This window comes from Rhodoferax sp. GW822-FHT02D07 (genome assembly GCF_058802405.1).
In genome coordinates this window covers 225725-278238 of the sequence record NZ_JBXAOD010000005.1, presented here as the reverse complement: position 1 = coordinate 278238, position 52514 = coordinate 225725, and the positions used below count along the sequence as shown (strand labels likewise).

Below are 52514 nucleotides of genomic sequence, written 5' to 3'. Positions count from 1 at the left end.
TGGAGCGCCGCGCGGCGTTCTGGCATCCCTCAGTGCGCGAAGGGTGAGCCCGCGCTTGGTCCGTGTTGCGTTTTTCCATTAACCCGTAGAAGGAGCTTTCCATGATTCGTTCTTCCCAATGCGCCAAGAGCCTGCTGGTTCTGGCGCTGGCCGCTGCCGGCTTTGCCGCGCAAGCCGCCGACAAGGTGACTGTGCAGCTCAAGTGGGTGCCGCAAGCCCAGTTTGCCGGCTACTACGTGGCCGCAGCCAAGGGCTTCTACAAGGACGCCGGCCTGGACGTGACCATCAAGCCCGGTGGCCCTGACATTGCGCCCACCCAGGTGATCGCTGGCAAGCAGGCTGACATCGTGGTCGACTGGATGCCATCGGCCCTGGCCGCGCGCGAAGCCGGTGTGCCGCTGGTCAACGTGGCCCAGGTGTTCAACCAGTCCGGCCTCATGCTGACCTGCAAAAAGTCCAGCGGCGTCGCCAGCCCCAAGGACTTCAAGGGCAAGACCCTGGGCGTCTGGTACGGCGGCAACGAGTACCCCTTCCTCAACTGGATGGGCAAGCTCGGCCTGAAGACCGACTCCGACATCAAGATCCTGAAGCAGGGCTTCAACGTGGATCCTCTGTTGCAAAACCAGGCCGCCTGTATCTCCACCATGATTTACAACGAGTACTGGCAAGTGGTGGACGCGGGTGTGAAGGAAAAAGACCTGGTCACTTTCTTCTATGAAAAAGAAGGCGTGGCCACGCTGGAAGACGGTTTGTACGTGCTGGAAGACAACCTGAAAGACCCCGCCTTCGTCGCCAAGATGGGCAAGTTCCTGAAGGCCACGCTCAAGGGCTGGGACGCTGCAGTGAAGGACCCTGAAGGTGCGGCCAAGGCTGTGGTGGCTGCGGACACGTCCGGCAGCGCCAGCCTGAAGGTGCAAAAGCGCCAGATGGAAAACGTGGCCAAGCTGATCACCAACGCCGGTACCAAGAAGATTGGTTATCTGGAACCCGCCGCCTATGAGCGCACCGTCAAGGTGCTGCTGGCCGGCGGCAGCGATCCCGTGATCAAGAAAGACCCGGGCAAGGCTGCGTATTCGCACGCCATCTATGACGCTGCGCAGAAGTAACTGAATAATCGGCGACATGAACAAAGTTGCCGACGCTCCCAAGGGCCTCATTCGCCAGGCGAATGAGGCCCTGATACTTTCCGCCGCCGAGAAAGTGTTTGCGCGCGCCGGTTTCGGCGGTGCCACCATGGCCGCCATCGCCGAGGCCAGCGGCCTGCCCAAGGCCAATCTGCATTACTACTTTGGCAGCAAGGACGTGCTCTACCGCGAGGTACTCGCCCGCATCCTGAGCGACTGGCTGGCGCCCACGCATGGCATCACGGTCGACGCCGACCCCAAAACCGCCTTGGCCCAGTACATCCGCGACAAGATGGAACTCTCAGCCCAGCGGCCCGATGGCTCCAAGGTCTGGGCCAACGAACTGCTGCATGGGGCCCCCGTGGTCAAGGCCTTGCTGGCGACCGAGCTGCGCACCCTGCTCATGGAAAAGGCCGCCGTGGTGCAAGCTTGGGTGGATGCCAAACGCATGGCGCCCGTGGACGGTGTGCACCTCTTCTTCACCATCTGGGCCGCGACCCAGACCTATGCCGACTTCGATGTACAGATCTGCGCTGTACTGGAGCAGAGCGCCCTCACCCCCCAAGACTTCGAACGCGCCACCGAGCATGTGGTGTCGCTGATCCTGCGTGGCTGCGGTTTGTAGGAAAAATCGCCGTCAAGCCGCGTATTCATTGCGCGAGCAGTTTCTTATTTGATAGCAATATCGGGTGCCTGAGCGACGGCGTCACTCAGCTGCTCGCGGCTTCGCTGTGCAACCACGAGAGAAAGGCCTCCACCGCCGGACGTTTCGCATGGCGCTCGGGGTAGACGGCGAAATGCGCCTTCACGCGGATAGCCTTGTCCATGCCGAAAGGGGCTTTGAGCTTGCCCTCGGCCAAGTGTCCTGCTGCGTTGGTCGCGCTCTCCAGCGCTACGCCCAGGCCTTGGGTTGCGGCGTCCAATGACATCTGGGCGCGGTCAAAACGCAGTGCAAACCGATCGGGTGCGCGCACGGGGGTGAATCGGCCAAACCAGTCGGACCACTGCACCACGCTCACATTGCTCTGGATCAACGGGACCTCCAGCAGTTGCTCCACCCGCTTGAGCTTGCGCGCCTTGATGAAGGCTGGGCTGGCCAGCGGTACCAGCGATTCGACAAACAGCGGTTCCACCACCAGGTCGCCCCATTGCGGGATGCCATAGCGGATGTCGATGTCTGACTGACCCAATGCAAAGTCGCTGGGGGTGTGGGCCGCCGAGAGGTTGAGCGAAATGTCGGGGTAGGCCTGGGCAAAGCGATGCAGCCGCGGCATGAGCCACAAGCTGGCGATACTAGGTGCCGAATGCACATAGAGGCTGTTGCGAATGCCCTGACGCAGGTCGTCGGTAGCGGTTGAGATGGCGTTCAGTGCGGCACCCACGTGCACCAGGTAATGCTCCCCCGCCGGACTCAGGCGCACCCCGTGGGCACTGCGCTCGAACAGACGAATTCCCAGATGGGATTCCAGTCGCGCGACCTGGTGGCTGATGGCCGATGCCGTAAGGTGCAGTTCGGCTGCGGCCAATGCAAAGCTGCGGCGGCGGGCCACGGCTTCAAAGGCCTGCAAATTGGCAATCGGCGGCAAAGCGGACATCGGGACAACCCTGACTTCAGATGAAGGATGTTCATCTTACGCTGACATTTAATCGCTTGTCTTCAACTTGGGTGGCTTCCAGAATCCGGCCTCAGAACAGGAGACAAGGCACCACGGGTGCACCGACACGATGGCCCCGTTGGGCTGCCAAGCGTCTCCTGCCTTTGTTCCACCGACAGGAGACCACACATATGTTGCTGAAAGACCAGGTTGCCATCATCACCGGCGGTGCCGGCGTCAACGGCTTGGGTTATGCCACCGCCCGCCTGATGGCGGCGCATGGCGCCCGGGTTGCCATTCTCGATCTGGAGCGTGCGGACCCGGCTGCTGCTGCGGCCCAACTGGGGGCCGGTCACATTGGCCTGGTTGCGGATGTCACTGACAAATCCTCGTGCGAAGCTGCAGCGGTTGCCGTGCTGAAAGCCTTTGGTCGTATCGACGCCCTGGTCAACAACGCAGGCATTACCCAGCCGGCAAAGACGCTGGAGATCACCGGCGCGGACTATGACCGCATCCTGGACGTCAGCCTGCGCGGCACGCTCTATATGTCACAAGCGGTGCTGCCATCCATGCGTGCGCAGCAAAGCGGCTCCATCATCTGCATCTCCTCGGTGTCCGCCCAGCGCGGGGGGGGCATCCTCGGCGGGCCTCACTACTCCGCAGCCAAGGCTGGTGTACTGGGTCTTGCACGCGCCATGGCGCGTGAATTCGGCCCCCAGAGCATCCGGGTCAACTGCATCACCCCCGGCCTGATCGGTACCGACATCATCAAGGGCAAGCTCACCGAGGAAAAAAAAGCCGAGATTGCAGAGACCATCCCGCTGGCCCGATTGGGACGTGCAGAAGACATCGCGGGAGCTTGTGTATTTTTGGCAAGCCCCTTGTCCGCGTACTGCACCGGCATCACGCTGGACGTGAATGGCGGCATGCTCATCCACTGATTTTCATCTGACCCACAAACACACAAGGAGACAACACCATGCAACGTAAGACTTTTACCCGCTCCCTGCTGGCCGTGGCCGCATTGGCAGCTGCACTGCCCCTGGCAGCCCAGGCCCAGGCCGTCAAACTCACACTGGGTCACGGCGCGGCACCCGGCAACCCTCGTCACGAAGCTGCGGTCAAATTCGCCGAAGTGGTCAAGGCCAAGACGGCAGGCCGCATTGAAGTGCAGGTCGCGCCTTCTGCCCAGCTGGGCGATGACGCCGCCATGGTGACCGCATTGCGCACCGGCGCGTTGGACATGTCCGCCAACTCGCAGGGAGCGGTGTCGGCGGCGGTGCCCGAGTATGCGGCCTATGGCATGCCTTTCCTGTTCTCCTCCCCCGCGCAGGCTTTCAAGCTGCTCGATGGTCCGCTGGGCCAGGAGCTGGCGCAAAAAACAGCAGAAAAAGGCATGGTCGTGCTGGGCTACTGGGACAACGGTATCCGCCACATGACGAACAGCAAGCGCCCGATCACCAAGGTCGAGGACATGAAAGGCCTGAAGATGCGCACCCCGCCCGACGCCGTGCTGGTGGACATCATGCAGGCCCTGGGTGCAGACGCGCAGCAGATCAAATTCGCTGAGCTGTATGTCGCACTGCAGCAGGGTGTGGTGGACGGTCAGGAAAACCCCTTGGTCAACATCCACGCCAGCAAGCTGTATGAAGTGCAAAAGCACCTGGCGCTGACCAGCCACATGTTCCAGATGACGCCCTTCTTGATGAGCAAGCGTACCTGGGACAAGCTGTCGGAGGCGGACCGCAAAGCTGTGCAGGAGGCAGCAACCGAAGCTACCACGCTGCAGCGCAAGATGTCGCAAGACGCCGATGACAAACTGCTGGCCGAACTCAAGGCCAAGGGTGTCCAAGTGACGACAGTGGACAAGGTCGCCTTCGCCAAGGCCACATCGGCAGTTGATGACAAATGGCTGGCCACGCCCATTGCACCCTACCTCAAGAAGGTGATTGCAGCCGCGCGCTGAGGGGCGGACTGGGGAACACCATGAACACCTTCATCGAGTGGATCAACCGCAGCATCGGGCACATGTGCCGGTTTGTGCTGTACGTCACGCTGACGCTGACGTTTCTCATTTTGAGTGTCAACGTGGGGCTGCGCTATGTGTCGGGCACCAGCCTGGCCTGGGCGTCCGAGCTGCCTGAGCTGATGTTCCCCTGGATCATCATGTCTGGCGTGGTGCTGGCCGCACAACACGGCTCGCACATTGCCGTGGTGCTGCTTACCCAGCGCCTGGGCGCCAGCCGCCGCTGGGTGCTGGCGGGCGGGGCTGTCCTCGTCGCCGTTCTATACCTGGGGCTGACCTGGGCCACCTTGCCGCTGATGGAAATTTCGGCGGATGAGTACACCCCCATTCTCAACGTGCCCGGCTCGGTCACGGTGGGTTGCCTGATGGCGGGATTCGTATTGCTGGCTGTGGTCACTCTGACCCAGATTCCGGCCCTGTGGCGCAGCACTTCTGCAGACGCTGCAACGCAAGGAGATACACCATGACCATTCTCATCATTGGCCTGTTCATCATCGCGGCGCTCGCATCCATCCCGATTGCCCACGCATTGGTACTGTCTTCGGTGGGGGCCCTGCTGATGTTGGGTCGCATTCCGGTGGATCTGGCTGTGCAGCAGATGATTTCGCAGGTGCAGAGCTTTCCGCTCATTGCCATCCCCTTCTTCATGCTAACGGGTGCTCTCATGGTGAGCGGCAAGCTGGGCCAGAGCCTGGTGAATCTGCTCTCCATGATGATTGGCCGCGTACACGGTGGGCCTGCGCAGGTGGGCGTGTTGTCGTCCACCATCTTTGGTGGGGTATCGGGCTCGGCCGTGGCAGATGCTTCTGCCATCGGCTCCATGCTTATCCCCTGGCTCAAGAAGCTGGGCTACCCGGCACCGTTTGCTGCCGGCACGCTGGCTGCCGCTGCCACCATCGACATCCTGATTCCGCCTTCGATCCCGATGATCGTGTACGCACTGGTCTCTGGCGCCTCGATTGGTGCATTGTTTGTGGCTGGCATTTTGCCGGGGCTGCTGATGTGTGGTGGCTTCATGCTGGTCTGCTACATCCAGGGTCGCCGCCGCAACTTCCCGCGCGACACCACGCCCTTCGAGTGGAGCGCCTTCGGTCAGCAACTCCTGCAAGCCGGTCCAGCCCTGTTGATGCCGGTGCTGATCATCATCTTCCTGCGCTTTGGCATTGCCACGCCCACCGAAGTCAGCGTGATGTCTACGTTGTATGCCCTCGTGGTCTCAGGCTTGGTCTATCGGGACCTGACTTTGGCCAAGCTGAAGCACGCCGCAGTTGAGGCCGGCATCTCCACCGGCGTGGTGCTGCTGATCATCATGGCGTCAAGCATCGTGGGCTGGATCGTGACCTACGAGCAACTGCCTGCCGCATTCACCCGCTTTGCCACCGAGACACTGCAGTCGCCCTGGCTGATCATCCTGGCCATGAACCTGATCATGCTGGCCACAGGCATGTTCATTGACCTGCCCGCCGCCGTGCTGCTGCTGACCCCAATGTTCGTTCCCCTGGCCTCGGCCGTGGGCATGGACACCGTTCAGCTCGGCATCATGATGATCGTGAACCTCTCCATCGGGCTCTACCACCCGCCCATCGGTACCACGCTGTTTATCACCAGCACCATCGCCAAAGTGCGCATCGGGGATGTGGTGATGGAGCTGATTCCCTTCTACATCGTCGCCATCGGTTTGCTGCTGGGCTTTGCATACCTGCCTTGGCTCACGATCCACTGACACACCATCCTAGAAAGCATTCTTATGAGTAACTTGGAGCCACTGAGCGCCCGCGCCTACCGCATCCGCCGCTACGCCCTGCGCATGGGCGAAGTCCAAGGCCAGGGCTATATCGGCCAGGCCTTGGGCTGGGCCGACGTGTTGGCCGTGGCCTATGGCCATGCCCTCAAACTCAAACCCGAAGACCCCACCTGGGAGGGGCGTGACCGCTTCCTGCTTTCGCACGGCCACTACGCCATCGCCCACTACGCTGCACTCATCGAAGCCGGTGTGGTTCCTGAGGATGAGCTGGAGACCTACGGCAGCGACGACAGCCGCTTGCCCATGAGTGGCATGGCCACCTACACGCCAGGGATGGAAATCTCGGGTGGCTCCTTGGGCCAGGGCCTGGTGATCGGCGTAGGCATGGCGCTGGGTCTCAAGCAAAAGCGCAACCCCGCTTTTGTCTACAACTCCATGAGCGACGGCGAGCTCGACGAGGGCTCCACCTGGGAAGCCGCCATGTCTGCGGCGCACCACCAGCTCGACAACCTGATCTGCCTGGTCGACATCAACAATCAGCAAGCTGATGGCCCCAGCAGCAAGGTGCTGGGCTTTGAGCCGCTGGCTGACAAGTGGTTGGCTTTTGGCTGGCATGTGCAGCGTGTGGACGGCAACGACCTGGCCGCCGTGCTGGCCGCCTTTGACACCGCGCGCAGCCTGAAAGAAGCCAAACCCCGCGTGATCCTGTTCAACACCCTGATGGGCAAGGGCGTGCCTTTCCTGGAGACGCGTGACAAGAACCACTTCATCCGCGTGGACCCGCCCGAGTGGCAGCAGGCCATCGCCATCCTGGACCAATCCGCCCCCGAAGGAGCTGCCGCATGAACACCGTTGCCGACAAAAAACCGCGCCTCACCACCTCCGCCATGATCGCCTCCATCGCTGGCGAAGGCCAGCGGGTGAAGGCGGCTCCCTTTGGCAAGGCCCTGGTGGAGCTGGCTGCCAACCGCCCTGAGATCGTGGGCATGACGGCCGACCTGGCCAAATACACCGACCTGCATCTGTTCGCACAGGCCTACCCCGAACGCTTCTACCAGATGGGCATGGCCGAGCAGCTACTCATGGGCGCAGCCGGTGGTATGGCCAAGGAAGGTCTGATTCCCTTCGCCACCACTTACGCGGTGTTCGGCACCCGCCGCGCTTATGACTTCATCCACCAGGTGATCGCCGAGGAAAACCTCAACGTCAAGATGTGCTGCGCGCTGCCCGGGCTGACCACGGGCTATGGCCCCAGCCACCAGGCCACCGAAGACCTGGCCATGATGCGAGGCATCCCCGGTCTGACCATCATCGACCCCTGCGACGCGCTGGACATCGAGCAGGCTGTGCCGCAGATGGCGGCGCACAACGGACCCGTCTACATGCGCCTGTTGCGCGGCAATGTGCCTCTGGTGCTGGACGAGTACGACTACCAGTTTGAGCTGGGCAAGGCCAAGCGTTTGGTGGACGGTGATGAGGTGCTCATCATCTCCAGCGGCTTCATGACCATGCGCGCCCTCGAAGTGGCGCAGGCGCTCAAGGCCGACAACATTGACGTAGCTGTGCTGCACTGCCCGACCATCAAGCCGCTGGACGAGGCCACCATCCTCGCCGAAGTAGGCGCCAAGCCCCGCCTGGTCGTGGTGGCGGAGAACCATTCGGTGATCGGTGGCCTGGGCGAAGCGGTGTCCAGCAGTCTGCTGCAAAACGGTGTGCAGCCTGCGCGCTTCCGCCTGGCTGGTTTGCCCGACGCGTATCTGGACGCGGGCGCCTTGCCCACGTTGCACGACCGTTACGGTATCAGCACTAGCGTATTGGCGAGCCGGATCAAGGCTTGGTTGGGTTGAGCGTCACGCTTGCAGGGGCGTTGGTCTGTTGGGCATAAAAGAGGTCATTGGGTCGCACAGATATTGCGCGAGCAGCTCCTAAATCAGGAGCGCTCTGCAGTATCCTCGGGGCCATGCAGTGGCTTGAATTTTTGCGAAAGTGGCGCGCGCCTCCGACTGCGGAGCAGCGTGCGCGCGCCCTGATACAGGCGTTGGATGCGGGAGGACTTCCGCTGAACGCCGCCATCGTCAACGATATCGCCCGGCAGCTGGGGCTGGAGGTGTCGAGCAAGGCAGCAATGGACGATACCATTGCGCGCATCCGCCGGGCTCTGGGGCGCGTGTAGGGCATCCATGCCTTACCATCACCCCCCATGAAAACCACCTACATTTTTGGCGCCATCCTGCTGTGCAGCATTGCCGGTGCGCTGGTTGGCTCGCGTGCCACCAAGACCGTTTTGCTGGTGGGTACTGGCGTACTCTCGGCCTATGGCCTGTTCCGCATTCTGGGCTGAGGCCCGCAACCTGTTTTTGAACCATGAATGAACCCGCACAACGCCCCGAACTGCCCGATCACCTGTCTATCGATCCGCGCAGCCCGCACCACATTGCCGCCGTGTTCGAGCACGACATCGGCATCCGCTTCAACGACAAGGAGCGCATGGATGTGGAGGAATACTGCATCAGCGAAGGCTGGATCAAGGTACCCGCCGGCAAGACGGTGGACCGCAAGGGCAAGCCCCTGCTGATCAAGCTCAAGGGCAAGGTCGAGGCCTTCTACCGCTGAGGCTGGCCCCGCGCCCCAAAAGAACAAAGGCCCTTGCGGGCCTTTTTTGTTGCGTCGGCTTACTCGGGCGTGACGAACACGCGCGCCTTGCGCGGCGTCAGCACCACCACTTCCCCTTCTTTCAGCTCCAGTGCGGCAAATTCCTGTGCGCCGATCTGGGCTTCGATGATGTCGCCGCTGCCGGCGGCGCTGCTGTCTTGCGGCAGCAGTTCCAGGCGGGCGATGGGGCCCACCACGATGGCGCGCACCAGCTTGGCGGCAATGCCAGTCTGGCCGCTGCCGGCGACAAAGCGCTGCACAGCCAGGTCGTGCGGACGCACATAGGCATAGGCCTTGGCGTCTTGGGCCTGCGCGTGCTCGGGTGTTGCCAGGCGCACGCCCTGTTGGGCTTCACCAATCAGCATTTCGCCCTCGTGGGCACGACCGTGGAACAGGTTCACGTCGCCCAAAAAACCGTACACAAAGGGGCTGGCCGGGTGGTCCCAGACCTGCTGTGGCGAGCCGATCTGTTCGATATTGCCGCTGTTCATCAGCACCACGCGGTCGGCCACTTCCAGCGCCTCTTCCTGGTCGTGCGTCACAAAGATGCTGGTCACATGCAGGTCGTCATGCAGGCGGCGCAGCCAGCGGCGCAGTTCCTTGCGCACCTTGGCGTCCAGCGCGCCAAAGGGCTCGTCCAGCAGCAGCACCTTGGGTTCCACGGCCAGCGCGCGGGCCAGCGCAATACGCTGGCGCTGGCCGCCCGACAGTTGCGCCGGGTAGCGGTCCGACAGCCAATCCAGCTGCACCAGGCCCAGCAGCTCGTGCACCTTCTGCTTGATCACGTCTTCCGACGGGCGGCTGGCGCGCGGCTTCATGCGCAGGCCGAAGGCCACGTTGTCAAACACCGTCATGTGGCGGAACAGGGCGTAGTGCTGGAACACGAAGCCGACGTTGCGCTCGCGCACATGGACGTCGGTGGTGTCTTCACCGCTGAAGAGGATGTTGCCCTGGTCGGCGGTTTCCAGCCCGGCGATGATGCGCAGCAGGGTGGTCTTGCCGCAGCCGGATGGGCCCAGCAGGGCGACGAGTTCGCCGGACTCGATGTCCAGGTTGACGTTCTTCAGGGCCTTGAAGCTGCCGAAGTCCTTGCTGACGTTGCGAATTGCAATGCTCATGATCTTGTTCTCGAAATAGGGGGCACTCAGGCCTGCACGGGCGTTTGCGCGGATGCCTGTGCAGACTCAATTGGGCGCTCGGGCGGCAGCGCGGCAGCGGCCTTCTGGTCGCGCTCGAACTGCCATTCCACGAAGGACTTGATCACCAGCGTGACCAGGGCCAGCAAGGCCAGCAGGGAGGCAATGGCAAAGGCCGCCACGGACTGGTACTCGTTGTAGAGAATTTCCACGTGCAGGGGCATGGTGTTGGTCTGGCCGCGGATGTGGCCCGAAACGACAGACACCGCGCCGAACTCGCCCATGGCACGTGCGTTACACAGGATGACGCCGTAGATCAGGCCCCACTTGATGTTGGGCAGGGTTACGTGCCAGAAAGTCTGCCAGCCTGTGGCGCCCAGCACCTGGGCGGCCTGCTCTTCTTCGGTGCCCTGGGCCTGCATCAGCGGGATCAGCTCGCGCGCAATGAAGGGGAAGGTCACGAAGATGGTGGCCAGCACGATGCCCGGCACGGCAAACACGATCTTGATGTCGTGCGCCTGCAGCCAGGGGCCAAACCAGCCGTGCGCGCCAAACAGCAGCACATAGATCAGGCCAGCCACCACGGGCGATACCGAGAAAGGCAAGTCCACCAGGGTGGTGAGGAAAGCCTTGCCACGGAACTCGTACTTGGCAATAGCCCAGGCCGCGGCCACGCCAAATACCAGGTTCAGTGGCACGGCAATGGCGGCGGTGATCAGCGTCAGGCGGATGGCGCTCCAGGCGTCGGGTTCCTTGAAGGCGGCGAAGAAGGCCTCGGCACCTTTGCGCAGCGCTTCGGTGAAGACCGCCGCCAGTGGCAGGATCAAAAACAGGAAGATGAAGCCCAGCGCGAGACCGATCAGTGTCCATTTGACCCAGGTAGGTTCCGTGGTGCCGGCCTTGGCACGGCGCACCGTGCGTGCGTTGGCGCCGCTCATGATTGGGCTCCTCCGCGTTTGCGCTGCCAGGCTTGCAGTGCATTGATGACCAGCAGCATCAGGAAGGAGATGGCCAACATGACCACTGCCACTGCGGTGGCGCCGGCATAGTCGTACTGCTCCAGTTTGCCGATGATGATGAGGGGGGTGATTTCAGACACCATGGGCATGTTGCCGGCGATAAAGATGACGGAGCCGTACTCCCCGATGGCGCGCGCGAAGGCCATGGCAAAGCCGGTCAGGAGCGCGGGCGCGATGGTGGGGAAGATGACGTAACGGAAGGTTTGCCAGCGGGTGGCACCCAGGCAGGTGGCGGCTTCTTCCAGTTCTTTCTCTGCGTCTTCCAGTACGGGTTGCACCGTGCGCACGACAAAGGGCAGGCCGATGAAAATCAGGGCAATCACCACACCGTTGCGGTTGAAGGCGAGCTGGATGCCATAAGGCTCCAGCAGGCTGCCGACCCAGCCATTGCTGGCTAGCAATGCAGTCAGCGAAATGCCGGCCACGGCGGTGGGGAGGGCAAAGGGCAGGTCCACCAGGGCGTCAATGATCTTCTTGCCGGGGAAGCTGTAACGCACCAGTACCCAGGCCACTAGCAATCCGGCGACCGAATTCACCAGGGCCGCGAGAAAAGAGGCGCCAAAGGTCAGCCGATAGGAGGCCAGCACGCGCGGGCTGGAGACGGCAGTAACAAATTGCTCCCAGCTCAGCGAAAAGGTCTTGAACAGCAGGGCCGAGAGGGGGATGAGAACAATCATGCTCAGGTAGAACAGCGTGAACCCGAGCGTGAGCTTGAAGCCTGGCAGCACCCGTTTGGGTGTGCGTTTGGCAGGGAAGGGCGCAGCGGGAGCGAGTGCCCCCCCTGCCGTAGCGGCAACCGTCATGGATTACTTGACCGTGTAGAGCTTGTCGAACTGGCCGCCGTCGTTGAAGTGCACCTTCTGCGCTTCGCCAAAGGAGCCGAAGTAGTCTTCCACGCGGAACAGGGTGATGGGCTTGAAGACGTTGGCGTACTTCTTCAGGATGGCTGCGTTGGTCGGGCGGATGGCGTGCTTGGCGGCGATTTCCTGGCCCTCGTCGGTGTAGAGGAAGTTCAGGTAGGCCTTGGCCACGTCAGCCGTGCCTTTCTTGGCCACGGTGCGCTCGACGATGGCCACGGGGTTCTCCGCCACGATGGAGCTGCTGGGGTGCACGGCGTCGACCTTGCCAGCGCCGAATTCATTGTCCACGCTCACCACTTCGGATTCGAAGGTGATCAGCACGTCGCCAATATTGCGTTGCAGGAAGATGGTGGTCGCGTCACGGCCGCCCTTGGCCAGCACGGGCACGTTCTTGTACAGCTTGGTCACGTAGTCCAGCGCTTGGGCGTCGGTGCCGCCCTTCTTGCGCACCTGGCCCCAGGCGGCCAGGTAGGCCATGCGGCCGTTGCCGCCGGTCTTGGGGTTTACCACCACGACTTGCACGCCGGGTTTGATCAGGTCGTCCCAGTCCTTGATGCCTTTCGGGTTGCCGTTGCGCACCAGGAACAGCATGGTGGAGCTGGTGGGGGCTGCGTTGTTGGGGAATTTCTTGGTCCAGTCCTTGGCTACCACGCCGGTGCCGGCCAGGAAGTCGATGTCGGTGCTGGTGTTGAAGGTCACCACATCGGCATCCAGGCCGTCGTTCACGGCGCGCGCCTGGGCGCTGGAGCCGCCATGGGCCTGGTCGATCTTGAGGTCCTTGCCGGTGCTCTTCTTGTAGCTGGCGATGAAGGCGGTGTTGACGTCCTTGTAGAACTCGCGCGCCACGTCGTAGGAGGCGTTGAGCAGCGTAGTGGTCTGGGCTGCTACCAAATTGCTAGCTGTCAGCGCAACAGCTGCAAGGGCCAGGGTGGCTTTTTGCTTGAAATTCATGGGTTCTCCAAAGCAGGAAGTAGTGGTGTCCTCAGACACAGAACCACGATTCTGGAGAACTCCCCATCAAACCACAACGAATACTTCGTTGTTTGTATATGTGTTTGAGGGTCTAAGCCCGGTGTTCAGAGCAGCTTGACGGCTGCAATCGCCAACCAGCCAAGACCAAAGTTGGTAAGTACCAACATGTGGATTTGCCCGGCTGTCTTGGCTGCCTGGGGCCATTCACCAGCAGCGACGGCGCGCTGGAAGCGGCGAAAGCCGGCAAAGTAGAGGTGGCCGAAGACCAGGGCCATCAGCAGGCCGATGCCGGCCATCAGCTCCCAGCCCAACGGCACCACGCCCGCACCCATCGTGGCCTTGGACGCGCGGAACACGCTCGCATACATGTGCCCACCTGTGGCCAGCAGGCCCACGATGGCCACAGCCACTGCCCGGAAGAAGCGCTGCATCACCGCCACCATCAGCCGCGCCCGGGGCTGCGCTTCCATGGTGGCCAGCGCGGCCGGGCGCAGCGCCAGCAGCATGAAGGTCATGCCGCCCATCCAGACGATGGCGCAGACAAGGTGGATGAGTTTGATGACTTCGTACATGGTCAATCCTTTGGTCAAGAGAGTGTGTTGCCGGGAGAACGCTGTGCGTCCAGCCAGGCACGGTCCTCTGCCAATGCGCGCTGGGCCTTCCGTTCCTCTTCGGCATCCAGAAACAGTGTTTCACGCATCCGGTATTCGATGGTTGGCAGGGACAGAATGCCGCTACGCAGCCCGGCGCTGACCCATTCCCGGTCTTTGGGTTCGGAGCGTGCGAGTTTGGAAACGGCGCAGTCATTGGGGTCCAAAAACTGGACTTGCACGCCGGAGGGCAGGATCTGGTGGATCAAGCGGCTTTCCCAGCCATCAGGCAAGGTGGGAAGGGAGGGGCTGATGGCATCGAAGTAATAGCCGTGCTCGCGGTGGAAAGCGCTGTCTTCGCCAAACTTGGCGGAAAATTCTGGTGCCCGTCCCGGATCGCGTGCGGGGTAAGCGTCCACCTCCATGGACATGGTCATGCGCGCAGGCCGGGTGGTGCCGCCCACGCCCAGTGCTGCCAGACTGCCCATGATGACGAACTCGTGCAGTCCGCTCTCGTCGCGGATCAAGCTCAAGACCCTGTCTACGTCTTCGAGTTTCATGCCGAAGTCAGGGCAAAAGGCGTGTTCTGGCGAAGTGCCGGGCCCCATTCCTCATCCATGGACAGCATGTTGCGTGCCGCTGCTTGCGGGCTGGTGTCCAGCATCTGTGTCCAGCGCTCTATGTAGACCGGGCTGCACAGATCCTTTTCTTTCCACAGCGCCACCATGCGCAGCGCCTCGGACTGAAGGGCTTTCGCGGGGGCGCCGCCAAGTGCCAAGGTAGCGGCAATGCGCAAATGCTTTTCGCGCGATGCGCTTAGTTTGGCTTGATTCTCCAGGCGCGCCAGGCGGCGTTGCGCCAGTACAGGAGACTCACCGCCCAAAGTCAGCGCCGTCCCCAGTTCCCGCGCCACGCCTTGGTAGTTCGAGAGCTGTGCGTCAGCCCCCTTTTCCATCTGCACCAGTGTGCTGCGGCTCACACCTGCCGCCTTGGCAAGCTCTTGCTGCGAGCGCCCTTGGCTGGCACGCAACGCGCGCAGTTGGGCTCCGATAGGGTTGGGCGAGGTCAGCATGTACGGAATTCTAGATATGACCAGAATTCCGGTCAATTCGCGGCTGGAGTGAACAGCTGGCCACGCGCTGCCGTGGTGATGGCGACCACGCAGGGGTGAGTGATGCGCCGCTCCACCGAGACGGCGAAGAACTCTTCCACCAATTCCTGGGTTCGCCCAATCACCTCCACGCCGAACTGCTCGATGATGTCGGCCTCCATGACCGAGGGGGCCATGAATACGCCGCGGCCCTTGCGGCCAAAGGCGTTCATCAGGGCGCCGTCGTCAAACTCGCCAATCGTGGTGGGCTGGATCTGGTGGTGGCTGAGCCAACCCTCCCACTGCTGGCGAACCGACGCCTGGGCACCCTGCAGCAGCATGGGCATGCCGTTGAGGCAGGCCGGGAACGGGCCTTTGAGCTGGGCCTTGAGCGCCGGGGTGCAAAAAAAGCTCATGGCGCTGCGCCCCAGCGCGTGGTTGAAGGCCTTGACGCTGATGCGCTTGGACATGGGCTCGTCGGCAATTACCAGGTCCAGCTGGTTCAGCGCCAGCTTGGCCAGCAGGTCGGGGAATTTGCCTTCGCTGCAGATCATGCGCACCGGCACATCCACGGCCAATGCGGGCTCCAGTAGCCGGTAGGCCAGCGACTTGGTCACCGAGTCGGCCACGCCTACCTTGAAGTCCAGCACGCGGCGCTTGTCGCTGGTCTGGCGCACCGCGTTCTCCAGCTCGGCGCCCAAGGTGAAGATCTGGTCGGCATAGCCCAGTGCCAAACGGCCATCTTCGGTCAGCTCCATGTTGCGGCCGCTTTTTTGAAACAGTTTGCGGCCCAGCCAATCCTCCAGCAGCTTGATCTGGCCCGACAGGGTTTGTGGCGTGGTGTGCAGTTGCTCCCCCGCGCGCATGACGCCGCCCGCCTTGGCGGTGACCCAAAAGTAGTGAAGGTGCTTGAAGTTCATGGTGTTCCCTCTGAAACAAACTGAAACACTGCGAAATAATCGAAGTAAAAAAATACAAAATTCGAATTTACGCGAAGCATACAACTCCCTACAGTTCAAGTCTTCTCAGTCACTTACTCAAAGGAGTAAACCTATGCGACTCAGTACCCGAGGCCGTTTTGCCATTACCGCCATGATTGACCTGGCACTGCGTGAGAGCGGCCAGCCTGTGCCCCTGCAGGACATTGCGCTGCGTCACCGCATCTCCCTGTCCTACCTGGAGCAGGTGTTTGCCAAGCTGCGCCAGCATGGCCTGGTGGAAAGCACACGCGGCCCCGGCGGCGGCTACACCCTGGGCTTCCGTGGCGATGGCATCAGCGTGGCCGACATCATTGGCGCGATTGAAGACGACGACAAGCCTGCACGCCGTGGCGATGCTGAAGACATGACCACCGAGCTGTGGGCGACCCTGCAGTCGACCATCGTGGCGCAGATGAAGACCATCTCCCTGCGCAGCCTGGCGCAGGAGCAGCGTGCCAAGGGCTTTCAGGTGCAGGAGCGCAAGAACGCCAAGAAAAAAGGCGTGCTGCAGAAGCTCAAGCCCCTGGCGCCCATCCGCACCAACGCGCCCAACTCGGTCTTTGCGCTGGCCCAGGCGCTGCCGCTGCGCGGCTGATTTTTCAGCAAAAAGGGGCTCCAGTCCCCGTGGAATATGCGCGAGGAGCTACTAAAACAGTAGCGGTTGGCGCTCAGGCCGCCACGGCCACGGCGGCTGGGGCGGTGTTCACGCCCAGCGACTGCAGCAGCGCCAGGCCCAGTGGCCAGGGGCCGAAGCCGGCCTCGATGTTGATGTGGCCGGCGTTCTGCAGGCGCACAAACTCGCTGCCCCAGGCGCGCGCATAGGCGCCGGCGGTGCGGACCGGGCAAAAGGGGTCATTGCTGCTGGCCACCAGCACGCTGCGGTAGGGCAGGGGCTGGTAGGGCACGGGCGCAAAGTCCGCCAGAATGCCGCGCCGCTCCGGGTCTGCCGGGGCCACCAGCAGCGCGCCCTGGATCTTGGCCACCACTTCGGGCGGCAGGTGGGTGGTGGCGATGCAGCCCAGGCTGTGGGCGGCAATAACGACCGGCCCGGGCGCTTCGAGGATGGTTTGTCCGATGGACGCCACCCAGGCTTTGCGCACGGGGGTGATCCAGTCGTCCTGGTGCACGCGCACCGCGCCGGGAATGCTGTCGGCCCACAGGGTTTGCCAGTGGCCGGGGCCGGAATCACGCCAGCCTGGAACGATGACAAGGGAGACCATGGGAAGGAGGCTTCAATGCGCCAGTTGCAAAACAGGAGGGCATTGTGGTGAGCCGCCTTTAAAACCCAAACTACTTATTTCCCATTTGTATATTTCAAACTCAACCGTAGCGAAGCGTTGCACCACCGCAGTCAAAAGTAGTGCGCTACGCGCCGGCCGCCGCCATGGTGTCCCAGGCCTGCAGCGTTTCTGCGGCGTACATCAGGGCGGGGCCACCGCCCATGTAGACACAGACATTGAGCATTTCTTCCAGCTCGGTGCGTGTGCATTGCAACTTCTGCAGCGCCTTGACGTGAAAGCCGATGCAACCCGAACAATGCTGCGTAATGCCAATGGCCAAGGCGATCAGCTCCTTGTGTTTGGCGCTGACCGTGCCCTCCGCCATGGCGGCCTTGGCCAGTTGGCCGAAGCCTTGCATGGCGTCGGGCTGCGATTTGCGAAACGGCGCCAGGCCCTGGTTGATGCTCTGTATCAGGCCAGCATGGTCAAAACTGTGCATGCTGTCCCCGCTCAAGGTTGCTCGGGCGGCTGGCGCATGGCACAGGTGCTCCAGCCCAGCATGGCGTAGGGCGGGCACCAACCGACCAGGCCGGTGGCCAGCGGCAGCAAGCCCAACCATCCCCAGACACCCACGGTGCCCGTGGCAGCCAATCCCACCAAAACGGCACCCACCACAATGCGTGCAATACGGTCCACGCCACCTACATTTGCCTTCATCGTCTGCTCCTAGTTTGCGTTGAGAAAAGCCAGGTTCATCGTAGACCTGTGGGCTCTGCGGGCGCTGATCCAGGTCAAGTCCTGTGGTTGGAGTTCGTGGAGTTTTCAAAGGCCATGAAAGCGTCGTGGGCACTGCGGAACAGGCGCCCGTTCAAGCGCTGGCCCAGCGCGGTGTTTTTGAGGCGGTCCATCACCGGGCCTTTGATTTCGGCCAGGTCCAACTGCACTCCGCGTGTGGATAGGCTCTGTTCCAGCGCGGTCAGCATGCCCAGTGCGGTGGCATCGATCTGGTTCACCGCGGAGCACACCAGCAGCACCCGCTGCACGCTAGGGTCTGCTTGCACCAAGGCTTCAATCCGCTCCTCGATGGCCGTGGCATTGGCGAAGAACATGCTTTCGTCCACCCGCAAGGCAATCAGGCCGGGCACGGTCTGCACCGCATAGCGCTCCACATTGCGGTAATGCTCCGTGCCGGGCATGCGGCCCACCACTGCCATGTGTGGATGGCTGCTGCGCCACACCAGCACACCCAGCGACAGCGCGACGCCCATGAGAATGCCCGCCTCCACGCCCAGCACCACCACGCCACCGGCCGTGGCCAGCAGGGAGAACGCATCCGCCTTGTCGTAGACCCAGCTGGCCTTGAGTGTTTCCACGTCCACCAAAGACGCCACCGCCACGATGATGCTGGCGGCCAACACGGCCAGAGGCAGAAAGTAAAACCAGTGCGCAAAGAAGAACACGATCAGCGCCATGAAGGCGGCCGTGATGATCGACGCCAGGGGCGTTTGCGCACCCGCAGCAAAGTTGATGACCGAGCGCGACAGCCCGCCATGCACCGGGTAGGCGCCAGAGAAGGCCGCCACCACATTGGCTGCGCCCAAGCCCCACAGCTCGCGGTTGGGGGCAATGCGCTGCTGGCGCTGCAGCGCGAACGACTGCGCCACCGACACACTGCCCACAAATGCCACCAGAGTGATCAGTAGCGCCGGCAGCCACAGTTGGCTCCAGGCCCGTGCATCCGGCCATACCCAAGCCAAGGCCGGCAGCCCCGCTGGCACGCTACCCACCACGGCTACTTGCCGACTTGTATCCCAATGGCCCCAGGCCACCAGCGCCGTGCTCACCACCACCGTGGCAATGGGCGCCATGCGGGCCAGCAAGTCGGCTGCAGTCGCGCCCAGGCCGAGGCGGCGCAGGCCGCGTCCCAAGTAGCGGCGCGCCAATAGCAGCACCAGCATGCTCCCGCCGCCCAGTGCGAGCGTGGTGGGGTTGCTCTGTGGCAATGCGCGCCACAGGCCTTCTACGGTGGCCCAGGTGGAACTGCTGGGTGCGGAAACGCCCAGGACATGGCGCAATTGGCCCAGCGCAATCACGACGGCAGAGCCCGAGACGAAGCCGCTCACCACCGGTTGGCTCAAAAAGTAGGCCAGCCAACCCAGGCGTAGTGCGCCAAAGGCCATGAACATCAGCCCCGAGATCAGCGCAAGGCCCATGGCCAGTTGCACGTATTCCGTGGTGCCTGCAATCGCCAGCGGCTGCAGCGCGCTGGCCGTCATCAGCGCCGCAATGGCCACCGGCCCCACCGCCAAGGTCATGCTGGATCCAACCAAGGCATAGGCCATCACGGGCAGGATGCTGGCGTACAGCCCCATCTCTGGCGGCAGGCCCGCCAACAAGGTGTAGGCCAAGCTCTGCGGAATTACCAGTATCGCCACGATCAGCCCGGCTGACACGTCGCCGCCCAGCCAGGCGCGCTGGTAGTGGCGCAGCCACTGCGGCAGCCACGTGAGACGGGCGGCGATCGACATGCTTTATTCCGCCTGCGTCAGTGAGAACAGTTGGGCCGAGCGCGCACCCGAGCGGCAAAACGCCAGCACAGGTTGCGGTGCCGCTTGCAATGCCTCACGCATGGCTTGCACCTGCTCGGGGGTGATGGCGCCACTCACCACCGGGATGTGAACGTAGTGCAGGCCGGCGGCGCGCGCCGCCGCTTCCACGCTGCTGCTCAGGGGCTGGTCGGGGCCGCCTTCACCGTCAGGGCGGTTGTTCACCAGGGTCTTGAAGCCCTGGGCCACGGCGGCGGCGGCCATGCTGGCGTCCATCTGGGCGGCCACGGCAAAGTGGGGTGTGAGGGCTTGGGTGCGTAGGCTCATGTCGTATGTCTCCGATTTATGCGCGTGTGCGGCGGCGTTCCGCCCATTCAAAAATAGCCATGCCGGCCACCATGGCCAACACAAACACTGCGGCTTTGGATTGTCCCGCCCCGAGCGACACAATCGCCGGCCCTGGGCAAAAACCGGCCAGGCCCCAACCGGCCCCAAACAGCAGGCTGCCCAGCACCAGGCGGCGGTCGATCACGGTGGATGTGGGCAGCTGCATGGCACCACCCAGAAAACTGGTGGTGCGCCGCTTGGCAACAGCGAATGCGCCCAGGCCCACCAAGATGGCGCCGCCCATGACAAAGGCCAGCGACGGGTCCCAGGCGCCCGCCAAGTCCAGAAAACCAATGACCTTGCTCGGGTCGGTCATGCCCGCCACGATCAGGCCCAGGCCAAACAGCAGGCCCACGGCGAATTCAGAAATTCGGTGTTGCATTACAAGGCTCCTTCAAATTCAAGCCAGCAGGTGGCGCAGCACAAACACGGTGACAAAGCCAGCTGCCATAAAAGCCAGCGTGGCGACCAGAGAGCGGGGCGACAGGCGCGAGAGGCCGCACACGCCGTGACCGCTGGTGCAGCCCGCGCCGTAGCGCGTGCCCACGCCCACCAGCAGGCCGGCCAGCACCACCGTGCCCCAGCCCGCATCAATCGTGGCGGGCACGGCAGCCCCCGTCAGCAGCCAGTACATGGCGGGTGCGACCAGCATGCCCAGCACAAAGGCAATGCGCCAGCCCATGTCGCCCGCCTTGGGCCGCAGCAGCCCGCCCACAATGCCGCTGATGCCCAGGATGCGGCCATTGAGCAAGATGAATAAGGCCGAGGCCAGGCCCAGAAAAATGCCCCCGGCCAGCGAGGCCCAGGGCGTGAAGTGGTTCCAGTCAATCGTCATCGTCTTACTCCTTAAAAAAGTGCCAAATCCGCGCCGGGCCGCCCCAAGCGGATTTAGCCCCCTCGGGGGGCAGCGCAGTACGCAAAGCGACAAGCGTGGGGGTCATTGCTTGCCGCAAAACTCGGCGTACAAAACGCCCATCACGGCCAAGGCCTGCGGGCTATCGATGCAGTAATAAATGGATTTGCCTTCGCGCCGGGTGCTGACCAGGCCCTCTTCGCGCAGCACGCCCAGCTGCTGAGACAGCGTGGGCTGGGCAATGCCCACCAGCGCTTCCAGCTCGCCCACATTCTTCTCGCCCTGGCTCAGCTGACACAGCAGCAGCAGGCGGTCGGGGTTGGACAGGGCTTTCATCAGGCGGCAGGCCGCGTCGGCCGACTGGCGCAGCACGGCCAAGTCCAGCGTGGGGGCGGTCGGGGTGTCAGGGGTGGCCAACATGGTCGAGGCTCCAGAACGTTTGCAATGTCGATATTCTATTGACTGACAATATATCTGTCAATAAACTATTAGTGTCGAAATTGAAATAACGACCTTTACAAGGAGTTTTCCATGACAGCCACTGCTTCCCCTATCGCCGCCGCTATCCCCGCACCCCAGGTGCAGGCGTTCTTTGACCCCGCTACCTGGACCGTGAGCTACGTGGTGTTTGACCACGCGGGCGGCCACTGTGCCATCGTGGACTCGGTACTCGACTACGACCCCAAGTCCGGCCGTACAAGTACCAAGTCAGCCGACGCATTGATGGCCTTTGTGAAGGAACAAGCGCTCACCGTGCAGTGGATTCTGGAAACCCACGCCCACGCTGACCACCTGTCTGCCGCCCACTACCTGCGCAAACAGCTGGGCGGCCAGATCGCCATTGGAGCCGCCATCACCAATGTGCAAAACGTCTTCAAAGGTGTGTTCAACCTGGAGCCCGAGTTCCACCCCGACGGTCGCCAGTTTGATCACCTGTTCCAGCCCGACGAAGTATTTGCCATCGGCGACCTGCGTGCCCAGGCGCTGTCGGTGCCCGGCCACACCCCGGCCTGTATGGCCTACCAGGTGGGCGATGCCGTGTTTGTGGGTGACACGCTGTTCATGCCCGACGTGGGCACAGCCCGCTGCGACTTTCCCGGTGGCAACGCCCACCACCTGTACGCCAGCGTGCGCAAGTTGCTTGACTTGCCGGGCGACACACGCCTGTATATGTGCCACGACTACCCGCCAGAGGGCCGCGAGGCACAGTGGGTCAGCACGGTGGCCGAGCAGCGCGCCAGCAACATCCACGTGCACGACGGCGTGAGCGAAGACGCCTTTGTCGCCATGCGCAGCCGGCGCGATGCCGGCTTGGCCATGCCCACGCTCATCCTGCCTTCGGTACAAGTCAACATCCGTGCCGGCGCCATGCCCCCGGCAGAGGCGGACGGACGGGTTTACCTCAAGGTGCCGGTGAACGTTCTATAAGAAATCGACCGTCAGCCCGCGTAGATCGTGCGCAAGCAGCTACCGAAATCATAGCAAGCGCAGTCGTTTCAGGCCGCGTTTGCTACAGGGCGCATACACCCAGCGCCGCGGCCTCGTCTTCCATGCGACGGCACAGCGCGTAGTCGGCCAGCGTGCTGCGCACAAAGCCAGCGATATGCAGGGGCGCACGTACTGCGGCGTGGCGGGTGTCGGTCGCCACCGTGTGCAAGGCCTGCTGCAACTGCGCCACCGTCTCGGCCGGCGTGGTGCTGGAGGTGATGAGGGGCAGGCCGGGGTAGGGTGCGGTCTGGCCCAGCACCGTGAGTTCCTCGGTCAGCCCGGGCCGTGCTTCCTGGGCCAGGGCCCAGGTCACGGCGTCAATGGCGGCCAGGTCAGCGCGGCCGTCCAGTACTGCGGCGACGGATTGCAGATGCGCCCCTGTTTCCAGGGCCTGCCCAAAGAAGCGGCCTTGCTCGGCCAGCGGCGCGATGAGGGCGCGCAGTGCGTTGTAGCCCGACTGCGAGTCGGGCGCATTGAAGGCCACAGTGCTGCCGCGAAAGGCACGCAGCGTGCGGCGTGCATCTGTGCTCCGCTGCACCACCTGGCTGCGGCAGAGCACACCGTGCGCACCGGGGACGTCGTAGGCAAAGGTGCCCAGTACCTGCACCCGGCCTTGCAAAGCGTGCGTCAGCGGGTAGCCGCAGGACTGGCTTAGCAGCAAGTCTGGCTGCAACCAGTGTGCGAGGTAGTCCACGGGCCAGTCCAGTGCGGCCGGCATCGCGTCTTCCCAACATGGGTCGAGTTGCGCCTGCAACTCGGAGCGCAACACATCCCAAAAATCCTGCACTGCCCCGACGCGTGCGGGGAAGTACATCGGCAGCGCCACCGTCATGACAGTGCCACCGGCTTCCAGTGTTGCAGGCGCTCCGACAGGTAGGCAAACCAGGTGTCCGTGGTCACGGCCAGCCAGCCGGTGAGCAGCGCGCCCTGCAACACATAGGGTGTGTTGAAGCCCGAGAGGCCGATGATGATGGGCGAGCCCAGGTTCTGCGAGCCCACGGTGGCGGCGATGGCGGCGGTGCCGATGTTGATGGTGACCGAGGTGCGTATGCCGGCCAGCACGATGGGCGCCGCCAGCGGGCACTCCACCCAGCTGAAGATCTGCCAGCTTTTCAGGCCCAGGCCGCGCGCGGCATCGGTGGCTGCATGGGGCGTGGAATCCAGGCCGGCAATCACGCCCTGCAACATGGGCAGCAGGCCGTACAGCGCCAGCGCAATGTAGGCGGGTGCTTCACCAAAGCCCATGAGTGGCACCGCCAACGCCAGCACCGCCACGGGCGGAAAGGTCTGCCCCATGGAGACCACAGACTCCACCAGCCCGCGGTAGGCGTGGCCTGCAGGCCGTGTCACCCACACACCCGCTGCCAGCGCAATCAGCAGTGCGCTACTGCTGGATAGCAGCACCAGGCCCACATGCGCGCCCAGCAGATGGATGAACGACTCTTGCCGGTACATGGCGCGCTCCTGTGCCGGAAACGCCCAGTGGAACAGCGGCTCCAGTGCCGTCATGGCGCTGGCCAGCCAGAGCAACCCGGCCGTCAGCAAGGCGGGCCACGCCAGCTTGCGCAGCCAGTGGTTGCTGCCCCGCATCAGGCCTGGCTCCGTGGTGCGTTGTGTTCAGCCTGCAGCAGGTCGGCAAAGTGGGCCTCACCCGCATGGCTGCCATCGGGATTGACCACGGGCAACTGCGCCCGACCCTGCACGATGAAAGCCGAGAGCGCCTCGCGCAGGCTGCTGTCGATGGGGAGTGGTTCGCCATGCGCCTGGCTGCCACTGCGCACATGGTCGCGCAGCGAGCCCAGGCCCAGGCGCTTGATACCCAGTTCTGCGCGGCCCAGAAAGTCCGTCACGAAGTCATTGGCCGGCTGTGACAGCAGCTCCAGCGGTGAGCCGTCCTGCACCACGCGCCCATCCTGGAACAGAACGATGCGGCTGGCCAGAAACAGGGCCTCGTCGATGTCATGCGTCACCAGCACGATGGTCTTACCCGAGAGCGCATGGATGCGTTTGAGCTCGCGCTGCAGCACGATGCGTGTCACCGGGTCCAGCGCACCAAAGGGCTCGTCCATGAGCAGGATGTCCGGGTCCGCCGCCAGGGCGCGCGCCACGCCAACGCGTTGCTGTTGCCCGCCCGAAAGTTCATGGGGGTAGCGGGTGGCGAACTGCGCCGGGTCCAGCTGCAGCAGCTCCAGCAACTCGCTTACCCGTGCCGCAATGCGGTCGGCCGGCCAGCCCAGCAGGCGTGGCACGGTGGCAATGTTTTTCTCCACCGTCCAGTGCGGGAACAGGCCCACCGACTGGATGGCGTAACCCATGCGACGGCGCAGATCTTCGGGTGCGAAGTCGCGGATCTCGCGGCCCGCAAAACGGATACGGCCCTGGTCATGCTCGACCAGGCGGTTGATCATGCGCAGCGTGGTCGACTTGCCCGAGCCCGACGGGCCGATCAACACCACAAACTCGCCAGCGGCTATGCGCAGGTGCAGCTCAGCCACGGCCAGGCGGTCGCCATAGCGCTTGCTTACGCCATCAAACTCAATCATGTGCGGGTTCCGTGCAAAGGGAGAAGGGTGGCCTGCGCCACCGCAAACAGGGCTTCGGTGCACCAGGCCAGGACGACGATGGGCACCACGGCCAGCACCACCAGGTCGACGGCGCTACTGAACAGGCCTTCAAACATCAGCGTGCCCAGGCCGCCCGCACCAATCAGGGCGGCGACGGCGGTGAGGCCAATGGTCTGCACCAGCATGACTTTGAGCCCGGACAGCAGCACTGGCGCGGCCAGCGGCAGTTCCACCTGCCACAGCAATTGGCGCGGTGACAGGCCCATGGCCTGGCCCGCTTCCTTGACCGCATGCGCCACGCTGGCGAGCCCCTCATAGGTGCTGCGCACCAGGGGCAGAAGCGAATAGGCCGTCAGCGCCAGCACCGCCGGCGCCAGGCCAATGCCCTGGATACCCCAGCGCGGCAACAGGGGCAGCAGCGTGCCCAGCCAAGCCAGCAGTGCCATGAGCATGCCGAACAGGGCGATGGAGGGAATGGTTTGCACCAGATTCAGCGCTGGGAACACGCGCGTGGCCCAGCGTGGACGGCGGTGCAGGGCCACACCCAGCGGAAGGCCCAGCACCAAGGTGAGCGCTGCGGTCAGCGCGATCACGCGCAAGTGCTGGCCCAATGCGCGCCAGAAGTCTTCCTGCCGGTTGGCATATTCCTTGAGGGAAGACAAGGCATCCAGGCTGCCGCTGGCCAGCAACCAGACCAGGCCGCCCAGCAGCAGTGCGCTGTACAAAACGCGTTGGCGCGAACTCGCCTGCAGGCGGCGCAGGGCTTCGTTGGCAGCCAGCCAGGCCAGGAGCAAGCCCAGCCACCAGGCACTGCCCGGCGCGACCCGGCCCAGCCCGTCGGTGGCTGCGGCCTGGGCGGTGGCGTATTGCCCCGCCAGCGTGGCCAGCCCACCGGTGGCCGCAGCCTGCCATAGCAGTGTTGCCAGGGGCCAGAGGCGGTGCGCCCGGCGGGCCAGCAGGCCCACCAGCAGGGTGAACCATGTCACCGCCAGCACGCCAGCCAGCAGTGTCCAGGCCGGGCCCACGCCCGCCAGCACCTGCGCCAGCGACACGCCTTTGCCGCTGAGCAGCCGATTGGGCGCGCTGCCCAGCAGTGGCAAACCGGCCACTACCGCGCCCTGTACCAGCAGCAGAAGCGGTAGTGCCGAAGGTGCGCGGTGTGCCGGTGTGCTCAAGGAGTCGTCCCGTTCAGCCTTTGATCAGGCCCTTGGCCTTCAGGTAGTCGGCGGCGACTTTCTTGGCGTCCTGGCCTTCCAACGCGATCTTGGCGTTGAGTGCCTGCAACGTGGGGCCATCCAGCGTCTTGAAGACAGGCGCCAGAACGTCACGGATCTTGGGGTTCTTGGCCAGCACGGCTTCCCGCACGATGGGCGCAGGGGCGTAGACCGGCTGGATGCCCTTGGGATCATCCAGGATGACCAGGCCCAGCGCGGCCACGGGGCCGTCGGTGCCATAGGCCATGGCAGCGTTCACACCCGAGGTTTGTTCCGCCGCAGCCTTGATGGTGACCGAGGTGTCACCGCCGGCCAGTGTCAGCAGCTGGTCCTGGCTGAGCTTGAAACCGTATGCGGTCTGGAAGGCGGGCAGGGCGTCGGAGCGTTCGATGAACTCGGCCGAGGCCGCCAGCTTGAACTTGCCGCCACCCGAGACCCAGCGGCCCAGGTCTTCCAGGGTCTTGAGCTTGTTGGCTGCTGCCACGTCCTTGCGGATGGCGATGGCCCAGGTGTTGTTGGCAGGAGCGGCGTCCAGCCAGGTGATCTTGTTGGCGGCGGAGTCCAGCTTGTTGACCAGCTCGGCGCCGGCCTTGGCGCTCTTCCAGGCCGGGTTTTTCTCGTCGGAGAAGAAGAAGGCGCCGTTGCCGGTGTACTCGGGGTAGATATCGATTTCGCCAGCCACGATGGCACTGCGCACGATCTTGGTATTGCCCAGGCGCACCTTGTTTTCGGTCTTGATGCCATTGGCCTCCAGCACCTGAACAATGATGTTGCCCAGCAGCGCACCCTCGGTGTCGATCTTGGAGCCCACGCGCACGGCGGTGCTTTGGGCCCAGGCGGCAGGCGCCGCGAAAGCGGTGGCCAGGGTGGCCAGTGCCAGGGTGCGGCGGGTGAATTTCAGTGTCATGGTATTTCCTTGAGTCTGTGAAAAAGAAAAGAACCGGCTCCAGACATTAAGCCTTTTCGGGAAGGATGGGGGAATCAACGGGTTTCCAAAGGTGACGGCGCAGCAGCCAGAGGTAGCCCGGCACCAGAAAACCACCGTTGCGTTGCAGATAGCCGGCGCGGTCAGCGCGGTACTGCGCAGGAATGCGGTACCAAGGCAGGCCGGGGTGGGTGTGGTGCACCGCGTGGTAGTTGTTGTTCAGATAAAGCAGGCGCCAGGGCAGGGCCGCCTCGTTGATAACGATGCGGTGCGCGGGCAGCGCGGCTGGCCGGTGCTCGTAGAGCGAGCGCAGCATGGCCAGGCCCATGCCCAGATAGGCCGCAGTCGCGTATTCCCATGCCGGTACCGGCACCAGGGCCAGCAGTAGCGCAGCCAGTACCAGGTGCTGGGTCCAGAGCCAAAGCTGCGCGGCGTTGCGGCGCGTGAGTGCGCGGGCAATATCGGCCAGCAAATGCGCTACCGTCAGGCCCGGCCCCAGCAGCAACCGGCCCGCCACGGTGCGCTGGCTGGCGAGCAGTGCGCGCTGCCAGTGGGTGAGGCCGGTGTCACCATGGCGGTAATTGCTTTCCGGGTCCACGCCGGGTTCGGTCAGGTGCTGGTCCTGGTGGTGGGTGAGGTGGTGCGCCTTGTAAAGGTCATAGGGGTACCACAGCGCGATGGGCACGATGCCCAGCAGGCGGTTGAGCCAATCCAAGCGTGTGGGGTGGCCGTGCAGCAATTCATGCTGCAGGCTCATGTACCAGGCCGCCAGCAGTACCAGCGCCGCAAAGCGCAGGCCTGCTGGCAAGGGCACCAGCAGCACCAATACCCAGCCGCCCACTATTGCGAACCACAGCGCTACGGTAGGCCATTCAATGGCCGTGTCGAGCGCTTGGCTGTGGCGGGGTGAGGAAGCAGGGCGGGAGGCGAGGTAAACGGGCAGGCGATGGTGAGGCATAGAACATCGCACAGAGACGATGCCCAAAATTTATCGGTGCCTGCTTCCCCTGTCGTCGAAGAAAATCAGATATCCATATGCGGCTTTCCCTTGGGGCACGGGGGCATCCTGGCGCCGCTACGATAGGGCGCATGCCCCAATTCCTTCAGCGTCTGCAGACCGGCAACCCCCGCAGCATCACCGCCATGTTGCTGGCGGTCATGCTCTTCTCCGCCATGGACTCCATCATCAAGGTGCTGTCCTCCCACTACCCGCCGCTGCAGATCGCGGCCATGCGCGGTGCGCTCACGCTGCCGCTCATCGCGCTGTGGATCCAGTGGCGCGGTGCCTGGGCCGAAGTCTGGCGCGCGCGCTGGCCGCTGCACCTGCTGCGCGGCGGTCTGGTCATCGCCATGCTGGTGTTGTTTACCGTGGGCGTGCGCGGCCTGCCGCTCACCAATGCCTACACCCTCATGTTCTTCGCGCCCCTGCTCATCACCGTGCTGGCCTGGCCCGTGCTGGGCGAGCGTGTGCCGCGTGCGCACTGGTGGGCCGTGGGCGGCGGGCTGCTCGGTGTGCTGGTGGCCCTGCGCCCCAGTGCGGATGGCTTTGCCACCTGGTCGGGCCTCGCTGTGCTGGGCGCGGCAGTGTGTTACGCCGTCTCTGCCGTGGTGACGCGCCTGAGCAGCCGCACCGATTCCAAAGACAGCCTGGTGCTGTGGGTCATGGTCATTCTGACCGTGGTGGCCGGCGCGCTGGCCGCACCTGGCTGGTTGCCGCTGCAGGCGAGTGACTTGTGGCTGTGGGCCGGCTTGGCCGCATCGGGCTTCCTGGCCCAGCTGGCCATTACCGAGGCCTTCCGCCACGGGCAGGCCAGCGCCGTGGCGCCCTTTGAATACACCGCCCTGGCCTGGAGCCTGGGCATTGACTGGCTGGTGTGGCAGGTACTGCCCGATGGGCTCACGCTGCTGGGCGGCGCGATTATTGTGGGCAGTGGCCTGTATGTGCTGCGGCACGAACAGGTGCACGCCACGGCTGAGCACCCCTAAAGGCGGCCGGTTTGCGCGGCACGGCCGCGATGGACGCAATGGGTGCCAGAGGCTTGTGCTGATCCGCGCACCACTGGCGCCAGGTCACCTCACGGATGCGCAGCCACTGCGCCTGCAGCGAGGGCGTGGCCATGTCACACCACCTGCACAGGCAGGAGCAGCAACTGGATGGCGACGATGGACACCGCCACCCCCAGCAGCGCCGCGCCCAGCGACACCAGCAGCTCGCGCGTACTGAACGGCCCCTCCTGGCCCAGACCAGCAAAATCGTGCTCTTGCATGATGAGACCCCCTTGCATCGTTGTTGTGGATGGCTTCATTGTGCGAAGCGGGAGGGGGAAAGGGAACGAAGGAAATGGCGGTTGCTTGTGCTGAAAACGCGTAAGCGGCTTGCCGCGTGCCGACGCGATCACCTGGCTGAAGTACTGCCGAAAAATTGGCTAGCTGCTCAAAGTCGTTCTTGAAACTTGGTGACGTCCACTAACTTGTATGTTTGCACGAGTTCATCCTGTATGGCGCGCATGATTGCCCGGACATCACTCCATTCAGACAATAGTTCCTTGGCACGTGGATACGCTGCCTGCCGATCGAACGGTGGCAAGGTCTTGTCTGCGCTGCTCTCCCACCAATGTCGGTACTCCGCCTGCCATGTTTCCAAGAAAGGTCTGAGGACGTCCCGCATTGAGCGATGAATCAACGCACCCAAATGGTTTTCAATTTTTAATTGGCCAATGGTTCCAACGGGGAAAGTGCGCATAATTTTTCTAGATTCACCAAAAAAAGTATGCAAAGAACTCAAGCTCTCTGCCCATACTTCTCCGGAGAAATCTGTGCAGTCTTTGTCTTTTGGTTTGCCAGTCAATGCAACGCGAGTGGCCAATTCCGTGTACAGCTCCCACGCGCATTGTCTGTCGGACTCCTCAAAATCTGCTCCCAATTTGGCAAAGCCAATGTCAATCGCAAATGTTCCTTTTTTAAGTACAGCCATGTGCTTATCCGTTTCTTGACTTCATCTGTAGAGAGTTATCAATCAAATTACTGGAAGTGCTTGCAGCTGCGTGAATGGCGGAGGCAAGAGTTTGAGTATTGAGGGATTCCCAAAACATGTAAGAAGCGTATCCCGTAACAAGATTGCTGTAAAACCTATCCGGCACAATGATCTTTCCCTCCCCGTTTCGGGAATGTGACGGCAGCACAATGCCGAGTAATCCGTGCTGTTTGTCTAGCGTACCCTTGATTTCCCAGTCCACGTACTTGCGTTGGTATGTTCTGGAACCGATTAACACCACCGTGCAAGATGTTCCCGTGATGTGGTTGTCTCGAATTCTTTGCATCACGTAGTTTGTGTTGTCACTGTCTATCTGTCTTTCTAGAGAGTTGTCAAAGACAGTCTCATATTTGTCGTGAAATAGACGCGAGAATTCGTCGTAGTACCACTGGTCACCACCGTGGTGATAGCTGACGAAAATCTTTCGTCGAGAGGTTGCCTGCATTGCAGCTGCGATGAGCCCTAGCGATGCTGCGCTGTGCGGCAAGTAGCCAGCCATTTTTATCTCCCGAAGAGTGCCAAACCTATACCCACTAGGCCCAGGATCAGCAGCCCTCTTTGCTTGTCAGCTTTAATTTGGTTGGCGATTCTTCCGATGGCTGCGTTTGCGGTACTTTCGCTTTGGCCGAGTTGAATTGCTTGATACTGTTGCATCCAGGCGGGAAGTTCACTTGGACTTTGATCCCACACGATGGGAACCAACTTTTTGTTTGATCCAATGGCGACCCCCATTTCTTGCATGACCCACGGCGAGGCGCATGCATTCTTGCTGGCAAGACATAGAACCCATTCAGAGGACCTTAGATTTTCAAGAATCGTAGGCATCCATTTTTCTCCTGGTTTCATATCTAACGCCGCGACGTAGACGCTGTGTCCTTCGGCCTCTAAGTGACGCTTCAAGAAATTAGCGACGCCGAGCTCTCTGGCTGCATGAGAAATAAAAACGTCCGCCATCAAATCCTCCTATTTGATGTGGATTATTTTCCGAGCTTGGCAAACTACTCAAGCAGTGGATGGGAGGTCTTTCCGTCTTCTATGCAGCGGTGAGTCGCGGCAAAGGGAAAGTAGGACGCGAGTCCTCGTAAGGATCTTGTGGGGATCGGGATTATTTCAAACCTCTCCCTCCACCGCACTACTCAAGGCCTTCGCCACCACTTCCCGCGGCAAGGTCGGCACAAAGGTTTCGATAAACCTATAGGCGTATCCCCGCAGCCACGCCCCGCGGCGCAGGCCCAGGCGGGTGACGTTGACCTGGAAGAGGTGGCCGGCGTCGAGGATGCGCAGGTGGGCGTCGCGCTCTTCGTCCACGGCCACGGAGGCGACGATGCCCACGCCCATGCCCAGTTCCACATAGGTCTTGATGACGTCGGCGTCCATGGCGGTGAGCACGACTTCGGGGTGCAGGCCCGCTTCGGCAAACGCGTTGTCGATGTGCGAGCGCCCGGTGTAGCCCAGCTCATACGTGATGATGGGGTGCTTGGCCAGTTGCTCCAGCGTCACCGGCCCTTCCTGCGCCAGCAGCGGGTGGCCCGGGGGCACCACGATGCTGTGCGTCCAGCGGTAGCAGGGCAGGGTGACGAGTTGCGGATAGTCGGCCAGCGCCTCGGTGGCCACGCCGATATCGGCCTCGCCGGATAGCAGCATGGCCGCCACCTGCTTGGGCGAGCCCTGGTGCAGGTGCAGCGTGACCTTGGGGAACTGGTCGCGGAAGTCTTTCACCACATGCGGCAGCGCGTAGCGCGCCTGCGAGTGTGTGGCCGCCACCGACAGGTGGCCTTCGAGCCGCGCGCTGTAGTCCTGCCCCGCGCGCTTGAGGTTCTCTGCATCCAGCAGTAGGCGCTCCACGATGGGCAGCAGGTCCTTGCCCGGTGGTGTGAGGCCGGTAAGGCGCTTGCCGGCGCGGGCAAAGATGTCCACGCCCAGTTCTTCCTCCAGCTCGCGGATCTGCCGGCTCACACCGGGCTGCGAGGTGTGCAGCATGTTGGCCACTTCGGTCAGGTTGTAGCCGCAGCGCACGGCCTCGCGCACCGATTTGAGTTGCTGGAAGTTCATGCCGTCTTACACCGCTGCCAGGGCCTGGTCCAGGTCGGCCAGCAGGTCGTCAATGTGCTCGATGCCCACCGACAGGCGCACCGCGTCTTCGGGCACGCCGGCCTTGGCCAGCTCTTCGGGCGAGAGCTGGCGGTGGGTGGTGGACGCCGGGTGGGTGGCCAGCGATTTGGCATCACCAATGTTCACCAGGCGGGTAAAGAGCTGCAGTGCGTCGAGGAAGCGGGCGCCGGCTTCGCGGCCTTGGCCCGCGGGCGCCTTCACGCCAAAGGTCAGCAGGCCCGAGGCCTTGCCGCCCAGGTAGTCCCGGGCCAGCGCGTAGTCAGGGTGGCCGGGCAGGGCGGCGTAGTTCACCCAGGCTACCTGGGTGTGCTTTTGCAGGTGCTGCGCCACCTTGAGCGCGTTGTCGGTGATGCGCTCCAGGCGCAGGGCCAGCGTTTCGATGCCTTGCAGGATGAGGAAGGCGTTGAACGGCGAGATGGCGGCACCGGTATTGCGCAGCGGCACCACACGGGCGCGGCCAATGTAGGCGGCCGGGCCCAGTGCTTCGGTGTAGACCACGCCGTGGTAGCTGGGGTCGGGCTCGTTCAGGCGCTTGAAGCGCGCCTTGTGGTCCGCCCAGGGGAACTTGCCGCTGTCCACAATGGCGCCGCCAATGGTGGTGCCGTGGCCGCCCAGGTACTTGGTGAGGGAGTGGACGACGATGTCGGCGCCGTGCTCAATGGGGCGCAGCAGGTAGGGCGTGGCGACGGTGTTGTCCACGATGAGGGGGATGCCGTGCGCGTGCGCAATGTCGGCAATGCGGCGGATGTCGGTCACATTGCCCTGCGGGTTGCCGAGCGACTCGACAAAGATGGCCTTGGTGCGCTCGTCAATCAGCGGGGCAAAGCTGTCGGGGTTGCGGTGGTCGGCAAAGCGGGTGCTGATGCCGAACTGCGGCAGCGTGTGGGCCAGCAGGTTGTAAGTGCCGCCGTAGAGCGCGGTGCTGCTGACGATGTTGTCGCCGGCTTCGGCAATGGTCTGGATGGCGTAGGTCACCGCGGCCTGGCCGGACGCCAGGGCCAGCGCGGCAATGCCGCCTTCCAGCGCCGCCACGCGCTTTTCCAGCACGTCCTGCGTGGGGTTCATGATGCGGGTGTAGATGTTGCCCGCCACCTTGAGGTCGAACAGGTCGGCGCCGTGTTGGGCGCTGTCAAAAGCGTAGGCGGCGGTCTGGTAGATGGGCACGGCCACGGCCTTGGTGGTCGGGTCCGGGCTGTAACCGGCGTGGACGGATTGGGTTTCGAATTTCCAGTTCTCGGACATGGGGCCTCTCCTTGGGGGTTGATTTGCTATGAAATTAGAAGCTGCTAGCGCAGATTGCACAGGGGCTGGAGGCCAATTTGGCTTGAAACTCCGGCCCAAACGCGTGTTGGAATGCCTGACTCTAAAGTGGCATCATCAAAACTCAAAAGAATAAAAATTTGATTCTTTAGGCCGAAATCATCTGAGGCGAGGTGGATTGCCGGTAGGCCAGCCAGCCCAGGGTGGCGAAGACGGGCACGAAGAACAGGAACACCGTCTGCAGCCCCACCGCTGCACCCAGGGTGCCGCCCAGCAGCCCGCCGACCAAGCCGCCACTGGGGCCGGCCAGCGCGCTCAGGCCCGAGACACGGCCCCGCCCCAGGCGCGCGCCCACCCGGGCAAACTGCGTCAGCGTGTGGATCTGCAGCAGCCCCAGGCCCACGCCCAGCAGCACGCCACCCAGCCACAGCCAGGCCACATGCCGCGCCAGCGCGAGGGCCAGCAGCGCCAGCACCGCCATCGCCCCGCCGCCCAGCACCGTGGCGCGCGGCCCCAGCCGGCCCACCACCGGGCCCAGCACCATCAGCGCCGCAATGAAGCTGGCCCCCTGCACCGCCACCAGACTGCCCGCACCCAGGGCCGGCAGGCCCAGCTGCTGCACCGCGATGACCACGATGTAGAAGGCGTAATACATATGGGCGGCTTGGATGGCGCACTCCTGCACCGCCAGGGCGCGCACCTCCGGCTCCTGCCACAGCGCGCGGACGGAGGCCAGCATGGGCACGCGTGCCGCGCCGGGTTTGGCGGCCAGCTGCGGGTGGTGGTCGAGCACGGGCGCTGCCATCAGCGCCGTGGCAAAGAACATGGCGGCGATGAGCCAGTAGCTGCCCGCGTGCCCCAGTGCCGGAATGAGCACCGCCGCCAGCACCGGCCCCAGCAGGAACATGCCCGACATGTGCGCCCCGCGCTGCCAGCCCGCGCGGCCCTGGCCCATGCGCTCCAGCGCCACCATGAAGACGGTGTTGAGCGAGACAAAGCGCAGCGGCATGAGGAAGCTGATGAGCGCCGTGAGTGCCAGCAGGAAGAAGGCCTGTGGCCAGGCGGGAATTAGCGCGTACAGCACGCCGATGACCACGCTGCCCAGGATGAACAGGCGCGCCGGGCCAAAGCGCTCCACCCAGAAGCCAATGGGCAGGCTGGTAAACACAATGCCCACCGACTGGGCGCCGGCCATGGCGGCCAGCAGCCAGCCCTGGGCGCCCAGCTCCAGCGCGTAGAGCGTGGTGGTGAACTTGGCCAGCCCGACGCTGATGCCCATGAACGAGGACAGCAGCGCAAAGCGCAGCAAAAACGCGTTGCGCTGCAGAAAGCCGCGCATCAGGCGGTCTGCGCCGCGCTGTTGGCGGCCTCGCCCAGGGCAAAGCTGCGCTGGCCGTCCACAGCCACCGGCACCTCGCCGCGCACGGTAACGCGGCGCACCACGCGGTGCTGGCTGCCGTAGTCATTGATGGCGTAGTGCTGGGTGGCGCGGTTGTCCCAGATGGCGACGTCGCCCGTGGTCCACTGCCAGCGCACGGTGTTTTCCAGGCGGGTGATGTGGTGTTGGAAGATCTCGAACAGGCGGTCGGAGTCGTGCGTGTTGTAGCCCACCAGGCGCTTGATGAAGTGGCCCGCGATCAGCGTGCGCTCGCCGGTTTCGGGGTGCACGCGCACCAGTGGGTGCTGCGCCTCGATCAGGCGTGAGCGGAACACCTCGCGGTAGTGCTGTGCGCCGGCGTCGTCCGGCTCCACGCGGGTGGCGGCGTAGTCGTAGTCATTGCTGTGCACGGCCCATAACTTGTCCGCCAGGGCCTTCAGTTCTTCCGGCAGCTCGTCGTAGGCGGTGGCGGTGTTGGCCCAGACGGTGTCGCCGCCGGACTCGGGGATGGTCACGCCGCGCAGCACCGAGACCTTGGGATAGTCCGCGTCAAAGGTCACGTCGGTGTGCCAGGAGTTCGCGCGCCCGCCATGGTTGGAGTCCAGCTCCAGGATTTGCGTGCCCTTGCGCGAAGGCACGGTGGGGTGGGCCACCACATCGCCCCACAAGCCGGCAAAGGCTTGCTGGGCAGCGTCGTCCAGATGGTGCTGGCCGTGGAAGAAGATGACCTTGTGCTTGAGCAGGGCCTGGTGGATGGTGGCAAAGGTCTCGGGCGCCAGCTGGCCCGAGAGGCGCACGCCGTGGATGACGGCGCCAATGCGGCTCGCCAGGGGGCGCACCTCGATGGCGGCTGCGGTTTCGGTGTGGGGATGGTTGAGCACGGCGGACATGGACTCTCCTTGGGGTGACAGCATTGAAGGGGAAGGGAGCGGCCATCGTAGGAAGCGCGTGCCGGCTTGCGAAGCGCCCAATCCGCATGTCGATATGCGCGCATTGGCGGCACATATGCATGCGCTGTTTGCTTCGTTGTCGTGCAGGCGCCAGCTCTTTAGTCTGCGAGTCATCTGTTCAACACACGAGGGAATCGCATGCAACAACTCATCAAGCTCCTGGCCGCCACCACGCTGGCGCTGGGCATCACGGCCGGCGCACGAGCGCAGGAGGCGCTGGAAGTCACCGACATCCGCTACCAGGGCAGCGTAGGCACGGTGGTCTGGATTGAACTGGCCGAGCACCTGGGCTACCTCGCACCGCTCAAGGCCAAGTGGGTGGGCAACACCATCAGCGGTCCGCAGGATGTGCAGGCTGTGGTGAGCAATGACATCGACATCGGCGGTGCGTTCAACGGCGCGCTGGTCAAGCTCATCGTCAAGAAAGCGCCGGTCAAGGCGGTACTGGGCTACTACGGGGTGGACGACAACACCTGGAGTGGCTACTACGTCAAGAACGACAGCCCCATCAAGACCGCCCGCGACCTGCTGGGCAAGAAGGTGGCCATGAACACCCTGGGCGCCCACCACGACTTCATCGTGCGCGAGTACCTGGAGCGCAACAAGATCACCGACGAAGAGGCCAAGCAGGTCACCTTCGTCATTACCCCGCCCGTGACCGGAGAACAGGCGCTGCGCCAGAACCAGGTGGAGGTGACCACCCTGGGCGGCATCCTGCGCGACAAGGCGCTGGAGCGCGGCGGCATCCGCCCCTTGTTCACTGATCGCGACCTCTTCGGCAACTTCACCGCCGGCTCCTATGTGTTGCGCACCAAGTTCATCGAGCAGAACCCCAAGGCCTCCAAGCATCTGGTGAGCGCGCTGGCCCGCTCCATCGAATGGGCGCGCAACACGCCGCCGGCCCAGGTGCGCAGCACTTTCGAATCCATCATCAAGGCGCGCGGCCGCGCCGAGAGCGCGGACGCCATCCAGTACTGGAAGAGCACCGGGATCCCCTCCGTGGGCGGTGTGGTACTGGACAAGGACCTGCAGGTCTGGATCGACTGGCTGGTGAAGGAGGACATCATCAAGGCCGGTCAGGTCAAGCCCTCCGACCTCTACACCAACGCCCTCAACAGCTACGCCACTGGCGCGAAAGTGGCCGCCAAATGAGCGCCGCCAAGATCCAGTTCGAACACGTGCGCAAGGAGTTCACCGTGCGCGCGGAAGACGGTGGCCCCGAGCAGCGCTTTGTGGCCCTGGACGATGTGAGCCTGGAAGTGCGCGCGGGTGAATTCCTGGTGCTCGTGGGCCCCAGCGGCTGCGGCAAGTCCACCTTGCTCGACCTGCTGGCCGGTCTCACGCTGCCCACCAGTGGCCGTGTGCTCATCGACGGCAAGTCCATCACCGGCCCCGCGCGGGACCGCGGCGTGGTGTTCCAGCAGTACGCGCTGTTCCCCTGGCTCACGGCGCTGGACAACGTGGCCTTCGGGCTGGAGATTGCTGGCCTGGGCCGCAGCGAGCGCCGCGCCAAGGCCGCTGCCTACCTGGATCTGGTGGGCTTGAGCGCCTTTGCGCGCCACTACCCACACGAGATGTCGGGTGGCATGAAGCAGCGCGTGGCCATCGCCCGCAGCTTGGCCTATGAGCCCGAGGTGCTGCTGATGGACGAGCCCTTTGCCGCGCTGGACGCTCAGACCCGCGAGACCCTGCAGGGGGAGCTGGTCGACATCTGGCACCGCACCGGCAAGACCATTGTGTTCATCACCCACGGCATCGACGAGGCCGTGGTGCTGGGCCAGCGCGTGGCGGTGATGACCTCGCGCCCTGGTCGCATCAAGCAGATCGTTGACATCCCCGACACGCTGCGTGCCGACACCCCGGACGTGCGCTCGCTGCCGCTGTTTGGCGAGCTGCGCCACGAAATCTGGTCCCTCTTGCACGACGAAGTGGCGGACGCCCGCCAGCAGCGCCGTGCCCGTATTGCCGACCTACCTGCCCGCAAGGAGAGTTTCCATGTCTGATGTTTCGTTGACCGCCGGTCCCGCCCCTGTGGTGTTGGTGCCGCCCGCCCGCTGGACGCGTGTGTTGCGCCAGCTGGGCAACCTGGGGTGGCGCTCTGCGCTGGTGCTGGCCCTTGCTTTGTGGTGGGAAGCGGCGCCGCGTCTGGGCCTGACCGACCCGGCTTTCTTTCCGCCGTTGAGCGAGGTGCTGGCTGCGGGATGGGCGCTGGCCCAGAACGGGCAGCTGTGGCAGCACACTTCGGCCAGCGTGGCGCGGGCGCTGGGGGGCTTTGCCATTGCGGTGGCGTATGCCGTGCCGCTGGGCTTGGCCATTGGCTGGTACCGCCGCCTGGGGGAATTTCTCAATCCGCTGATCGAGCTGTTGCGCAACACCGCGCCGCTGGCCCTGCTGCCCGTGTTCCTGCTCTTGCTGGGCATTGGCGAGGTGTCCAAGGTGGCCATGGTGGTGTATGCCTGCTCCTGGCCGCTGCTGCTCAACACCATCTCGGCGGTCAAGCAGGTAGACCCGCTGCTCATCAAGTCGGCCCGCACCATGGGTGCGAATGCACGGCAGCTGTTCCTCAAGGTCATCCTCCCGGCCTCGGTGCCCACCATTTTTGTGGGCATACGCCTGGCCAGTGCCACAGCTATTTTGGTGTTGGTGGCGGCCGAGATGGTTGGCGCCAAGTCCGGGCTGGGCTATCTCATCATCTATTCGCAGTTCAGTTTTCTGATCGGCGACATGTACTTCGGAATCATCGCGATCACCGTTATTGGCGTGGTTCTCAACGCCGTGCTGGAGTTATTTGAGCGGCGCCTGACCGCCTGGAAGCCAGCCGCCCAGACCGCCTGAGTACGCCCCCTTTTTCTTTCTCTTCTGGATCCACCATGTCACAACGCAAGCTGCGCCTGGGCGCTTTCATTATGGCCACCGGCCACCACGTCGCCGCCTGGCGCCACCCTGGATCGCAGATCGACTCAGGCACCAATATCGACCACTACATCGAGGTGGCCAAGACCGCCGAGCGCGGGTTGTTCGACCAGGTGTTCGTGGCTGACAGCCCCGGCCTCTGGTTCGAGGGCGATGACGAGGCTTTCAGCCGCCAGGGGCGGGTATCGCACTTTGAACCCGTCACCCTGTGGGCTGCGTTGGCCACGGCGACCCAACACATTGGCTTTGTGGCCACGGCTTCCACTACCTACGAAGACCCCTACCTGCTGGCGCGCAAGTTCGCGTCGCTGGACCACATCAGCAAGGGCCGCGCGGCCTGGAACGTGGTGACCACCAGCGCTGAAAACGTGTACGGCAATTTTGGCCTGGACAAGCACCCCGACCCCGAGACGCGCTATGAACGCTCCCATGAGTTTGTGGACGTGGTGAAGGGCCTGTGGGACAGCTTTGAAGACGATGCCTTCAGCCGCGATCCGGCCAGCGGCGTCTACTTCGATCCGGCCAAACTGCACACGCTCAACCACGTGGGCAAGCACCTCAAGGTGAAAGGGCCGCTGAACATCGAGCGCTCGCCCCAGGGCTACCCGGTCATCGTGCAGGCGGGTTCGTCCGAACCCGGCAAAGAGCTGGCGGCTGCAACTGCTGAAGCCATCTTCACCGCCTGGACCAGCCTGGCCGAGGCCCAGGCCTTCTATGCGGATGTGAAGGGCCGCTTGGCCAAGTACGGCCGCCGCCCCGAACAGCTGCTGGTGCTGCCTGGCATCTCGCCCGTGGTGGGCCGCACGCAGGAGGAGGCCGAGGCCAAGTGGGCCGAGTTGCAAAAGCTCATCCACCCCTCGGTGGGCCTGAGCACCATTGCACCTTTCTGGCCCGGTGAAGACCTCACCAAATGGGACCTGGACGCACCGCCGCCCTACATCCCCCAGCCGCCGCTGGGTCGCAACAGTCGCGCCCACGTGGTGCTGGAGCTGGCCCGGCGCGACAAGCTCACGGTGCGCCAGCTCTATGAGTACCTGGCCGGCGCGCGCGGGCACTGGGTGGTGGTGGGCACGCCGCAGAAGATTGCCGACGAGATCCAGACCTGGTTCGAGAACGGCGCCGCGGATGGCTTCAACGTCATGCCGCCCGTGCTGCCCGAGTCGCTGGACGACTTTGTGGACCTGGTGATCCCCGAGCTGCAACGCCGCGGCCTGTTCCGCACGGAGTACGAAGGCACCACACTGCGCGAGAACCTGGGCCTGGAGCGACCCGTGAACCAGTTCACGGCACGAAAACAAAAAGCTGCGTAAGAGGTGGCATAAAAAAGCGACCCTTGGGTCGCTTTTTTGTATCCTGCGCGCGCTTAGAACTTGTAGCCCACGCCGATGGAGAACACGTTCTCCTTCAGGTTGGCGGTGGTGCCGGTGTTGTAGGTCACGTCGTTGAACTGATTGATGTCGTAACCGACCTGCCAGTAGACGTTCTTGTCCACCATCTGGCGCACGCCCAGGCCGTAACCCACGCCTTGCACGTTGGAGCTGCTACTGCCGTCATTGGAGGCGGCGGTCCCGTAGATGGACGAGACCTTGCCGTAGAGCTGGAAGTTGTTGGACAGACCCACCGTCGGCACGACATCAATCGAGTAGCGGTTGTTGATATAGGCGCTGTTGCCATTCGCATAGGTGCCAGCCTGGCGGTTGCCGGTGCTGTAGGAGGTGCCAAGCCCGATCGCGAAGTTGGGGGCGAGCGCCCAGTCGTAGCGGGCCTGCAGGCCCAGGGCACTGCTTTGGCCGCTGTCGGAGGTGCCATCGGTGGCGCTGGTGCTGCCCTTGGCGAACTCGGCGCTGGTGCCGATGCTGAAGCCCGAGAGGGACGCAGGCTCTGCGGCGAAGGCAGATGCGGTGGCCAGGGAACCCAGAACAGCGGTGGTCAGGAGTAGTTTTTTCATGCGGATCTTCCAACAGTTAAGGAAGCTCCATGCTCGCGGCCTGGTGTAAACCAGGCTTGGCCCTTGTGAAAACTACGGTAAAGGTCTGGATAGCGTTTGCAAGCGAATGTATCGTCTGCAGCCCCCTAAGATCGGGGAATGTCTTCTTCCACCCTGCCCGCCTCGCGTTTCGCCGCCTTGTATCCCCTGCTTTTTGTTGCACTGTGGAGTACGGGTTTCATTGGTGCCAAGTTCGGCCTGCCCGATGCAGGGCCGCTCACCTTCCTGAGCCTGCGCTACGCCATCGTGCTGGTGCTCATGGGGGCGCTGGCCTGGTTTGCGCGCGCGCCCTGGCCGCGCACTGCGCGTGAATGGCTGCACATCGGGGTGTCTGGCGTGCTGGTGCATGGGGTGTACCTGGGTGGCGTGTTCATTGCCATCAGCCACGGCCTGCCGGCCGGTGTCACCGCCATTGTGGTGGGTCTGCAGCCGGTGCTGACTGCGCTGGGCGCCAACCTGCTGTTGGGCGAACGCGTGCGGCCCACGCAATGGGCCGGACTGGGGCTGGGCTTTGTGGGGGTGGCGCTGGTGGTGGCGCACAAGGTGGGGGCGGGGCATAGCGTCGCGGACCTCTCCACCACCCTGCTGCCGGCCTTGCTGGCGCTGCTGGCCATTACCGCCGGCACGCTGTACCAGAAGCGCTACTGCCCGGCCTTTGACCTGCGCACCGGCTCGGTGGTGCAGTTCTTGCCCACGCTGGCACTGACCCTGGTGGCCGCCGCCGCAACAGAGACCTTGCAGGTGCACTGGACGCCCAGCTTTGCATTCGCCCTGGCCTGGCTGGTGCTGGTGCTCTCGCTGGGCGCGGTGAGCCTGCTCAATGTGCTGATCCGCAGCGGCAGCGCGGTCAATGTGGCCAGCCTGTTCTACCTGGTGCCGCCCGCCACCGCCCTGATTGCCTGGGCCCTGTTTGGCGAGACTCTGACGGGCCTGGCCTTGCTGGGCATGGTGCTGACGGTGCTGGGGGTATGGCTCGCGCGCAAGTAAAGCTTGCCATACGTGCGCTGCTGCAAAGTCGGCAGTACTGCTGAAATAGCAGCAAATTAACTGTTGTTTATCCAGCAGTGGCCCTGGTCTGCATTTGATGGGGTTGCATTAAATTCCAATGGAATCAAAGGCTTAGCGCGACCACGGTGAGTGATCGTGCATGGCATGTCGTTTGCAAAGTGCTAATTGTCATAACAATTGAGCACGGCCTTGCCAGCATCTGCACAGCCCTCCCGCCACACCACCCTGCACCAGCGCATCCAGCATGAGCTGCGTGAGCGCATCCTGGCTGGCGAGTACCGGCCCCAACAACAGCTGCCTACCGAGATTGCCCTGATGCAGCAGTACGGCGTGAGCCGTATCACCGTGCGCCACGCTTTGGGTGCGCTGGAGAAAGAGCAGCTCATCGTCCGGCAGGCGGGCAGGGGCTCCTTCGTCACCCAGCCCAAGCCCTTTCAGGCGCTGGGGCGCCTGCAGGGCTTTGCCGAGGCCATGGGCGCGCAGGGCCACGCAGCCTACAACCGTGTGCTGTCGTTGCACACGGTGCCTGCCAACGCGCAGGTGGCGACGCACCTGCGACTGCCCGACGGAACGCTGGTGACAGAGATTCGCCGGGTGCGCTACCTGGACCGCCAGGCCGTCTCGCTGGACCACACCTGGGTGCCGCTGTCGATCGGTGAGCGTCTGGCCCGCGAGGACCTGGCGGGCCGCGACATCTTCCTGATCCTGGAGCAGGACTATGGCCTGCCCCTGGGCCATGCAGACATGGCCATCGAGGCCGTGGCTGCCGAACCTGATGTGGCGGCGCAGCTGGCCGTGTCTGCAGGCTCACCGCTGCTGCGGGTCGAGCGCCTCACCCACGGGCAGGACGGCACACCGCTGGATTACGAACACCTGTACTGCCGCAGTGACAACTTTCAATACCGCCTGCGCGTGCTGCGCCATGCGGTTTCTTCCAACTCTTCCCAGGAACCCTATGCAAACCATTGAACGCACCGTGGATGTGCTGGTCATCGGTGGCGGCACTGCCGGCCCCATGGCCGCTGTCAAGGCCAAGCAGGCCAACCCCAAACTCAACGTACTACTGCTGGAGAAAGCGAATGTGAAGCGCAGCGGCGCCATCTCCATGGGCATGGATGGGCTGAACAACGCCGTCATCCCCGGCCACGCCACGCCCGAGCAGTACGTGCGCGAAATCACGATCGCCAACGACGGCATCGTGAACCAGAAGGCGGTGCTGGCCTATGCGCAGAACAGCTTCTCCATGATTGAGGAGCTCGACCGCTGGGGCGTGAAGTTCGAGCGTGACGAGACCGGCGACTATGCCGTGAAGAAGGTGCACCACATGGGCAGCTATGTGTTGCCCATGCCCGAGGGGCACGACATCAAGAAGGTGCTCTACAAGCAGCTCAAGCGCACGCGTGTGGAGATCGAGAACCGGCTGGTCGTCACGCGACTGCTCACGGCCGACGACGGCAGTGTGGCCGGCGCCATGGCGTTTGATTGCCGCACGGGGGACTTCCATGTGATCCGCGCCAAGAGCGTGGTGTTGAGCACCGGAGCGGCAGGGCGCCTGGGTCTGCCAGCCTCGGGCTACCTGTTTGGCACTTACGAGAACCCCACTAATGCAGGCGACGGCTACAGCCTGGCCTACCACGCAGGTGCCGAGCTTTCGGGCATCGAGTGCTTCCAGATCAACCCGCTCATCAAGGACTACAACGGCCCGGCCTGTACCTATGTCACCGGCCCGTTTGGCGGCTACACGGCCAATAGCAAGGGGGAACGCTTCATCGAGTGCGACTACTGGAGCGGCCAGATGATGTGGGAGTTCTACCAGGAGCTGCAGGGTGGCAAGGGCCCCGTGTTCCTGAAGCTGGACCACCTGGCAGAAGAAACCATCTCGACCATCGAGACCATTCTGCACAGCAACGAGCGCCCCAGCCGCGGCCGCTTTCACGAAGGGCGCGGCACCAACTACCGCGAGAAGATGGTGGAGATGCACATCTCCGAAATCGGCCTGTGCAGCGGCCACTCGGCCTCGGGTGTCTGGGTCAACGAACGCGCACAGACCACCGTGCCCGGCCTGCATGCCGCCGGTGACCTGGCCTGCGTGCCGCACAACTACATGCTGGGTGCCTTTGTCTATGGCCGCCTGAGTGGCGAGAGCGCCGCCCACTTCTGCGAAGGCCGCGAACTGCCCGCCGTGGATGCCGCCCAAGTGGAAGCGGAGCGCACCCGCGTATGGGCGCCATTGCAGCGCACCGAAGGCCTTCCACCCAACCAGGTGGAGTACAAGCTGCGCCGCATGGTCAACGACTACCTGCAACCGCCCAAGGTCACCCGCAAGATGGAAATCGGCCTGGAGCGGTTCGAAGGCATTCACCACGATCTGGACCAGCTAAAGGCACGTGATCCGCACGAACTCATGCGCGCCATGGAGGTGCACTTCATCCGCGACTGTGCCGAGATGGCGGCGCGTGCCTCGCTCTACCGAACGGAGAGCCGTTGGGGCCTGTACCACGCCCGTGTGGATTACCCCGAGCGCAACGATGCCGACTGGTTTGTGCACGCCCAGCTGCAGAAGGATGCGGCCGGCCATATGCGTAGCTTCAAGCGGCCCATCGATCCTTACATCATCCCCATCCACGCTGCCGAGAAAGACGCTTACCAACGCCTGCGTGTTGGTACCCCAGCAGCCCAACCCGAGCCCCTGGCCGCTTGAAGGAAATCCCCATGAGTTACGCCCCTCTGGCCTTTACCCCCCACGCTGTGCCCGTGCGTGTGGATGCCGACAAATGCATTGCCGACAAGGGCTGCACCGTGTGCGTGGACGTGTGCCCGCTGGACGTGCTGGCCATCGACCTCAGCAAAGGCACGGCCTACATGAAGTTCGACGAATGCTGGTACTGCATGCCCTGCGAGAAGGACTGTCCCACCGGCGCGGTCACAGTCGAGATTCCCTACCTGTTGCGTTGAACCATGACCTATCACTTGGATACCGAACTCCCTGCTCCTCTGGCTCAGCGCCTGCAGAGTGACGATGCAGGCATACGCCGCGTGGCCGTCATCGAGCTGGCCGACCATGAAGAAGAGGCTTGGTTGCCTGCCCTGATCCGCGCTTTGCAGGATGCGGATGCCACCGTGCGCCTGGAAGCCGCACAGCGCCTGGCTGGCTGGGATACTGAAGCGGTGGTGGCCGCGCTGGCGCAGGCCCTGCAGGACAGTGATGCTGCCACGCGTCTGGCCGCGGCCCAGTCGCTGAGTGAAATCAAGGACCCGCAATCGGGTCTGGTGCTGTTGTCGTGGGCGACCCACGCCGATGCTTTCGTCTGCGCCGCTGCCTTGCGGGCTTTGCGCGAGCTGCGCTTGCCCGAGGCAATGCCGGCGGCCCTGGACGCGTTGGGCCATGCTGATGCGTCGGTCCGGCGTGAGGCGGTGGGCGTGTTGGGTTGGCGCAAGCACGCAGCGGCCTTGCCACAGTTGGCAGCGCTGGTGCGGGGCGATGCAGATGCGGAGGTACGCCGCGCGGCAGTGGGTGCGCTGGGCTTTGGCACAGCGACAGAAATGTACCTGGTGGCGCCGGCCCTGCTGGATGCCTTACGCGACACGGCCTGGCAAGTGCGGGAAGAGGCCGCCACCACCCTGGGCAAGCTGCGCGTGGAAGCGGTGGAAGCCCTGGTGCTTGCGCTGGAAGACCCCTTTTGGCAAGTGCGCCTGCGCGCTGCACGGGCATTGGGGCAGTTGCAACAGGCATCCGCAGTGCCGGCCCTGGGAAGGTTGATGGCGCATGAGGTCAGCAACCTGCGAAAGGAAGCGGTGATCGCACTGGGCAGCATTGGCGGTGGTACTGCCGTGGCCCTGTTGGAAGCCGCCTTGCATGACCCCGACCCCGAAGTTCGCAAGCTGGCGCGTTTGGGGCTTGCGCGCCAGGGAGCAGCAGCGTGAGTGCGGCGATGGTGCCTGTGCACCTGGATCTGAGCACGCAGGCCTTGGGACTGCTGTGGGACGACGGTCGCACCTTGCTGGACGCCGCTACGCTGCGCGCGCAGTGCCGCTGCAACCTGTGCCGACAAGGCCCTGTGCTGCCAGCCTCAGGCTTGGGGCTGTGCGGGGTGGAGCCGGTGGGGAACTACGGCGTGCAGTTGAGATTCAGCGACGGGCACGACAAGGGCATCTACCCCTGGGCGCTGCTGCGTGCGTTGGGTCAGAAGGCCGTGGCGCTGGAGTAGGGTGCGCATCTGGTTGCGGGTAATGCCCATGCGTTGCGCCGCATGCACCTGGTTGCCCTGCGCCAGGGCAAAAGCCGTGCGCACGACGATGGCCTCCACATGGGCCCAGACACCGGGCTGGCCTGTGCGCAGGCATTGCAACACAGCGTCCTGCAGTGCATCCGTGGCTGCCGGTGGTGCTGTGGCAGTGCTTGGTGCGTTTGCGTGGCTTGGCAGCCCCCGCAGGTGCTGAAAATCGGATGCACCCAACACGGGCTGCGGTGCAACGATGAGCGCGCAGTGAATGGCGTTTTCCAGCTCGCGGATATTGCCGGGCCAGGGGTAGGCCAGCAGGGCTTGTTCGGCGTCTGCCCCCAAGCGGGCACCGGCAATGCCGAGGCGCTGTGCGTAGTGCTGCAGAAAGTGCCGCGCCAACGGAAGGATGTCGCCGGGACGCTGATGCAGCGGCCGCAGTGCGAGGGTGACTACACTGAGCCGGTAGTACAGGTCGGCCCGAAACCGACCGGCGGCCACAGCTGCGCGCAGGTCCACATTGGTGGCCACCACCAGCCGCACATCCAGCGCTACCGGCGTGCGCGAGCCCAGGCGTACCACCTGACGTTCCTGCAGCACGCGCAGCAGCTTGACCTGCAGGTGCAGTGGCAGGTCGCCCACCTCGTCCAGAAACAGTGTGCCGTGGTTGGCAGCTTCAAACCAGCCTGCGCGTGCCTGGTGCGCGCCGGTAAAGGCCCCGCTCTCATGCCCAAACAGCTCGGCGTCGATCATGCTTTCGCTGAAGGCGCCACAGTTGATGGCAACGAACGGGCCGCGCCGTTCGCTGCCCTGGTGCACGCGGCGGGCCAGCAGTTCCTTGCCGGTGCCAGTCTCCCCCGTGATCAGCACCGTGGCATCGCTCGGTGCGATCTGGTCCACCCGCTGTAGCAGGGCTACTGACCCCGGGTCCTCAAACACCAGGGCCTTGGCGCGCACCGACAGTGCGTGCGCTTGGGGCAGGGTCAGCAGCGGCGACACGCTTAGAACGAGGGAATGACCGCGCCCTTGAACTCGGCCAGCACGAACTTGCGCACTTCGTCCGAGTGGTAGGCCTTGACCAGGGTGGCAACCCAGGGCTTGTCCTTGTCCTGCTCACGCACGGCCAGCAGGTTCACATAGGGGCTCTTGGCGTTCTCCTGCGCAATGGAGTCCTTGCCGGGTTGCAGACCCGCTTGCAGGGCAAAGTTGGTGTTGATGGAGGCGGCATCCAGGTCGTCCAGCGAACGGGCCAGTTGCGAAGCGTCCAGTTCCACAAACTTCAGCTTCTTGGGGTTCTCCACCACGTCCAGCGGCGTGGCTTTGAGGCCCACATCGGGCTTGAGCTTGATCAGGCCCTTGTCCTGTAGCACCAGCAGCACGCGCCCGCCATTGGTGGGGTCGTTGGGGATGCCGAACTTGGCGCCTTCCTTCAGGTCTTCGAGTTTCTTGACCTTCTTGGAGTACAGGCCGATGGGGAAGTTGACGGTGTAGCCGATGTTCACCAGCTTGTAGCCACGGTCCTTGATTTGCTGGTCCAGGAAGGGCTTGTTCTGGTAGCTGTTGGCGTCCAGGTCGCCGGCAGCCAGGGCGGCATTGGGCTGGATGTAGTCGCTGAACTCGACGATTTGGATCTTCAGGCCATCTTTCTCGGCGACCTTCTTCACCTGCTCAAAGATCTGGGCGTGCGGGCCGGCGGTAACGCCGATTTTGAGGGGCTTGTCCTGGGCCATCGCGGGCGCCAGGGCGGCGGACAGCACCAAAGCGGCGACGGATTGCAATGCGAAACGTTTGTTCATGGGAACTCCTTGTGACAACAAAAAGGGGGAAAGAAAATCAACGGTGACTGAGGCGGCGCACCAGCCAATCGCCCGCGCTCTGTACGGACTGGACAAACAGCACCAGCACCAACACCACCGCTGCCATGACTTCCGGCAGGAAGCGTTGGTAGCCGTAGCGGATGCCCAGGTCGCCCAAGCCGCCGCCGCCGATGGCACCGGCCATGGCCGAGTAACCCGTGAGGCTGACAAAGCTGATGGTGAGCGCCGCCACAATCCCAGGCAGTGCCTCGGGCAGCAGTACCTTGCGCACGATCTGGGAAGTGGTGGCGCCCATGGCCTGGGCCGCTTCGACGAGACCGCTGTCCACTTCGCGCAGCGCGGTCTCTACCAGACGCGCCACAAACGGGCCGGAGGCCAGCGTGAGCGGCACCACGGCGGCGGCGGTGCCGATGGATGAGCCCGTGATCAAGCGTGTGAGCGGGATGACGGCGACCAGCAGGATGATGAAGGGCGTGGAGCGCACTGCATTGATCAGCGTGCCCACGATGCGGTTGGCCGCAGGGCTCTGCAGTACGCCACCGATGTCGGTGAGGCGCAGGTAGACGCCCAGCGGGATGCCGATGGCGGCACCCAGCGTGCCCGAGATGCCCACCATGGTGAGCGTCTCCCAGAAGGATTGGACAAACTTCTCCAGCAGTGCACTGGTGAATGTTTCAAGCATGGGACACCTCCTGCACCAGCACACCCGCGTTGCGCAGGTGCGCCACGGTGTTGGTCAATTGCTCTTGCGCGCCACGCGCCAGCACGGCTAGCGTGCCGAAGGGACGACCGCCCACGTCGTCGATCTGCCCGTGCAGCAGGTTCAGGTCCACACCGAAGCGGCGTACCACGTCTGAGAGCAGGGGCTGGTTGGAATCTTCACCGGCAAAAACCAGGCGCAGCAGGGTGGCCTGGCTGGCGGGGGCGGCTCCGAGCAGGGTGCGCACGCGCTCCAGAACCACAGCGGGCAGCTCTTGCGGCACCACATCGTCCAGCAGGCTGCGGGTGGTGGCGTGCTGTGGACGGCTGAACACCTCCAGCGTGTCGCCCAGTTCCACAATGCGGCCTGCGTCAATGACGGCGACCTGGTTGGCAATCTGCTTGATGACCTGCATCTGGTGCGTGATGAGCACCACCGTCAGGCCCAGCTCGCGCTGCACTTCGCGCAGCAGCGCGAGGATGGATCGGGTGGTCTCGGGGTCCAGCGCGGAGGTGGCTTCGTCGGACAGCAGCACCTTGGGCCGGCTGGCCAGGGCGCGCGCAATGCCCACGCGCTGCTTTTGCCCGCCGCTGATCTGCGCGGGGTAGCGGTCGCGCAGTCCGTGCAGCCCCACCAGCTCCAGCAGGGGCTCCACCCGCGCCACGATTTCGGCGCGGCGCAGGCCTTCGAGCTCCAGCGGCAGTGCCACATTGTCGAAGACGGTGCGCGAAGACAAAAGGTTGAAATGCTGGAACACCATGCCGATGTCACGGCGCGCGGCGCGCAGTGCCACGGGGTCCAGCGCGGTGAGTTCACGCCCGTCCACCCGCACTGTGCCCGCTACGGGCCGGTTGAGCAAGTTGATGGTGCGCACCAGGGAGCTCTTGCCCGCACCACTGCGGCCAATGACCCCGAAAATCTGGCCACGCGCGACGTTCAGGTCGATGCCGCGCAGCGCCTCCACCGGGCCTTGCGGGCCGGCATAGCGCTGATGGATGTTTTCAAGTTCGATCATGGGGGTCTGTTTCAGCCGCGCTGCAGTTTGTGAGGCACATAGCGGTCGGCCTGTATGTCGGGTGTGATGCCGTGGGTGCGTACGTCATCGGTGATGGGCAGCAGCGTGCTGTCCCAGCTGTTCCATTGCTGACGCAAGCGCTCAAACACCTCCGGGTAGCGATCGCGCAGGTTGGCACGCTCACGTTGGTCGGTGGCGACGTCAAACAGGAATTCGTTGTCGTTGACCTTGAGGTACTTCCAGTCTCCATCCCGCACGGCGCGCTGGGTCTGCGACTTGTAGCGCCAGTACAGGGTGCGGGGGTGCTGCGGGGATTGGCCCTCCAGCACAGGCAGAATGTTCTCCCCGTCCACTGGATAGGCCGGGTCTGGCGCGAGGCCTGCAGCGGCCAGCAGCGTCGGAAGCCAATCAAAGCTGATGGTGACCTGCTCCTGAACCTGGGGCTGGATGCGTGCGGGCCAGCGCAAGAGGGTGGGGACACGCAGTCCACCTTCGAGCAATTCGGTTTTCTGCCCGGTGAATGGCCAGGTCTTGGAAAAGCGTTCGCCACCGTTGTCGCTGGTAAAGATGATGATGGTGTTGTCGGCCTGTCCGCTTTCATCCAGAGCTGCCAGTACCTGACCTACGGCGGCGTCCAGTGCTTCGACGATCTCACCGTACTTGCGCAGGTTGCCGCCGTCGTAGTGGAACAAATCCTTGATCTCGCGCGACACGGCCTCGTCATTGGGGCCTTCCCAGGGCCAGTGCGGCGCGGTGAAGTGCAGCGAGAGGAAGAAGGGCTTGTCGGCGCGTGCGGGCTGGCGCAGATAGGCGCTGGCCTCGTCCGCAAGGATCTGGGTGTAGTAGCCAGTGCGCTCCACAGGTACATCACCTTCCCAGAGGTCCGGTTTCACGTCTTCCCCCACCCCCGGTTTGTGGGTGAAGTAGTCAATGGCGCCGTGGTGGTTACCAAAAAAATGCGTGTAGCCGCTCAGACGCGGACCGTAGTGGGGTGGCAAGCCTAGGTGCCATTTGCCGATCAGGGCCGTGTCATAGCCCCCGGCCTTGAGCAAGGAGGGTAGCGTGGGATGTTCCGGTGGCAGCCCCAAGCCGGTGTCGCGCAGGATGATGGGCTCCTCCAGCCCGGCTCGTAGCCGGTATTGGTAGCGGCCCGTGATCAGCGCAATCCGGGTTGCGGAGCAGACTGCCGAGTTGGCATAGGCTTGCGTGAAACGCACGCCTTGTCCTGCCAGACGGTCCAGGTGGGGCGTGACGTGGTCGGTGGCACCGTAAACGCCCAGATCGGCCCAGCCCAGGTCGTCGGCCAGAATGAAAATGATGTTGGGTTGGCGGCTCATGGAAATTGTCAGTCCGCCTTGAAGCCCGAGGCCTCAATGACGGGGCGCCATTTGGCAATGTCGGCCAGACGCAGCTGCTCCAGTTGTTGGGGCGTACGTGGATCCGCTTCCAGGGCCAGTTCATCGAGTCTTGCTTTGATGGCTGGGTCCGACAGGGCGGAATTCAACGCCGCGTTGACGGCCGTGACGGCGGCCGCCGGCGTGCCTTTGCGTGCCCACAGGCTGTACCAGCCGCTGCCCTTGGCCTGGGCAAAGCCGGCCTCACTGACGGACGGAACGTCAGGAAGCTCGCGGGTGCGCTTGTCGCCGAAGGTAGCCAGCACGCGGACTTTTCCTTCGCGGTGCAGAGGGGCCAGTCCTGATGTCGTCTCGATGGCGGCACTCAGCTGTCCGCCCACCAGGTCTGTGAACAGTGCAGGCCCCCCTTTGTAGGGGACGTGCACGATGTCTACCCCGGCGGATTTGCCCAGCAGCAGACCGAAGAAATGTGGCAGGCTGCCTGCGGCAGGACTGCCGAAATTGGCCTTGCCCGGATTGGCCTTGAACCAAGCCACCAACTCACGCAAGTTTTTGGCGGGATGGGTGGCGGGCACGGCCAGTGCGAACTGGAAATGCGCTACCAAACCGACAGGGACAAAGTCCACCGCCGGGTCGTACCCGGGCTTTTGGAACACCAATTGCGACAGCACCGGTGTGATCAAGGGCGTAATCAGGTACGTGGCGCCATCTGCGGGGGCACTCAGCAAGGCCTGCGCCGCAATCTGGCCGTTGGCGCCCGCCTTGTTTTCCACAATGATGGTGTGCCCTTTGCCCAGCTGAGGTGCAATGCGCTCGGCGATGATGCGTGCCAATACGTCAATCGGTCCGCCTGCACCGAATCCCACCAGGATGCGAGCCGCTTCGGGTACCGCGGACACGGCGGCCAATGCGGGCCGGATGCCCAGCCAGAGAGCGCCTGTGGCGGCGAGCGCAGTTCGGCTCCACGCGCGGCGGTTGATCAGGTGTTCAGACATACCGAAAGTCATCTCCCGTTCAGAGCTTGGCGATGGATACTTCGGTGGACTTGACCAGCGCCACGACTTCGGAGCCGACGACCAGCTGCAGATCGTCGACCGAGCGTGTGGTGATGACCGATGTGACGATGCCCCAAGGGGTTTCGACGTCGATTTCGGAAACCACGTCACCGCGGATGATTTCACGCACTTTGCCCTTGAATTGGTTGCGTACGTTGATGGCTTGGATGGACATGGGTTCTCCTTGAAAAGTCCGTTTGAAAATTTGTCTAGATGGCCCAGCGCACGCCGTGGGCGGCAACACCGGCCCAGTTGGCGTCGAGCGCGGGTTCTTCGGTTGCGGGCTGTTGCAGCACGCGGTCCAGGATGCGTTTTTCCAGCGCGGCGAAGGCGGCGTCGCCACGGCTGCGTGGGCGGGCCAGGGGCACGCGCTCGTCCAGCGCGATGCGGCCTTCCTCGATCAGGATCACACGGTCGGCCAGGGCTACGGCTTCCTGCACGTCGTGGGTCACCAGCAGGGCGGTAAACCCGCTGGCTTGCCACAGACCCTCGATGAGGGCGTGCATTTCGATGCGGGTGAGCGCGTCGAGCGCACCCAACGGCTCGTCCAGCAGCAGCAGGCGCGGGTTGTGCACCAGTGCACGTGCCAAGGCCACACGTTGGCGCTGTCCGCCAGACAGACGGGCGGGCCAATCATTCAGGCGATCCCCCAGGCCCACCTGTGCCAGCACCTTTTCGGCACGGTGGCGTTCACTCTTGGGCAGTCCCAGGGCCACGTTATCCAG

64 protein-coding genes and 1 pseudogene (2 of these 65 running past the window's edge) are annotated in these 52514 nt (G+C 63.7%); 25 read left to right on the top strand and 40 right to left on the bottom strand.

The window, feature by feature from the left end; genetic code table 11:
* The 3 genes in view from AC1RNN_RS13955 to AC1RNN_RS13945 are tightly spaced (at most 54 nt apart) and all read left to right on the top strand, a layout consistent with a single transcriptional unit that may run on beyond the window.
* Window positions 1-47, top strand: the 3' end of a protein-coding gene (locus AC1RNN_RS13955; protein WP_493089514.1) for an ABC transporter permease. The gene continues 805 nt to the left of window position 1, outside the view; only the last 47 of its 852 coding nucleotides appear in the window; the start codon falls outside the window, past its left edge; it ends in the stop codon at window positions 45-47.
* A gap of 54 nt (window positions 48-101) precedes the next feature.
* Window positions 102-1106, top strand: a complete 1005-nt coding sequence (locus AC1RNN_RS13950) for an ABC transporter substrate-binding protein (RefSeq protein WP_493089515.1) — start codon at window positions 102-104, stop codon at window positions 1104-1106.
* 16 nt (window positions 1107-1122) lie between these two features.
* Window positions 1123-1749: a TetR/AcrR family transcriptional regulator gene (locus tag AC1RNN_RS13945; RefSeq protein ID WP_493089516.1), complete on the top strand. Its 627-nt coding sequence runs from the start codon at window positions 1123-1125 to the stop codon at window positions 1747-1749.
* An 85-nt stretch (window positions 1750-1834) separates the two neighbouring features.
* Here AC1RNN_RS13945 and AC1RNN_RS13940 read toward each other — a convergent pair whose 3' ends face one another.
* Window positions 1835-2719, bottom strand: coding sequence for a LysR substrate-binding domain-containing protein (locus AC1RNN_RS13940; protein ID WP_493089517.1), 885 nt, complete (start codon window positions 2717-2719; stop codon window positions 1835-1837).
* 191 nt (window positions 2720-2910) lie between these two features.
* Here AC1RNN_RS13940 and AC1RNN_RS13935 point away from each other — a divergent pair, with 191 nt between their 5' ends.
* The 9 genes from AC1RNN_RS13935 (at window position 2911) to AC1RNN_RS13895 (ending at window position 9102) form a co-directional block, all read left to right on the top strand.
* A complete protein-coding gene (locus AC1RNN_RS13935; RefSeq protein ID WP_493089518.1) occupies window positions 2911-3660 on the top strand; it encodes an SDR family NAD(P)-dependent oxidoreductase in 750 nt (249 codons plus the stop codon).
* Window positions 3661-3698: 38 nt separating this feature from the next.
* The gene (locus tag AC1RNN_RS13930) at window positions 3699-4685 is read left to right on the top strand and encodes a TRAP transporter substrate-binding protein (protein WP_493089519.1); all 987 of its coding nucleotides are present in this window, start codon (window positions 3699-3701) and stop codon (window positions 4683-4685) included.
* 20 nt (window positions 4686-4705) lie between these two features.
* Entirely contained in the window at window positions 4706-5212 is a 507-nt protein-coding gene (locus AC1RNN_RS13925; RefSeq protein ID WP_493089520.1) for a TRAP transporter small permease, read from the top strand.
* On the top strand, window positions 5209-6468 hold the full coding sequence (locus tag AC1RNN_RS13920; RefSeq protein WP_493089521.1) for a TRAP transporter large permease: 1260 nt from the start codon (window positions 5209-5211) through the stop codon (window positions 6466-6468). The genes AC1RNN_RS13925 and AC1RNN_RS13920 overlap by 4 nt, the downstream gene beginning before the upstream one ends.
* A 24-nt stretch (window positions 6469-6492) precedes the next feature.
* On the top strand, window positions 6493-7335 hold the full coding sequence (locus AC1RNN_RS13915; protein ID WP_493089522.1) for a transketolase: 843 nt from the start codon (window positions 6493-6495) through the stop codon (window positions 7333-7335).
* Window positions 7332-8336 (top strand): transketolase family protein, encoded by a 1005-nt coding sequence (locus tag AC1RNN_RS13910; RefSeq protein WP_493089523.1) that lies wholly within the window; start codon window positions 7332-7334, stop codon window positions 8334-8336. Before AC1RNN_RS13915 ends, AC1RNN_RS13910 begins: the two co-directional genes overlap by 4 nt.
* Window positions 8337-8449: 113 nt before the next feature.
* Window positions 8450-8662 carry a hypothetical protein gene (locus AC1RNN_RS13905; RefSeq protein WP_493089524.1) on the top strand — a complete coding sequence of 71 codons (213 nt, stop codon included), beginning with the start codon at window positions 8450-8452 and terminating at the stop codon, window positions 8660-8662.
* Between the two features lie 27 nt (window positions 8663-8689).
* Window positions 8690-8830, top strand: coding sequence for a hypothetical protein (locus tag AC1RNN_RS13900; RefSeq protein ID WP_493089525.1), 141 nt, complete (start codon window positions 8690-8692; stop codon window positions 8828-8830).
* 23 nt (window positions 8831-8853) lie between these two features.
* Window positions 8854-9102 carry a DUF3297 family protein gene (locus AC1RNN_RS13895; protein ID WP_493089526.1) on the top strand — a complete coding sequence of 83 codons (249 nt, stop codon included), beginning with the start codon at window positions 8854-8856 and terminating at the stop codon, window positions 9100-9102.
* A 59-nt stretch (window positions 9103-9161) separates the two neighbouring features.
* On the opposite strand, the gene AC1RNN_RS13890 is transcribed toward AC1RNN_RS13895, so the two are convergent.
* The 8 genes from AC1RNN_RS13890 to nhaR all read right to left on the bottom strand — a co-directional run bounded on the left by AC1RNN_RS13890 (window position 9162) and on the right by nhaR (window position 15728).
* Window positions 9162-10259, bottom strand: coding sequence for a sulfate/molybdate ABC transporter ATP-binding protein (locus AC1RNN_RS13890; protein WP_493089527.1), 1098 nt, complete (start codon window positions 10257-10259; stop codon window positions 9162-9164).
* A 26-nt stretch (window positions 10260-10285) separates the two neighbouring features.
* Window positions 10286-11215, bottom strand: coding sequence for a sulfate ABC transporter permease subunit CysW (cysW, locus tag AC1RNN_RS13885; protein WP_493089528.1), 930 nt, complete (start codon window positions 11213-11215; stop codon window positions 10286-10288).
* The gene (cysT, locus tag AC1RNN_RS13880) at window positions 11212-12099 is read right to left on the bottom strand and encodes a sulfate ABC transporter permease subunit CysT (RefSeq protein ID WP_493089529.1); all 888 of its coding nucleotides are present in this window, start codon (window positions 12097-12099) and stop codon (window positions 11212-11214) included. The genes cysW and cysT overlap by 4 nt, the downstream gene beginning before the upstream one ends.
* 3 nt (window positions 12100-12102) lie before the next feature.
* Complete coding sequence (locus tag AC1RNN_RS13875; protein ID WP_493089530.1) at window positions 12103-13107, bottom strand: sulfate ABC transporter substrate-binding protein; 1005 nt, start codon at window positions 13105-13107, stop codon at window positions 12103-12105.
* 125 nt (window positions 13108-13232) lie between these two features.
* Complete coding sequence (locus AC1RNN_RS13870) at window positions 13233-13700, bottom strand: hypothetical protein (RefSeq protein WP_493089531.1); 468 nt, start codon at window positions 13698-13700, stop codon at window positions 13233-13235.
* Window positions 13701-13714: 14 nt separating this feature from the next.
* Window positions 13715-14278: a DUF6036 family nucleotidyltransferase gene (locus AC1RNN_RS13865; RefSeq protein ID WP_493089532.1), complete on the bottom strand. Its 564-nt coding sequence runs from the start codon at window positions 14276-14278 to the stop codon at window positions 13715-13717.
* A complete protein-coding gene (locus tag AC1RNN_RS13860) occupies window positions 14275-14790 on the bottom strand; it encodes a helix-turn-helix domain-containing protein (protein WP_493089533.1) in 516 nt (171 codons plus the stop codon). The genes AC1RNN_RS13865 and AC1RNN_RS13860 overlap by 4 nt, the downstream gene beginning before the upstream one ends.
* A gap of 32 nt (window positions 14791-14822) precedes the next feature.
* Window positions 14823-15728, bottom strand: a complete 906-nt coding sequence (nhaR, locus tag AC1RNN_RS13855; protein ID WP_493089534.1) for a transcriptional activator NhaR — start codon at window positions 15726-15728, stop codon at window positions 14823-14825.
* A 133-nt stretch (window positions 15729-15861) separates the two neighbouring features.
* On the opposite strand from nhaR, the gene AC1RNN_RS13850 reads away from it, so the two are divergent.
* Window positions 15862-16383 carry an Rrf2 family transcriptional regulator gene (locus AC1RNN_RS13850; RefSeq protein WP_493089535.1) on the top strand — a complete coding sequence of 174 codons (522 nt, stop codon included), beginning with the start codon at window positions 15862-15864 and terminating at the stop codon, window positions 16381-16383.
* A gap of 73 nt (window positions 16384-16456) precedes the next feature.
* Here AC1RNN_RS13850 and AC1RNN_RS13845 read toward each other — a convergent pair whose 3' ends face one another.
* The 8 genes from AC1RNN_RS13845 to AC1RNN_RS13810 form a co-directional block, all read right to left on the bottom strand.
* The gene (locus AC1RNN_RS13845; protein WP_493089536.1) at window positions 16457-17008 is read right to left on the bottom strand and encodes an RBBP9/YdeN family alpha/beta hydrolase; all 552 of its coding nucleotides are present in this window, start codon (window positions 17006-17008) and stop codon (window positions 16457-16459) included.
* Between the two features lie 145 nt (window positions 17009-17153).
* Window positions 17154-17507, bottom strand: a complete 354-nt coding sequence (locus tag AC1RNN_RS13840) for a carboxymuconolactone decarboxylase family protein (RefSeq protein ID WP_493089537.1) — start codon at window positions 17505-17507, stop codon at window positions 17154-17156.
* Between the two features lie 11 nt (window positions 17508-17518).
* Window positions 17519-17725, bottom strand: a complete 207-nt coding sequence (locus AC1RNN_RS13835; RefSeq protein WP_493089538.1) for a YgaP family membrane protein — start codon at window positions 17723-17725, stop codon at window positions 17519-17521.
* A 74-nt stretch (window positions 17726-17799) separates the two neighbouring features.
* Window positions 17800-19536, bottom strand: a complete 1737-nt coding sequence (locus tag AC1RNN_RS13830; RefSeq protein ID WP_493089539.1) for a SulP family inorganic anion transporter — start codon at window positions 19534-19536, stop codon at window positions 17800-17802.
* A gap of 3 nt (window positions 19537-19539) precedes the next feature.
* Window positions 19540-19881, bottom strand: coding sequence for a protein tyrosine phosphatase family protein (locus tag AC1RNN_RS13825; RefSeq protein ID WP_493089540.1), 342 nt, complete (start codon window positions 19879-19881; stop codon window positions 19540-19542).
* A 16-nt stretch (window positions 19882-19897) separates the two neighbouring features.
* Complete coding sequence (locus tag AC1RNN_RS13820; protein ID WP_493089541.1) at window positions 19898-20323, bottom strand: DUF6691 family protein; 426 nt, start codon at window positions 20321-20323, stop codon at window positions 19898-19900.
* Window positions 20324-20341: 18 nt separating this feature from the next.
* The gene (locus AC1RNN_RS13815) at window positions 20342-20776 is read right to left on the bottom strand and encodes a YeeE/YedE family protein (protein ID WP_493089542.1); all 435 of its coding nucleotides are present in this window, start codon (window positions 20774-20776) and stop codon (window positions 20342-20344) included.
* 102 nt (window positions 20777-20878) lie between these two features.
* A complete protein-coding gene (locus AC1RNN_RS13810; protein WP_493089543.1) occupies window positions 20879-21214 on the bottom strand; it encodes an ArsR/SmtB family transcription factor in 336 nt (111 codons plus the stop codon).
* A gap of 111 nt (window positions 21215-21325) precedes the next feature.
* Here AC1RNN_RS13810 and AC1RNN_RS13805 point away from each other — a divergent pair, with 111 nt between their 5' ends.
* A complete protein-coding gene (locus AC1RNN_RS13805; RefSeq protein WP_493089544.1) occupies window positions 21326-22222 on the top strand; it encodes an MBL fold metallo-hydrolase in 897 nt (298 codons plus the stop codon).
* An 82-nt stretch (window positions 22223-22304) separates the two neighbouring features.
* On the opposite strand, the gene AC1RNN_RS13800 is transcribed toward AC1RNN_RS13805, so the two are convergent.
* From AC1RNN_RS13800 to AC1RNN_RS13775, 6 genes are read right to left on the bottom strand one after another with little or no spacing between them, the layout of a single operon-like run.
* The gene (locus AC1RNN_RS13800) at window positions 22305-23114 is read right to left on the bottom strand and encodes a phosphate/phosphite/phosphonate ABC transporter substrate-binding protein (RefSeq protein WP_493089545.1); all 810 of its coding nucleotides are present in this window, start codon (window positions 23112-23114) and stop codon (window positions 22305-22307) included.
* Entirely contained in the window at window positions 23111-23872 is a 762-nt protein-coding gene (locus tag AC1RNN_RS13795) for an ABC transporter permease (protein WP_493089546.1), read from the bottom strand. The genes AC1RNN_RS13800 and AC1RNN_RS13795 overlap by 4 nt, the downstream gene beginning before the upstream one ends.
* Window positions 23872-24825 carry an ABC transporter ATP-binding protein gene (locus tag AC1RNN_RS13790; RefSeq protein ID WP_493089547.1) on the bottom strand — a complete coding sequence of 318 codons (954 nt, stop codon included), beginning with the start codon at window positions 24823-24825 and terminating at the stop codon, window positions 23872-23874. Before AC1RNN_RS13790 ends, AC1RNN_RS13795 begins: the two co-directional genes overlap by 1 nt.
* A complete protein-coding gene (locus AC1RNN_RS13785) occupies window positions 24822-26021 on the bottom strand; it encodes an ABC transporter permease (RefSeq protein WP_493089548.1) in 1200 nt (399 codons plus the stop codon). The genes AC1RNN_RS13790 and AC1RNN_RS13785 overlap by 4 nt, the downstream gene beginning before the upstream one ends.
* A 13-nt stretch (window positions 26022-26034) precedes the next feature.
* On the bottom strand, window positions 26035-26967 hold the full coding sequence (gene osmF / locus AC1RNN_RS13780; protein ID WP_493089549.1) for a glycine betaine ABC transporter substrate-binding protein OsmF: 933 nt from the start codon (window positions 26965-26967) through the stop codon (window positions 26035-26037).
* Between the two features lie 46 nt (window positions 26968-27013).
* Complete coding sequence (locus AC1RNN_RS13775) at window positions 27014-27943, bottom strand: fatty acid desaturase (RefSeq protein WP_493089550.1); 930 nt, start codon at window positions 27941-27943, stop codon at window positions 27014-27016.
* Between the two features lie 131 nt (window positions 27944-28074).
* On the opposite strand from AC1RNN_RS13775, the gene AC1RNN_RS13770 reads away from it, so the two are divergent.
* Window positions 28075-28971: a DMT family transporter gene (locus AC1RNN_RS13770; protein WP_493089551.1), complete on the top strand. Its 897-nt coding sequence runs from the start codon at window positions 28075-28077 to the stop codon at window positions 28969-28971.
* Window positions 28972-29105: 134 nt separating this feature from the next.
* On the opposite strand, the gene AC1RNN_RS13765 is transcribed toward AC1RNN_RS13770, so the two are convergent.
* From AC1RNN_RS13765 to AC1RNN_RS13730, 8 genes are all read right to left on the bottom strand, one after another.
* Complete coding sequence (locus tag AC1RNN_RS13765) at window positions 29106-29252, bottom strand: hypothetical protein (RefSeq protein ID WP_493089552.1); 147 nt, start codon at window positions 29250-29252, stop codon at window positions 29106-29108.
* A 167-nt stretch (window positions 29253-29419) separates the two neighbouring features.
* Entirely contained in the window at window positions 29420-29959 is a 540-nt protein-coding gene (locus AC1RNN_RS13760) for a hypothetical protein (protein WP_493089553.1), read from the bottom strand.
* 4 nt (window positions 29960-29963) lie between these two features.
* On the bottom strand, window positions 29964-30518 hold the full coding sequence (locus AC1RNN_RS13755) for a TIR domain-containing protein (RefSeq protein WP_493089554.1): 555 nt from the start codon (window positions 30516-30518) through the stop codon (window positions 29964-29966).
* Window positions 30519-30520: 2 nt separating this feature from the next.
* Complete coding sequence (locus AC1RNN_RS13750; RefSeq protein ID WP_493089555.1) at window positions 30521-30973, bottom strand: toll/interleukin-1 receptor domain-containing protein; 453 nt, start codon at window positions 30971-30973, stop codon at window positions 30521-30523.
* Window positions 30974-31129: 156 nt separating this feature from the next.
* On the bottom strand, window positions 31130-32071 hold the full coding sequence (locus tag AC1RNN_RS13745) for a CysB family HTH-type transcriptional regulator (RefSeq protein ID WP_493089556.1): 942 nt from the start codon (window positions 32069-32071) through the stop codon (window positions 31130-31132).
* Between the two features lie 6 nt (window positions 32072-32077).
* Window positions 32078-33373 (bottom strand): O-acetylhomoserine aminocarboxypropyltransferase/cysteine synthase family protein, encoded by a 1296-nt coding sequence (locus AC1RNN_RS13740; RefSeq protein WP_493089557.1) that lies wholly within the window; start codon window positions 33371-33373, stop codon window positions 32078-32080.
* A 166-nt stretch (window positions 33374-33539) separates the two neighbouring features.
* Window positions 33540-34730: an MFS transporter gene (locus AC1RNN_RS13735; protein ID WP_493089558.1), complete on the bottom strand. Its 1191-nt coding sequence runs from the start codon at window positions 34728-34730 to the stop codon at window positions 33540-33542.
* Window positions 34730-35659 carry a TauD/TfdA dioxygenase family protein gene (locus AC1RNN_RS13730; RefSeq protein WP_493089559.1) on the bottom strand — a complete coding sequence of 310 codons (930 nt, stop codon included), beginning with the start codon at window positions 35657-35659 and terminating at the stop codon, window positions 34730-34732. Before AC1RNN_RS13730 ends, AC1RNN_RS13735 begins: the two co-directional genes overlap by 1 nt.
* 198 nt (window positions 35660-35857) lie before the next feature.
* Between AC1RNN_RS13730 and AC1RNN_RS13725 the strand changes: the two genes are divergently transcribed.
* The 4 genes from AC1RNN_RS13725 to AC1RNN_RS13710 are packed head-to-tail and all read left to right on the top strand — an operon-like array spanning window position 35858 to window position 39942.
* Window positions 35858-36871, top strand: coding sequence for an ABC transporter substrate-binding protein (locus AC1RNN_RS13725; protein WP_493089560.1), 1014 nt, complete (start codon window positions 35858-35860; stop codon window positions 36869-36871).
* Window positions 36868-37722 carry an ABC transporter ATP-binding protein gene (locus AC1RNN_RS13720; protein WP_493089561.1) on the top strand — a complete coding sequence of 285 codons (855 nt, stop codon included), beginning with the start codon at window positions 36868-36870 and terminating at the stop codon, window positions 37720-37722. Before AC1RNN_RS13725 ends, AC1RNN_RS13720 begins: the two co-directional genes overlap by 4 nt.
* Window positions 37715-38554, top strand: coding sequence for an ABC transporter permease (locus AC1RNN_RS13715; protein ID WP_493089562.1), 840 nt, complete (start codon window positions 37715-37717; stop codon window positions 38552-38554). Before AC1RNN_RS13720 ends, AC1RNN_RS13715 begins: the two co-directional genes overlap by 8 nt.
* 35 nt (window positions 38555-38589) lie before the next feature.
* Complete coding sequence (locus AC1RNN_RS13710; RefSeq protein ID WP_493089563.1) at window positions 38590-39942, top strand: LLM class flavin-dependent oxidoreductase; 1353 nt, start codon at window positions 38590-38592, stop codon at window positions 39940-39942.
* Between the two features lie 53 nt (window positions 39943-39995).
* Here the strand turns inward: AC1RNN_RS13710 and AC1RNN_RS13705 are convergent, their stop codons facing one another.
* Window positions 39996-40580, bottom strand: coding sequence for an outer membrane beta-barrel protein (locus tag AC1RNN_RS13705; RefSeq protein ID WP_493089564.1), 585 nt, complete (start codon window positions 40578-40580; stop codon window positions 39996-39998).
* Between the two features lie 138 nt (window positions 40581-40718).
* Here AC1RNN_RS13705 and AC1RNN_RS13700 point away from each other — a divergent pair, with 138 nt between their 5' ends.
* The 6 genes and pseudogenes from AC1RNN_RS13700 to AC1RNN_RS13675 all read left to right on the top strand — a co-directional run.
* Complete coding sequence (locus AC1RNN_RS13700; protein WP_493089565.1) at window positions 40719-41606, top strand: DMT family transporter; 888 nt, start codon at window positions 40719-40721, stop codon at window positions 41604-41606.
* A 210-nt stretch (window positions 41607-41816) separates the two neighbouring features.
* On the top strand, window positions 41817-42596 hold the full coding sequence (locus AC1RNN_RS13695; RefSeq protein ID WP_493089566.1) for a GntR family transcriptional regulator: 780 nt from the start codon (window positions 41817-41819) through the stop codon (window positions 42594-42596).
* Window positions 42583-44328, top strand: coding sequence for a fumarate reductase/succinate dehydrogenase flavoprotein subunit (locus AC1RNN_RS13690; RefSeq protein ID WP_493089567.1), 1746 nt, complete (start codon window positions 42583-42585; stop codon window positions 44326-44328). The genes AC1RNN_RS13695 and AC1RNN_RS13690 overlap by 14 nt, the downstream gene beginning before the upstream one ends.
* 11 nt (window positions 44329-44339) lie before the next feature.
* A complete protein-coding gene (locus tag AC1RNN_RS13685; RefSeq protein WP_493089568.1) occupies window positions 44340-44582 on the top strand; it encodes a 4Fe-4S dicluster domain-containing protein in 243 nt (80 codons plus the stop codon).
* A 3-nt stretch (window positions 44583-44585) separates the two neighbouring features.
* Window positions 44586-45551, top strand: coding sequence for a HEAT repeat domain-containing protein (locus AC1RNN_RS13680; protein ID WP_493089569.1), 966 nt, complete (start codon window positions 44586-44588; stop codon window positions 45549-45551).
* An 8-nt stretch (window positions 45552-45559) separates the two neighbouring features.
* A pseudogene (locus AC1RNN_RS13675) lies at window positions 45560-45742 on the top strand (gamma-butyrobetaine hydroxylase-like domain-containing protein); the annotation flags it as partial.
* Here AC1RNN_RS13675 and AC1RNN_RS13670 read toward each other — a convergent pair.
* The 8 genes in view from AC1RNN_RS13670 to AC1RNN_RS13635 are tightly spaced (at most 37 nt apart) and all read right to left on the bottom strand, a layout consistent with a single transcriptional unit that may run on beyond the window.
* On the bottom strand, window positions 45698-46846 hold the full coding sequence (locus AC1RNN_RS13670; protein ID WP_493089570.1) for a sigma-54 interaction domain-containing protein: 1149 nt from the start codon (window positions 46844-46846) through the stop codon (window positions 45698-45700). The pseudogene AC1RNN_RS13675 and the gene AC1RNN_RS13670 sit on opposite strands and share 45 nt — an antisense overlap.
* Window positions 46847-46848: 2 nt before the next feature.
* Window positions 46849-47643, bottom strand: coding sequence for a MetQ/NlpA family ABC transporter substrate-binding protein (locus AC1RNN_RS13665; RefSeq protein ID WP_493089571.1), 795 nt, complete (start codon window positions 47641-47643; stop codon window positions 46849-46851).
* Between the two features lie 37 nt (window positions 47644-47680).
* Complete coding sequence (locus tag AC1RNN_RS13660; protein ID WP_493089572.1) at window positions 47681-48346, bottom strand: methionine ABC transporter permease; 666 nt, start codon at window positions 48344-48346, stop codon at window positions 47681-47683.
* Window positions 48339-49379, bottom strand: a complete 1041-nt coding sequence (locus AC1RNN_RS13655; RefSeq protein WP_493089573.1) for a methionine ABC transporter ATP-binding protein — start codon at window positions 49377-49379, stop codon at window positions 48339-48341. The genes AC1RNN_RS13660 and AC1RNN_RS13655 overlap by 8 nt, the downstream gene beginning before the upstream one ends.
* An 11-nt stretch (window positions 49380-49390) precedes the next feature.
* Complete coding sequence (locus AC1RNN_RS13650; protein ID WP_493089574.1) at window positions 49391-50716, bottom strand: sulfatase family protein; 1326 nt, start codon at window positions 50714-50716, stop codon at window positions 49391-49393.
* An 8-nt stretch (window positions 50717-50724) separates the two neighbouring features.
* Window positions 50725-51729, bottom strand: a complete 1005-nt coding sequence (locus AC1RNN_RS13645; protein ID WP_493089575.1) for a tripartite tricarboxylate transporter substrate-binding protein — start codon at window positions 51727-51729, stop codon at window positions 50725-50727.
* A gap of 19 nt (window positions 51730-51748) precedes the next feature.
* Complete coding sequence (locus tag AC1RNN_RS13640) at window positions 51749-51964, bottom strand: TOBE domain-containing protein (RefSeq protein ID WP_493089576.1); 216 nt, start codon at window positions 51962-51964, stop codon at window positions 51749-51751.
* Between the two features lie 34 nt (window positions 51965-51998).
* Window positions 51999-52514 carry the 3' portion of an ATP-binding cassette domain-containing protein gene (locus tag AC1RNN_RS13635; protein WP_493089577.1) on the bottom strand. The gene runs 300 nt beyond the window's last position, so the window shows 516 of its 816 coding nt (coding positions 301-816); the start codon falls outside the window, past its right edge — the gene reads right to left on this strand; the stop codon is at window positions 51999-52001.

Excerpts from the sequence above, each read along its gene's own strand:
- AC1RNN_RS13655 (WP_493089573.1), bottom strand. The coding sequence starts at position 49,379 with ATGATCGAACTTGAAAACATCCATCAGCGCTATGCCGGCCCGCAAGGC.
- AC1RNN_RS13835 (WP_493089538.1), bottom strand. The coding sequence starts at position 17,725 with ATGAAGGCAAATGTAGGTGGCGTGGACCGTATTGCACGCATTGTGGTG.
- osmF (WP_493089549.1), bottom strand. The coding sequence starts at position 26,967 with ATGACACTGAAATTCACCCGCCGCACCCTGGCACTGGCCACCCTGGCC.
- AC1RNN_RS13710 (WP_493089563.1), top strand. The coding sequence starts at position 38,590 with ATGTCACAACGCAAGCTGCGCCTGGGCGCTTTCATTATGGCCACCGGC.
- cysT (WP_493089529.1), bottom strand. The coding sequence starts at position 12,099 with ATGACGGTTGCCGCTACGGCAGGGGGGGCACTCGCTCCCGCTGCGCCC.
- AC1RNN_RS13825 (WP_493089540.1), bottom strand. The coding sequence starts at position 19,881 with ATGAGCCTACGCACCCAAGCCCTCACACCCCACTTTGCCGTGGCCGCC.
- AC1RNN_RS13860 (WP_493089533.1), bottom strand. The coding sequence starts at position 14,790 with ATGCTGACCTCGCCCAACCCTATCGGAGCCCAACTGCGCGCGTTGCGT.
- AC1RNN_RS13890 (WP_493089527.1), bottom strand. The coding sequence starts at position 10,259 with ATGAGCATTGCAATTCGCAACGTCAGCAAGGACTTCGGCAGCTTCAAG.
- AC1RNN_RS13715 (WP_493089562.1), top strand. The coding sequence starts at position 37,715 with ATGTCTGATGTTTCGTTGACCGCCGGTCCCGCCCCTGTGGTGTTGGTG.
- AC1RNN_RS13840 (WP_493089537.1), bottom strand. The coding sequence starts at position 17,507 with ATGCACAGTTTTGACCATGCTGGCCTGATACAGAGCATCAACCAGGGC.
- AC1RNN_RS13900 (WP_493089525.1), top strand. The coding sequence starts at position 8,690 with ATGAAAACCACCTACATTTTTGGCGCCATCCTGCTGTGCAGCATTGCC.
- AC1RNN_RS13815 (WP_493089542.1), bottom strand. The coding sequence starts at position 20,776 with ATGACGATTGACTGGAACCACTTCACGCCCTGGGCCTCGCTGGCCGGG.
- AC1RNN_RS13640 (WP_493089576.1), bottom strand. The coding sequence starts at position 51,964 with ATGTCCATCCAAGCCATCAACGTACGCAACCAATTCAAGGGCAAAGTG.
- AC1RNN_RS13730 (WP_493089559.1), bottom strand. The coding sequence starts at position 35,659 with ATGTCCGCCGTGCTCAACCATCCCCACACCGAAACCGCAGCCGCCATC.
- AC1RNN_RS13680 (WP_493089569.1), top strand. The coding sequence starts at position 44,586 with ATGACCTATCACTTGGATACCGAACTCCCTGCTCCTCTGGCTCAGCGC.
- AC1RNN_RS13820 (WP_493089541.1), bottom strand. The coding sequence starts at position 20,323 with ATGCAACACCGAATTTCTGAATTCGCCGTGGGCCTGCTGTTTGGCCTG.
- AC1RNN_RS13745 (WP_493089556.1), bottom strand. The coding sequence starts at position 32,071 with ATGAACTTCCAGCAACTCAAATCGGTGCGCGAGGCCGTGCGCTGCGGC.
- AC1RNN_RS13775 (WP_493089550.1), bottom strand. The coding sequence starts at position 27,943 with ATGCCTCACCATCGCCTGCCCGTTTACCTCGCCTCCCGCCCTGCTTCC.
- AC1RNN_RS13850 (WP_493089535.1), top strand. The coding sequence starts at position 15,862 with ATGCGACTCAGTACCCGAGGCCGTTTTGCCATTACCGCCATGATTGAC.
- AC1RNN_RS13770 (WP_493089551.1), top strand. The coding sequence starts at position 28,075 with ATGCCCCAATTCCTTCAGCGTCTGCAGACCGGCAACCCCCGCAGCATC.
- AC1RNN_RS13800 (WP_493089545.1), bottom strand. The coding sequence starts at position 23,114 with ATGACGGTGGCGCTGCCGATGTACTTCCCCGCACGCGTCGGGGCAGTG.
- AC1RNN_RS13930 (WP_493089519.1), top strand. The coding sequence starts at position 3,699 with ATGCAACGTAAGACTTTTACCCGCTCCCTGCTGGCCGTGGCCGCATTG.
- AC1RNN_RS13690 (WP_493089567.1), top strand. The coding sequence starts at position 42,583 with ATGCAAACCATTGAACGCACCGTGGATGTGCTGGTCATCGGTGGCGGC.
- AC1RNN_RS13750 (WP_493089555.1), bottom strand. The coding sequence starts at position 30,973 with ATGGCGGACGTTTTTATTTCTCATGCAGCCAGAGAGCTCGGCGTCGCT.
- AC1RNN_RS13665 (WP_493089571.1), bottom strand. The coding sequence starts at position 47,643 with ATGAACAAACGTTTCGCATTGCAATCCGTCGCCGCTTTGGTGCTGTCC.
- AC1RNN_RS13830 (WP_493089539.1), bottom strand. The coding sequence starts at position 19,536 with ATGTCGATCGCCGCCCGTCTCACGTGGCTGCCGCAGTGGCTGCGCCAC.
- AC1RNN_RS13645 (WP_493089575.1), bottom strand. The coding sequence starts at position 51,729 with ATGTCTGAACACCTGATCAACCGCCGCGCGTGGAGCCGAACTGCGCTC.
- AC1RNN_RS13725 (WP_493089560.1), top strand. The coding sequence starts at position 35,858 with ATGCAACAACTCATCAAGCTCCTGGCCGCCACCACGCTGGCGCTGGGC.
- AC1RNN_RS13790 (WP_493089547.1), bottom strand. The coding sequence starts at position 24,825 with ATGATTGAGTTTGATGGCGTAAGCAAGCGCTATGGCGACCGCCTGGCC.
- AC1RNN_RS13795 (WP_493089546.1), bottom strand. The coding sequence starts at position 23,872 with ATGCGGGGCAGCAACCACTGGCTGCGCAAGCTGGCGTGGCCCGCCTTG.
- AC1RNN_RS13920 (WP_493089521.1), top strand. The coding sequence starts at position 5,209 with ATGACCATTCTCATCATTGGCCTGTTCATCATCGCGGCGCTCGCATCC.
- AC1RNN_RS13650 (WP_493089574.1), bottom strand. The coding sequence starts at position 50,716 with ATGAGCCGCCAACCCAACATCATTTTCATTCTGGCCGACGACCTGGGC.
- AC1RNN_RS13925 (WP_493089520.1), top strand. The coding sequence starts at position 4,706 with ATGAACACCTTCATCGAGTGGATCAACCGCAGCATCGGGCACATGTGC.
- AC1RNN_RS13940 (WP_493089517.1), bottom strand. The coding sequence starts at position 2,719 with ATGTCCGCTTTGCCGCCGATTGCCAATTTGCAGGCCTTTGAAGCCGTG.
- AC1RNN_RS13895 (WP_493089526.1), top strand. The coding sequence starts at position 8,854 with ATGAATGAACCCGCACAACGCCCCGAACTGCCCGATCACCTGTCTATC.
- AC1RNN_RS13700 (WP_493089565.1), top strand. The coding sequence starts at position 40,719 with ATGTCTTCTTCCACCCTGCCCGCCTCGCGTTTCGCCGCCTTGTATCCC.
- AC1RNN_RS13910 (WP_493089523.1), top strand. The coding sequence starts at position 7,332 with ATGAACACCGTTGCCGACAAAAAACCGCGCCTCACCACCTCCGCCATG.
- AC1RNN_RS13685 (WP_493089568.1), top strand. The coding sequence starts at position 44,340 with ATGAGTTACGCCCCTCTGGCCTTTACCCCCCACGCTGTGCCCGTGCGT.
- AC1RNN_RS13740 (WP_493089557.1), bottom strand. The coding sequence starts at position 33,373 with ATGTCCGAGAACTGGAAATTCGAAACCCAATCCGTCCACGCCGGTTAC.
- AC1RNN_RS13735 (WP_493089558.1), bottom strand. The coding sequence starts at position 34,730 with ATGCGCGGCTTTCTGCAGCGCAACGCGTTTTTGCTGCGCTTTGCGCTG.
- AC1RNN_RS13845 (WP_493089536.1), bottom strand. The coding sequence starts at position 17,008 with ATGGTCTCCCTTGTCATCGTTCCAGGCTGGCGTGATTCCGGCCCCGGC.
- AC1RNN_RS13805 (WP_493089544.1), top strand. The coding sequence starts at position 21,326 with ATGACAGCCACTGCTTCCCCTATCGCCGCCGCTATCCCCGCACCCCAG.
- cysW (WP_493089528.1), bottom strand. The coding sequence starts at position 11,215 with ATGAGCGGCGCCAACGCACGCACGGTGCGCCGTGCCAAGGCCGGCACC.
- AC1RNN_RS13875 (WP_493089530.1), bottom strand. The coding sequence starts at position 13,107 with ATGAATTTCAAGCAAAAAGCCACCCTGGCCCTTGCAGCTGTTGCGCTG.
- AC1RNN_RS13760 (WP_493089553.1), bottom strand. The coding sequence starts at position 29,959 with ATGGCTGTACTTAAAAAAGGAACATTTGCGATTGACATTGGCTTTGCC.
- AC1RNN_RS13905 (WP_493089524.1), top strand. The coding sequence starts at position 8,450 with ATGCAGTGGCTTGAATTTTTGCGAAAGTGGCGCGCGCCTCCGACTGCG.
- AC1RNN_RS13660 (WP_493089572.1), bottom strand. The coding sequence starts at position 48,346 with ATGCTTGAAACATTCACCAGTGCACTGCTGGAGAAGTTTGTCCAATCC.
- AC1RNN_RS13865 (WP_493089532.1), bottom strand. The coding sequence starts at position 14,278 with ATGAAACTCGAAGACGTAGACAGGGTCTTGAGCTTGATCCGCGACGAG.
- AC1RNN_RS13870 (WP_493089531.1), bottom strand. The coding sequence starts at position 13,700 with ATGTACGAAGTCATCAAACTCATCCACCTTGTCTGCGCCATCGTCTGG.
- AC1RNN_RS13705 (WP_493089564.1), bottom strand. The coding sequence starts at position 40,580 with ATGAAAAAACTACTCCTGACCACCGCTGTTCTGGGTTCCCTGGCCACC.
- AC1RNN_RS13765 (WP_493089552.1), bottom strand. The coding sequence starts at position 29,252 with ATGCAAGAGCACGATTTTGCTGGTCTGGGCCAGGAGGGGCCGTTCAGT.
- AC1RNN_RS13810 (WP_493089543.1), bottom strand. The coding sequence starts at position 21,214 with ATGTTGGCCACCCCTGACACCCCGACCGCCCCCACGCTGGACTTGGCC.
- AC1RNN_RS13950 (WP_493089515.1), top strand. The coding sequence starts at position 102 with ATGATTCGTTCTTCCCAATGCGCCAAGAGCCTGCTGGTTCTGGCGCTG.
- AC1RNN_RS13945 (WP_493089516.1), top strand. The coding sequence starts at position 1,123 with ATGAACAAAGTTGCCGACGCTCCCAAGGGCCTCATTCGCCAGGCGAAT.
- nhaR (WP_493089534.1), bottom strand. The coding sequence starts at position 15,728 with ATGAACTTCAAGCACCTTCACTACTTTTGGGTCACCGCCAAGGCGGGC.
- AC1RNN_RS13935 (WP_493089518.1), top strand. The coding sequence starts at position 2,911 with ATGTTGCTGAAAGACCAGGTTGCCATCATCACCGGCGGTGCCGGCGTC.
- AC1RNN_RS13720 (WP_493089561.1), top strand. The coding sequence starts at position 36,868 with ATGAGCGCCGCCAAGATCCAGTTCGAACACGTGCGCAAGGAGTTCACC.
- AC1RNN_RS13755 (WP_493089554.1), bottom strand. The coding sequence starts at position 30,518 with ATGGCTGGCTACTTGCCGCACAGCGCAGCATCGCTAGGGCTCATCGCA.
- AC1RNN_RS13915 (WP_493089522.1), top strand. The coding sequence starts at position 6,493 with ATGAGTAACTTGGAGCCACTGAGCGCCCGCGCCTACCGCATCCGCCGC.